The organism is Aquabacterium parvum, assembly GCF_001447195.1.
GTDB lineage: Bacteria > Pseudomonadota > Gammaproteobacteria > Burkholderiales > Burkholderiaceae_C > Aquabacterium > Aquabacterium parvum.
In genome coordinates this window covers 1-57,671 of sequence record NZ_LFRI01000174.1, presented here as the reverse complement: position 1 = coordinate 57,671, position 57,671 = coordinate 1, and the positions used below count along the sequence as shown (strand labels likewise).

General features: G+C 67.1%; 45 protein-coding genes and 1 riboswitch (1 of these 46 running past the window's edge). Of the genes, 18 read left to right on the top strand and 27 right to left on the bottom strand.

Features of this window, described 5'->3' with window-relative positions:
- The 8 genes in view from ftsW to mraZ are tightly spaced (at most 32 nt apart) and all read right to left on the bottom strand, a layout consistent with a single transcriptional unit that may run on beyond the window.
- Positions 1–466 carry the 5' end (the start) of a putative lipid II flippase FtsW gene (gene ftsW / locus ABG80_RS07075; protein ID WP_407638736.1) on the bottom strand. The gene continues 779 nt to the left of window position 1, outside the view, so 466 of the gene's 1,245 nt are visible here — the first part of the coding sequence; its start codon is at positions 464–466; the stop codon falls past the left edge of the window.
- Between the two features lie 32 nt (positions 467–498).
- Positions 499–2,382 (bottom strand): UDP-N-acetylmuramoyl-L-alanine--D-glutamate ligase, encoded by a 1,884-nt coding sequence (murD, locus tag ABG80_RS07070; RefSeq protein ID WP_058087049.1) that lies wholly within the window; start codon positions 2,380–2,382, stop codon positions 499–501.
- A gap of 19 nt (positions 2,383–2,401) precedes the next feature.
- Positions 2,402–3,580 carry a phospho-N-acetylmuramoyl-pentapeptide-transferase gene (gene mraY / locus ABG80_RS07065; protein WP_058087048.1) on the bottom strand — a complete coding sequence of 393 codons (1,179 nt, stop codon included), beginning with the start codon at positions 3,578–3,580 and terminating at the stop codon, positions 2,402–2,404.
- Complete coding sequence (gene murF, locus ABG80_RS07060; RefSeq protein WP_058087047.1) at positions 3,570–6,569, bottom strand: bifunctional UDP-N-acetylmuramoyl-L-alanyl-D-glutamate--2,6-diaminopimelate ligase MurE/UDP-N-acetylmuramoyl-tripeptide--D-alanyl-D-alanine ligase MurF; 3,000 nt, start codon at positions 6,567–6,569, stop codon at positions 3,570–3,572. The genes mraY and murF overlap by 11 nt, the downstream gene beginning before the upstream one ends.
- Positions 6,569–8,506 carry a peptidoglycan D,D-transpeptidase FtsI family protein gene (locus ABG80_RS07055; protein WP_407638735.1) on the bottom strand — a complete coding sequence of 646 codons (1,938 nt, stop codon included), beginning with the start codon at positions 8,504–8,506 and terminating at the stop codon, positions 6,569–6,571. The genes murF and ABG80_RS07055 overlap by 1 nt, the downstream gene beginning before the upstream one ends.
- The gene (gene ftsL, locus ABG80_RS07050; protein WP_058087074.1) at positions 8,503–8,826 is read right to left on the bottom strand and encodes a cell division protein FtsL; all 324 of its coding nucleotides are present in this window, start codon (positions 8,824–8,826) and stop codon (positions 8,503–8,505) included. Before ftsL ends, ABG80_RS07055 begins: the two co-directional genes overlap by 4 nt.
- A complete protein-coding gene (gene rsmH / locus ABG80_RS07045) occupies positions 8,826–9,893 on the bottom strand; it encodes a 16S rRNA (cytosine(1402)-N(4))-methyltransferase RsmH (RefSeq protein WP_083505896.1) in 1,068 nt (355 codons plus the stop codon). The genes ftsL and rsmH overlap by 1 nt, the downstream gene beginning before the upstream one ends.
- A gap of 3 nt (positions 9,894–9,896) precedes the next feature.
- Positions 9,897–10,325, bottom strand: a complete 429-nt coding sequence (gene mraZ, locus ABG80_RS07040; RefSeq protein WP_058087073.1) for a division/cell wall cluster transcriptional repressor MraZ — start codon at positions 10,323–10,325, stop codon at positions 9,897–9,899.
- 321 nt (positions 10,326–10,646) lie between these two features.
- Here mraZ and ABG80_RS07035 point away from each other — a divergent pair, with 321 nt between their 5' ends.
- The 10 genes from ABG80_RS07035 to ABG80_RS06990 all read left to right on the top strand — a co-directional run bounded on the left by ABG80_RS07035 (position 10,647) and on the right by ABG80_RS06990 (position 22,011).
- A complete protein-coding gene (locus ABG80_RS07035; RefSeq protein WP_058087046.1) occupies positions 10,647–10,946 on the top strand; it encodes a FeoA family protein in 300 nt (99 codons plus the stop codon).
- Positions 10,947–10,986: 40 nt separating this feature from the next.
- Positions 10,987–12,879, top strand: a complete 1,893-nt coding sequence (feoB, locus tag ABG80_RS07030) for a ferrous iron transporter B (RefSeq protein WP_058087045.1) — start codon at positions 10,987–10,989, stop codon at positions 12,877–12,879.
- Positions 12,880–12,884: 5 nt separating this feature from the next.
- Complete coding sequence (locus tag ABG80_RS07025; protein ID WP_058087044.1) at positions 12,885–13,163, top strand: hypothetical protein; 279 nt, start codon at positions 12,885–12,887, stop codon at positions 13,161–13,163.
- 104 nt (positions 13,164–13,267) lie between these two features.
- Positions 13,268–13,489, top strand: a complete 222-nt coding sequence (locus ABG80_RS07020; RefSeq protein ID WP_058087043.1) for a hypothetical protein — start codon at positions 13,268–13,270, stop codon at positions 13,487–13,489.
- Between the two features lie 121 nt (positions 13,490–13,610).
- A riboswitch (TPP riboswitch) is annotated at positions 13,611–13,728 on the top strand.
- A gap of 213 nt (positions 13,729–13,941) precedes the next feature.
- Entirely contained in the window at positions 13,942–15,885 is a 1,944-nt protein-coding gene (thiC, locus tag ABG80_RS07015) for a phosphomethylpyrimidine synthase ThiC (RefSeq protein WP_200964279.1), read from the top strand.
- A gap of 3 nt (positions 15,886–15,888) precedes the next feature.
- Positions 15,889–17,124: an FAD-dependent oxidoreductase gene (locus ABG80_RS07010; protein ID WP_200964276.1), complete on the top strand. Its 1,236-nt coding sequence runs from the start codon at positions 15,889–15,891 to the stop codon at positions 17,122–17,124.
- A gap of 9 nt (positions 17,125–17,133) precedes the next feature.
- Positions 17,134–17,361, top strand: coding sequence for a sulfur carrier protein ThiS (thiS, locus tag ABG80_RS07005; protein ID WP_058087041.1), 228 nt, complete (start codon positions 17,134–17,136; stop codon positions 17,359–17,361).
- A 4-nt stretch (positions 17,362–17,365) separates the two neighbouring features.
- Positions 17,366–18,214 carry a thiazole synthase gene (locus ABG80_RS07000; protein ID WP_058087040.1) on the top strand — a complete coding sequence of 283 codons (849 nt, stop codon included), beginning with the start codon at positions 17,366–17,368 and terminating at the stop codon, positions 18,212–18,214.
- 10 nt (positions 18,215–18,224) lie between these two features.
- Positions 18,225–20,054 (top strand): bifunctional hydroxymethylpyrimidine kinase/phosphomethylpyrimidine kinase, encoded by a 1,830-nt coding sequence (locus tag ABG80_RS06995; RefSeq protein WP_058087039.1) that lies wholly within the window; start codon positions 18,225–18,227, stop codon positions 20,052–20,054.
- A gap of 82 nt (positions 20,055–20,136) precedes the next feature.
- Positions 20,137–22,011 (top strand): sensor histidine kinase, encoded by a 1,875-nt coding sequence (locus ABG80_RS06990; RefSeq protein ID WP_058087038.1) that lies wholly within the window; start codon positions 20,137–20,139, stop codon positions 22,009–22,011.
- Here ABG80_RS06990 and ABG80_RS06985 read toward each other — a convergent pair.
- Both ABG80_RS06985 and ABG80_RS06980 read right to left on the bottom strand, forming a co-directional pair.
- Entirely contained in the window at positions 21,997–22,536 is a 540-nt protein-coding gene (locus tag ABG80_RS06985) for a cytochrome b/b6 domain-containing protein (protein ID WP_083505895.1), read from the bottom strand. The genes ABG80_RS06990 and ABG80_RS06985 overlap by 15 nt on opposite strands.
- Positions 22,537–22,661: 125 nt before the next feature.
- Complete coding sequence (locus tag ABG80_RS06980; RefSeq protein ID WP_058087036.1) at positions 22,662–23,132, bottom strand: AtaL-like protein; 471 nt, start codon at positions 23,130–23,132, stop codon at positions 22,662–22,664.
- A gap of 111 nt (positions 23,133–23,243) precedes the next feature.
- On the opposite strand from ABG80_RS06980, the gene bioB reads away from it, so the two are divergent.
- Together bioB and ABG80_RS06970 are read left to right on the top strand one after the other, a co-directional pair.
- Entirely contained in the window at positions 23,244–24,341 is a 1,098-nt protein-coding gene (gene bioB, locus ABG80_RS06975; RefSeq protein ID WP_058087035.1) for a biotin synthase BioB, read from the top strand.
- A 100-nt stretch (positions 24,342–24,441) separates the two neighbouring features.
- Entirely contained in the window at positions 24,442–26,988 is a 2,547-nt protein-coding gene (locus ABG80_RS06970; protein WP_058087034.1) for an ATP-binding protein, read from the top strand.
- Between the two features lie 69 nt (positions 26,989–27,057).
- Here the strand turns inward: ABG80_RS06970 and ABG80_RS06965 are convergent, their stop codons facing one another.
- The 4 genes from ABG80_RS06965 to metE all read right to left on the bottom strand — a co-directional run bounded on the left by ABG80_RS06965 (position 27,058) and on the right by metE (position 33,211).
- Entirely contained in the window at positions 27,058–27,552 is a 495-nt protein-coding gene (locus ABG80_RS06965) for a DUF4442 domain-containing protein (RefSeq protein WP_058087033.1), read from the bottom strand.
- Between the two features lie 57 nt (positions 27,553–27,609).
- Positions 27,610–29,001, bottom strand: coding sequence for a DUF1501 domain-containing protein (locus ABG80_RS06960; protein ID WP_058087032.1), 1,392 nt, complete (start codon positions 28,999–29,001; stop codon positions 27,610–27,612).
- A gap of 24 nt (positions 29,002–29,025) precedes the next feature.
- A complete protein-coding gene (locus ABG80_RS06955; protein ID WP_160322476.1) occupies positions 29,026–30,735 on the bottom strand; it encodes a DUF1800 domain-containing protein in 1,710 nt (569 codons plus the stop codon).
- Between the two features lie 154 nt (positions 30,736–30,889).
- Positions 30,890–33,211, bottom strand: a complete 2,322-nt coding sequence (metE, locus tag ABG80_RS06950) for a 5-methyltetrahydropteroyltriglutamate--homocysteine S-methyltransferase (protein WP_058087072.1) — start codon at positions 33,209–33,211, stop codon at positions 30,890–30,892.
- A 454-nt stretch (positions 33,212–33,665) separates the two neighbouring features.
- On the opposite strand from metE, the gene ABG80_RS06945 reads away from it, so the two are divergent.
- The 4 genes from ABG80_RS06945 to ABG80_RS21890 are packed head-to-tail and all read left to right on the top strand — an operon-like array spanning position 33,666 to position 39,591.
- Entirely contained in the window at positions 33,666–34,700 is a 1,035-nt protein-coding gene (locus ABG80_RS06945) for a DUF4123 domain-containing protein (RefSeq protein ID WP_058087030.1), read from the top strand.
- Between the two features lie 45 nt (positions 34,701–34,745).
- Entirely contained in the window at positions 34,746–37,568 is a 2,823-nt protein-coding gene (locus ABG80_RS06940; protein ID WP_058087029.1) for a T6SS effector BTH_I2691 family protein, read from the top strand.
- Positions 37,565–38,578 (top strand): DUF6708 domain-containing protein, encoded by a 1,014-nt coding sequence (locus ABG80_RS06935; RefSeq protein WP_058087028.1) that lies wholly within the window; start codon positions 37,565–37,567, stop codon positions 38,576–38,578. Before ABG80_RS06940 ends, ABG80_RS06935 begins: the two co-directional genes overlap by 4 nt.
- On the top strand, positions 38,575–39,591 hold the full coding sequence (locus ABG80_RS21890; protein ID WP_152987510.1) for a hypothetical protein: 1,017 nt from the start codon (positions 38,575–38,577) through the stop codon (positions 39,589–39,591). Before ABG80_RS06935 ends, ABG80_RS21890 begins: the two co-directional genes overlap by 4 nt.
- A gap of 245 nt (positions 39,592–39,836) precedes the next feature.
- Here ABG80_RS21890 and ABG80_RS06915 read toward each other — a convergent pair whose 3' ends face one another.
- Both ABG80_RS06915 and ABG80_RS06910 read right to left on the bottom strand, forming a co-directional pair.
- Positions 39,837–40,361 (bottom strand): methylated-DNA--[protein]-cysteine S-methyltransferase, encoded by a 525-nt coding sequence (locus ABG80_RS06915; protein WP_058087024.1) that lies wholly within the window; start codon positions 40,359–40,361, stop codon positions 39,837–39,839.
- A 62-nt stretch (positions 40,362–40,423) separates the two neighbouring features.
- Positions 40,424–41,098, bottom strand: coding sequence for a dienelactone hydrolase family protein (locus tag ABG80_RS06910; protein ID WP_058087023.1), 675 nt, complete (start codon positions 41,096–41,098; stop codon positions 40,424–40,426).
- A 145-nt stretch (positions 41,099–41,243) separates the two neighbouring features.
- On the opposite strand from ABG80_RS06910, the gene ABG80_RS06905 reads away from it, so the two are divergent.
- Positions 41,244–42,155 (top strand): LysR substrate-binding domain-containing protein, encoded by a 912-nt coding sequence (locus tag ABG80_RS06905; protein WP_058087022.1) that lies wholly within the window; start codon positions 41,244–41,246, stop codon positions 42,153–42,155.
- A gap of 22 nt (positions 42,156–42,177) precedes the next feature.
- Positions 42,178–42,843, top strand: a complete 666-nt coding sequence (locus ABG80_RS06900) for an alpha/beta hydrolase (RefSeq protein ID WP_058087021.1) — start codon at positions 42,178–42,180, stop codon at positions 42,841–42,843.
- A gap of 35 nt (positions 42,844–42,878) precedes the next feature.
- Here the strand turns inward: ABG80_RS06900 and ABG80_RS06895 are convergent, their stop codons facing one another.
- The 11 genes from ABG80_RS06895 to ABG80_RS06845 form a co-directional block, all read right to left on the bottom strand.
- Positions 42,879–45,212, bottom strand: a complete 2,334-nt coding sequence (locus ABG80_RS06895) for a hypothetical protein (protein ID WP_058087020.1) — start codon at positions 45,210–45,212, stop codon at positions 42,879–42,881.
- 123 nt (positions 45,213–45,335) lie between these two features.
- A complete protein-coding gene (locus ABG80_RS06890; RefSeq protein WP_152987509.1) occupies positions 45,336–46,547 on the bottom strand; it encodes a tetratricopeptide repeat protein in 1,212 nt (403 codons plus the stop codon).
- A 10-nt stretch (positions 46,548–46,557) separates the two neighbouring features.
- The gene (locus tag ABG80_RS06885; RefSeq protein WP_058087018.1) at positions 46,558–48,639 is read right to left on the bottom strand and encodes a WG repeat-containing protein; all 2,082 of its coding nucleotides are present in this window, start codon (positions 48,637–48,639) and stop codon (positions 46,558–46,560) included.
- 203 nt (positions 48,640–48,842) lie between these two features.
- Positions 48,843–50,801, bottom strand: coding sequence for a hypothetical protein (locus ABG80_RS06880; RefSeq protein WP_058087017.1), 1,959 nt, complete (start codon positions 50,799–50,801; stop codon positions 48,843–48,845).
- A gap of 13 nt (positions 50,802–50,814) precedes the next feature.
- Positions 50,815–51,429, bottom strand: a complete 615-nt coding sequence (locus ABG80_RS06875; protein ID WP_152987508.1) for a phosphatase PAP2 family protein — start codon at positions 51,427–51,429, stop codon at positions 50,815–50,817.
- Positions 51,426–52,283: a nitroreductase family protein gene (locus ABG80_RS06870; RefSeq protein ID WP_058087015.1), complete on the bottom strand. Its 858-nt coding sequence runs from the start codon at positions 52,281–52,283 to the stop codon at positions 51,426–51,428. Before ABG80_RS06870 ends, ABG80_RS06875 begins: the two co-directional genes overlap by 4 nt.
- Positions 52,284–52,296: 13 nt before the next feature.
- Complete coding sequence (locus ABG80_RS06865; protein ID WP_058087014.1) at positions 52,297–53,601, bottom strand: YcaO-like family protein; 1,305 nt, start codon at positions 53,599–53,601, stop codon at positions 52,297–52,299.
- 3 nt (positions 53,602–53,604) lie between these two features.
- On the bottom strand, positions 53,605–54,201 hold the full coding sequence (locus tag ABG80_RS06860; protein WP_058087013.1) for a hypothetical protein: 597 nt from the start codon (positions 54,199–54,201) through the stop codon (positions 53,605–53,607).
- Between the two features lie 32 nt (positions 54,202–54,233).
- Positions 54,234–55,034: a TOMM precursor leader peptide-binding protein gene (locus tag ABG80_RS06855; protein ID WP_152987506.1), complete on the bottom strand. Its 801-nt coding sequence runs from the start codon at positions 55,032–55,034 to the stop codon at positions 54,234–54,236.
- 255 nt (positions 55,035–55,289) lie between these two features.
- Positions 55,290–56,399: a DUF6396 domain-containing protein gene (locus ABG80_RS06850; RefSeq protein WP_058087011.1), complete on the bottom strand. Its 1,110-nt coding sequence runs from the start codon at positions 56,397–56,399 to the stop codon at positions 55,290–55,292.
- Positions 56,400–56,532: 133 nt separating this feature from the next.
- Positions 56,533–57,513, bottom strand: coding sequence for an SEL1-like repeat protein (locus tag ABG80_RS06845; RefSeq protein WP_058087010.1), 981 nt, complete (start codon positions 57,511–57,513; stop codon positions 56,533–56,535).
- Positions 57,514–57,671 lie beyond the last annotated feature (158 nt).

Genomic DNA, 57,671 nt, shown 5'->3' with positions numbered 1-57,671 from the left:
GCTTGGCCAGCTCGGAGGGCTGGAAGTTCATGAAGCCCAGCGGCAGCCAGCGGCGTGCGCCATAGACCACCTTGCCCACGTGCGGGATCAGCACCAGGATGAGCAGGATCAGCGAGAGCACGAACAACCAGGGCGCGAGCTTCTCCCAGGTGCTCATGGGGATCTGCGTGACCACGGCCGACACCGAGATCGCCATCAGGATGGAGATGATGTGGCGCTGGAAAAAGTGCGTGGGCGCGTAGTTGGCAAAGCGTGGACTGTCGGGCAAGGCGATCGTGGCCGAATAGACCATGATCAAACCGGTCAGCAGCAGCGACACGACCACCCACAACAGCGGCTGGTCGAAGCCCATCACGCGCGAGGGCTGGGCGGAGCTGATGTTGACGAAGTCGCGCACCGGCAGCGGGCCACCTTCGTGGCCTTCGCCACGCTGCAGTTTGAGCAGGGCCTTGAGTCGGTCCATCATCGATGGCGACTGGGTGCGATCGGCGGCAACGCTCATGCGACCTCCCCCAGGTCGTTGGCCAGGGCCTGCAGGGTCTGAACAAAGACCTCGGCGCGGTGGGCGTAGTTGCGGAACATGTCCAGGCTGGCGCAGGCCGGGCTCAGCAACACGGCATCGCCTTCGCGGCCCTGCTCCCAGGCCCAGCGGGTGGCGTCTTGCAGCGTGTCAAAGCGCTGGATGAGGATGTCGTCGCCTGAAGGCGTCTGGATGCCCAGCAGCACGGCACCGATGGCCTCGGCGTCGCGGCCGATCAGGGCCACGGCGCGCGTGAAGCGGCCCACCGGCTCGCGCAGCGGCGCGAAGTCCTGGCCCTTGCCGTCACCCCCCAGGATCAGGCAGAGCTTGCCGGGCGACAGGTCGGCGCCCAGGCCCAGCAAGGCGGCGACGGTGGCGCCCACGTTGGTGCCCTTGCTGTCGTCGATGGCGTCCACGCCGCGCAGCGTGAGCACGTGTTCGACACGATGGGGCTCACCACGGTACTCGCGCAAACCGTGCAGCATGGGCGCCAGCGGGCATCCCACCGACGTGGCCAAAGCCAAAGCAGCCAGGGCATTCGAGGCGTTGTGGCGACCGCGGATGCGCAGCGCATCGGCCGGCATCAGGCGCTGCAGCACGATCTCGTGTTGTTCGCCCTTGGCCAGCTTGAGCGTGGGGTCGGCCTCGCGGGCGCGCACCAGCCAGGCCATGCCGGACTCGACCACCAGGCCGAAGTCACCGGGTGCGCGCGGAGCGTCCAGGCCAAAGCGAACGACGTTGCGGTGCACGACCTTGGCGGGCCGACCTCGCACGCCCGACTTGATCACCTCGGGCGGCGGCACCATGGCTTCGGCCAGGGGCTCGTCGCGGTTGACGACCATCACGCCGGTCTTGCCGTGGATGCGGGCTTTGGCCTCGGCGTAGGCAGCCATGCTGCCGTGCCAGTCCAGGTGGTCCTGGCTGATGTTGAGCACCACCGCCGCGTCAGGGTGGAAGTTGCTGACACCGTCGAGCTGGAAGCTGGAGAGCTCGAGCACCCAGGCGTCGGGCAGCACCTCGAACACCGGCGCGGCAGGCGGAGGCGGGGTCAGCTCGATCGGGGCAGCGTCGGCGTCATCGGCCAGTGCGGTGGGAGCTTGGGGCTCGGCGGCGTCCACACCGGCTGGCGCATCGACCTCGGCTGTTTCGGCGCTCACGATGGCCAGGCTCGCAGCGGCAGCCGTTTCAGGCAAACCCTCGTCCGCATCGACCACTTCGCTCGACTCTGGCAGCACGTCACCCGGCTCGGTCACCGAGTCAGGCGCCACATTGAGCTCTTCAGGCAGCACCGCATCGGCCTCGCCCGGCGCGGCGTGCGCTTCGGCGCCTTCAGGATCTGCCAAGCGCGTCGGTTCCTGGTCCAGTGCTGTGCGCAGGGTGTCGAGCAAGGTCGGGCCGATGTTGCCGGCCAGGCCCACACGCAGGCCGGCGCGCTCGATGAGCTTGGCGGTCAGCGAGGTGGTGGTTGTCTTGCCGTTGGTGCCGGTGATGGCCACCACCTTGGGCGCATAGCCCAGATCCACCTTGAGGTCGGCCAGGGCCGAGGCGAACAGCGAAAGCTCGCCGCGCACCGGGATGCCCTGTTCATCGGCAGCCGCCAGGATGGGCGCGACTTCGGGCGAGGCCGGCATCAGGCCCGGACTCTTGAACAGCAGGTTGACGCCGTCGAGCAGCGAGGGATCCAGGCCCTGGTGCAAGGTGGCATCGGGCACGTCGGCGGCCAGCGTGGCGGCCTGAGGCGGGTTGGCGCGGGTGTCGGCCACGCGCACGCTCGCGCCGCACCGGGCGCACCAGCGCGCCATGGCCAGGCCCGAGTCACCCAGACCCAGGATCAGCACGGTGAGGTTGCGAAGGTGGTGCATGGTCTTGTTCGACGCCGCGTCAGCGCAGCTTGAGGGTGGACAGGCCGATCAGGCACAGCAGCATGGTGATGATCCAGAACCGGACCACGACCTGCGTTTCTTTCCAGCCCGACTTTTCAAAGTGGTGGTGCAGCGGCGCCATCAGCAGGATGCGGCGGCCTTCGCCGTACTTGCGCTTGGTGTACTTGAACCAGCTCACCTGCAGCATCACCGACAGCGCTTCGAGCACGAAGACGCCGCCCATGAAGGCCAGCACGATCTCCTGGCGCACGATGACGGCGATGGTGCCGAGGGCTCCGCCGAGCGCCAGCGCGCCCACGTCGCCCATGAACACCTGCGCCGGGTAGGCGTTGAACCACAAGAATGCCAGCCCTGCCCCCGACATCGCCGCGCAGAACACCAGCAACTCGCCCGCACCCGGGATGTGCGGCAGCAGCAGGTACTTGGCGAACACGGCGTTGCCCGTCACGTAGGCAAAGATGCCCAAGGCCGCCGAGACCATCACCACCGGCATGATCGCCAGGCCGTCAAGGCCGTCGGTCAGGTTCACGGCGTTGCTGGTGCCCACGATGACGATGTAGGTCAGCACCATGAAGCCCCACACGCCCAGCGGGTAGCTCACCGTCTTGAAGAAGGGCACGATCAGGTCGGCTTTGGGCGGCAGGTCGTTGCTGAAACCCGACGCGATCCAGCGGAAGAACAGCTCGACCACGCGCAGGTTGTTGGTCTCCGACACGCTGAAGGCCAGGTAGATGGCGGCGATCAGGCCGATGATCGACTGCCAGAAGTACTTCTCGCGCGAGGGCATGCCCTCCGGGTCCTTGTTGACGACCTTGCGCCAGTCATCGACCCAGCCGATCAGACCAAAGCCGGTGGTCACGATCATCACGATCCACACGAAGCGGTTGGCCCAGTCGAACCACAGCAGCGTCGACAGGCCGATGGCCAGCAGGATCAACGCGCCACCCATGGTGGGCGTGCCGCGCTTGGTGAGGTGGGTGTCCATCGCGTACTCGCGGATGGGCTGGCCGATCTTGAGCTCGGTGAGCTTGCGGATCAGGTAAGGGCCCAGCAGCAGGCCGATGACCAGCGCCGTCATGGCCGCCATGACAGAGCGGAAGGTCAGGTACTGGAAGACACGCAGGAAGCCCCAGTCGGGGTGGAGCTCCTGCAGCCACATCGCGAGACTAAGCAGCATGGACAGCTCCGGTGAGGGTGGCGACGACTTGTTCCATCTTCATGAAGCGAGAACCTTTGACCAGGATGGATGCGGCAAGCGGTGCGGCATCGGGCTGGGACAGGGCCGAGGCGATGTCGGCGGCGCTGTCGAAATGACGGGATTGGACAGGCTCACCGCTCGTGGCGGTGGCCTGGCTGGCGCGCACGGCCTGCGCCGCGTGGGCGCACAGGCTGCCAGCCGTCCAGATGTGTTCGATGCCGCGTGCGACGGCGTGGGCGCCCACCTCCTCGTGGAAGGCAGGGCCCTGGTTGCCCACCTCGCCCATGTCGCCAAGCACCAGCCAGTGGGGCCCGGGCAAGTCGGCCAGCATGTCGATGGCCGCGCGCACGGAGTCGGGGTTGGCATTGTAGGAATCGTCCACCAGCGTGACAGCCTGGCCGCGCACCGTGGCCTGCTTGAGCTGCGAGCGACCCTTGACGGGCTCGAAGGCCTGCAAGCCGGCGACGATGCTGGCCAGCGGCACGCCGGCGCCCAAGGCTGCAGCGGTGGCGGCCAGCGCGTTGCGCACGTTGTGTTGGCCGGCCATGGCCAGCGACACATCGGCCTCACCTTGTGGCGTGACCAGGCGGATCTGCCAGTGAGGCGTGGGGGCGGCCTGCCAGGTGGCGCTGCCGCTGACGGCGGCCGAGCCCGGCGCACCGAAGTCGATGACACGGCAGCCCTGGGCCAGCTCGCGCCAGATGGGGGTGTGCGCGTCGTCGGCCGGGAACACGGCCACGCCATTGCGCGACAGCGACTGCAGCACCGAGCCGTTCTCGCGCGCCACGGCCTCGACCGTGTGCATGAACTCCTGGTGCTCGCGCTGGGCGTTGTTGACCAGGCCCACGGTGGGCGCGGCAATCGCAGCCAGCTGCGCGATCTCGCCCGGGTGGTTCATGCCCAGCTCGACCACGGCGCAACGGTGCTGGCCCTCGCGCAGGCGCAGCAGCGTCAGCGGCACGCCGATGTCGTTGTTGAAGTTGCCTTGCGTGGCCAGGGCGGCGTTCGCGTCGCCTTGCGCCGCCATCCAGGCGCGCAAGATGGACGCGATCATCTGCGTGACCGTGGTCTTGCCGTTGCTGCCCGTCACGCCCACCAACGGGATGTCGAAGCGGGCGCGCCAGCCAGCGGCCAGCATGCTCAGGGCCGCGCGGGTGTCGCTCACGGTCAAACCGGGCAGGCCGCTCTCTGCCACGCCGCGCTGACCGATCACGGCCACGGCGCCCGAGCCAGACGCTTGAGGCAGGAAGTCGTGCGCATCGAAGCGCTCGCCGCGCAAGGCCACGAAGCAGTCGCCTGCCTGCAGGGTGCGCGTGTCGGTGTGCACGCGCGCGATCGGCGTGGCAGGGTCGCCGTGCAGGGTCGAGCCCGGCAGCAGCGCATGGGACAGGCCCAGGGTCATCATCATCGTGTTCGGCGCAGCAGAGACAGCGGACGCAGCGCGGCGGACCAAGGCGGCAGCGGCTTCGTCGATGTCGGAAAAAGGTGTCTTGGCACCCGCGACCTCTTGCGTGGCCTCGTGGCCCTTGCCGGCCAGCAGCACCACGTCGCGGGCATCGGCCTGGCTCAGCGCATGGGCGATGGCGGCGCGGCGGTCTTCGATCACGGCCACCTCGTCGCGTCCGGGCACACCGACCAGGATCTGAGAGAGGATGAAGGCCGGCGACTCGCTGCGCGGGTTGTCGCTGGTGAGCACGACGCGGTCGGCATGGCGGTCGGCGGTGGCACCCATGAGCGGGCGCTTGATCGGGTCGCGATCGCCGCCGCAGCCGAACACGCACCACAGCTGGCCACCACGGGCCTCGGCCACGGGGCGCAGGGCCTGCAGGGACTTTTGCAGCGCATCGGGTGTGTGGGCGTAGTCGACCACAACCAGGGGCAAGTCGGTTCGATAGCCTGTCGGCGCTGACACCAGCTGCATGCGGCCCGGCACGGCCTGCAAGGTGGCGCAGGCCTTCGCGATGGCGCCAAGCTCACCACCCAGCGCACGCGCCGCGGCGATGACCCCCAACAGGTTCGCCACGTTGAAGGTGCCAATCACCGGCGCCTGCACGCTGACACGGACAAGCTCTTGCGTGCCTTGCGCGCTGTGTTCGACCACGGTAAAGCGCACGCCCCCTTCGGTGTGCTGCACGTCCAGGGCTTGCAGTCGGGCCGAGCCAGCGGCCCCACCCATGCGGAACGTCCAGGCATCCAGGCCACGCCCCTGCGCGTGGCGCAGCAGGTCAGCCCCCTTGTCGTCGTCGAGGTTGATGACGGCCGCGCGCAGGCCGGGCCAGTCGAACAGGCGACGCTTGGCCAGCCAGTAGGCAGCCATGTCGCCGTGGTAGTCGAGGTGGTCTTGCGTGAAGTTGGTGAACTGGGCCACCGCGATGTGCGTGGCGTGCAGGCGCAGCTCTTCGATGCCGATGGACGAGGCCTCGATGGCTGCGGCCTTCAGTCCTTGCTGCACGAAGTCGCGGAAGGTGCGGTGCAGGGTGATCGGGTCGGGCGTCGTCAGGCCGGTGTGCACCACACCGTCGCCGCGCACCTGGCCAACGCCCAGTGTGCCGACCACGCCGCAAGGCAGGCCGATGGCTTCGAGCACCTGCGCTGTCCACCACGAGGTGGAGGTTTTGCCATTGGTGCCGGTCACGGCCACCACCTGCAGCGCCGCGCTGGGCTCGCCGTAAAAGCCATGTGCGATCTCGGCGCTGCGGGCCTTGAGCCCCGGCACGGAAGCGATGCGCGCGTCGTCAAAGGCGAAGGCCTCGGCGCCATCGGCCTCGACCAGGCAGGCGCGGGCACCGGCCTGCAGCGCTTGCTGCACGAAGGCGCGGCCGTCTCGCGCAGCACCGGGCCAGGCGATGAAGGCCACATCCTTGAGCGAGGCCACAGCACGACTGTCCACCGTCAGGTCGGCAGCGCCTTGCGCGCGCAGCCAGGCCAGGGCGGCGGCGGTGTCGGGGAGGTGGTGCAGCGTGGCCATCAGAAGCTCTCCACCTCGGACGGGATGCTGGTCTGGATCTGCGACTGCACTTCGATGTCAGGCAGCACGCCCAGGCGATGCAGGGTCTGCTGCACGACCTGGCTGAACACGGGCGCGGCCACCTCGCCACCGTAGTACACACCGGTGCCGGGCTCGTCCACCATCACCGCCACGACGATGCGTGGCTGGCTGATGGGGGCGATGCCCACGAACCAGGCGCGGTACTTGTTGCCCGCGTAGCCACGGCCTTCCTGCTTGCGCGCGGTGCCGGTCTTGCCGCCCACGCTGTAGCCCACGGTGCGGGCCTTGAGCGCGGTGCCGCCAGGTTGCGTGGCCATCATCAGCATCTGGCGCACTTCGCGGGCGGTCTCGGGCGAGATCACACGGGTGCCACGCAGCGGCACGATGTCGTCGCTCGCCACGTGCCCGGACTGGCGACGACTTTCGGCCTTGTCGTCCGGCCTGAAGCCGGTCTTGAAGGCCAGCACAGGACGCTCGTCGTCGCCACGCGGCGCACCATTGCGCGGTTCGACACCGCCATCGCGCTTGAGCAGCGACATCGGGATCAGCTCGCCGTCGGTGGCGAAGATGGTGTAGGCCTGCGCCAGCTGGAACAGGCTCGCTGACAGCCCGTAGCCATAGCTCATCGTGACCTGCTCGATGCGGCGCCAGCTCTTGTAAGGGCGCAGGCGACCCGTGACCACGCCGGGGAAGCCGATCTGCGGCTTTTGACCGAGGCCCACGGCGGAGTAGATCTCCCACATCTCGCGCGGCTGCATCTGCAGGGCCATCTTGGCCGTGCCCACGTTGGACGACTTCTGAATGACCTCGGCGACCGTCAGGTCGCCATGCGGGTGAGAGTCGGAAATCGTCGAGCCGTCGATGGTGAGCCGACCCGGCGCCGTCGCGATGAGCGTGTCAGGCTTGACCCGGCGTGTCTCGATGGCCAGCGCCGCGATGATCGGCTTCATCGTCGAGCCGGGCTCGAAGGTGTCGGTGAGCGCGCGGTTGCGCAACTGTGCGCCGGTCAGGTTGCGCCGGTCCTCGGGCGTGTAACTGGGCACGTTGGCCAGCGCCAGCACCTCACCGGTCATGGCGTCGAGCACCACCACGCTGCCGGCCTTGGCCTTGTGCTGGGCCACGGCGTCGCGGATGCGCTGGTAGGCGTAGAACTGCACCTTGGCATCGATGGACAGGCGAATGGACTGACCGTCAACCGCCGGGATGGTGTCACCCACCGACTCGACCACACGGCCCAGGCGGTCCTTGATGACATGGCGCGCGCCGTCGTGGCCAGACAGCTGCTTCTGGTAAGCCAGCTCGATGCCTTCCTGGCCTTCGTCTTCGATGTTGGTGAAGCCGACGATGTGCGCAGCCGATTCACCCTCGGGGTACTGGCGACGCCATTCGCGCAACTCGTAGACGCCCTTGATCTTGAGGTCGGCCACCTTCTGCGAAACATCGTCCGTCACCTTGCGGCGCAGCCACACGAAGTTGGGGCTGGTGCCCAGGCGCTTTTTGAGCTCGGCCGGCTTCATCTCCAGCAACTTGGCGAGCTGGCGCAGCTGATCAGGCGAGGCGTTGAGGTCCTTGGGGATGGCCCACAACGAAGGCGCCGGCACGCTCGATGCCAGCAGCTCGCCATGGCGGTCAAGGATGCGGCCACGGTTGGCTTCGAGCTCGATGCGGCGCTCGTAGCGGCTCGCGCCTTGCTGCTGGTAGAAGTCGTTGTGGATGATCTGGATCCAGGCGGCGCGGCCGATCAACACGGCAAAACCCAGGCCGATGGCGCCGATCATGAACTTGACGCGCCACGGCGGCGTGCGCGAAGCCAGCAGCGGGCTGGTGGCGTAACGCACCGCGGGCATGGCAGCAGCCTTGCCCTGCCGACGCGGCTGGCCGCGCAGGCGGCGCCAGAGGTCGCCGAAGCGGCTCATGGCCGACCTCCCGAGGCACCTTCGGCGGATGCCGCGCCGGCGGCCGAAGCCACACCGGCCGATGCCGCCACGTAGTGCGTCACGCCCGGGTTGTTGCCGAACATGCGCAGCTTCTCGCGCGCCAGTTTTTCAACGCGCAGTGGTGTGGCCTGGGCGCGCTTGTCCAGCTCCAGGCGCTCGAATTCGATCTGCAGCTCGCGCGCAGCCGACTGCGACTTCTCCAGCTCATAGACCAGCCGGCGCGACTCGTGGCTGCTGCGGATCAGCCAGACGCAGCTGCCCAGCAGCACCGCAACCAGCAGGATGTTCAGGCGCAACATCATTTGCGACCTCCCTTGCCCGCAGCGCGCGCGGGCTTGGTCGCAGCCTTGCGAGGCGCCTTGCCCGCATCCTTCGGCGAAGCAGCGGCCACCAGCTCGGGCGACCATGGCGTGTCGGTGCGCTCGGCCACGCGCAGCACGGCAGAGCGCGAACGCGGGTTGCCCGAGACCTCTTCGTCGGATGGCTTGATGCGGCCAATGGACTTGAGCAGCAGGGGCCGTGGCTGCGCGAAGGGCACGCGGCGATCGACCTCTTCCTTGCTGTGGCGCGCGATGAAGGTCTTGACGATGCGGTCTTCGAGCGAATGAAAGCTGATGACGGCCAGGCGGCCACCGGGCGCCAGCATGCGCAGGGCCGCGTCCAGCGCGTCCTCCAGCTCACCGAGTTCGCGGTTGACGTGGATGCGCAAGGCCTGGAAGGTGCGAGTGGCCGGGTCCTGACCAGGCTCGCGGGTGCGCACGGCGCTGGCCACCACGGCAGACAGCTCACCCGTGGTGCGAACCGGCCGCCCTTCGTCACGGCGAGCGATCAGGGCGCGCGCGATCGGGCCGGCAAAACGCTCTTCGCCGTAGGTGCGGATGACGTCGGCCAACTCGTCGATCGTGGCGCGCGCCAGGAAGTCGGCCGCGCTCTCGCCGGACGTCGTGTCCATGCGCATGTCCAGCGGCGCATCGAAGCGAAAGCTGAAGCCGCGCTGGGGGTTGTCGATCTGCGGCGAGGACACGCCGATGTCCATCAGCAGGCCATCGACGGCCTCCCACCCCCGCTCTTGCGCGGCATCGGCCCACTCAGAGAACGGCGCATGGGCGATGCTAAACCGCTCGTCGCGGATCGCGGCCTCTCCTTCGGTGGCGTGGGCAATGGCTTCGGGGTCGCGGTCGATGGCCAGCAAGGCCGCTTCGGGGCCCAGCCTGGAGAGGATCAGGCGCGAATGACCACCGCGGCCAAAGGTGGCGTCAACGTAGCGGCCTTGCGGCAGGGGGCCGGCGGCTTCGTCCCACAAGGCATCGACCGCCTCGTGCAGCAGAACGGTCCGATGCTGCCAAGGTGTGGTGGGTTGCTGCATGACTCAGAAGGTGAAGTCCTGCAGCACATCGGGCATGGGCTGGGCCATGACCTCGGCTTCGTGGGCGGCGTAGCGCTGGGCGTCCCAGAGCTCGAAATGGCTGCCCATGCCGAGCAGCATCACGTCCTTGGTGAGGCCGGCGGCGGCGCGCAGCTCGGGCGAGACCAGCACGCGCGCGGCCGAGTCGACCTCCACGTCCATGGCGTTGCCCAGGAAGATGCGCTTCCAGCCGGCGGCGGACATCGGCAAGGCGGCGACCTTGTCGCGGAAGGTCTCCCACGCCGGACGCGGGAAGACCATCAGGCAGCCTTCGGGGTGCTTGGTGAGGGTGAGCTGACCACCGCAAAGCGCCTGCAACGCGTCGCGATGGCGCGCCGGGACCGCCAAGCGGCCCTTGGCGTCCAGCGACAGCGCTGATGCACCTTGAAAGATCAGACTCACACAAAACCCCACGAATTTGCACTAAATCCCACTTTAACTGATCGACGCCTCCCCAACAAGGCAAAACCAAAAAAAAGTTCAATGAAATCAATGACTTAGAGGCATCAAGACGAGAAAATTCAGCAGAAAAAGTCCTTATGAATCAAGGACCTGCAAAAGGGTGTGCAAGTTCAGAATGAGGAATTTCGCCCCAAAAGGGGGAGGCCGACGCAAGCCGGGATCACCCGAGGTTGCCCCAAGACAGGGGAGGCCCATCTCCCACCTTGCTCCTCCACAAATTGCGACTGATTCTCATTTGTAGGACAATGCGGCATGCGCGTCGACCTGCACCAACCACCCACCCGGGTTCACCGGCTCACCCTGGACCAGCTGCCCGCACGGCAGACCGCGACCATCCGCCACGTCCACGTGCCGCCCGGTGACGACGGTCGCTTGCGCCGGCGCCTGCTGGAGCTCGGTTTCGTGCCGGGCGAGCGCGTGCAGGTCTTGCGCAGGGTCTTCTTCGGCCGCGGCCCCCTGGCCGTTCGCGTGGGCACCAGCACCTTTGCCATGCGCAAACTGGAGTCGTCCTTGATCGAGGTCGAGGCGCACACCGCCCCCGGCCCTCGCTGAACACCGAGCCTCACGCCCCCACCCCGGACATCGCTGCCCCATGAAGTCGCCTGAGGCCGCCGTCGCGGCCAGCCCCCTGCTGATCGCCCTGGTGGGCAACCCCAACTGCGGCAAGACCGCCTTGTTCAACCGCCTGACCGGCGCGCGCCAGAAGGTCGGCAACTACGCGGGCGTGACGGTCGAGCGCAAGGAAGGCCAGTTCACCTCGCCGGCCGGACGCCATTGGCGCGTGCTCGACCTGCCCGGCGCCTACAGCCTGCTGGCCGCCACGCCAGACGAAGCCGTGACCCGGGACGTCATCACCGGCCACCGCGCTGGCGAAAGCCTGCCGGCCGGTCTGGTCTGCGTGGTCGACGCCACCAACCTGCGCCTGAACCTGCGCATGGTGCTGGAGATGCAGAAACTGGGCCTGCCCATGGTGCTGGCCCTGAACATGATGGACCAGGCCCGCCAGCGCGGCATCGTGATCGACACGGCCAAGCTGCAGGCCGAACTCGGCATCCCGGTGGTGGAGTCGGTGGCCGTCAAGCCCGGTGGCGAGGCCGCCTTGCTGGCCCACCTCGATCAGGTGAACTGGGTACCTGGCAACGGCCCCCGAGGCGAGCAGGCGCTGGCCCGCCTGGAACAGACCTCGGTGGAAGAGACCCACCGCCGCGTCGGCGAGATCCTGGCGCGCAGCGTGTCCATGCCTGATGAAGGCTCGCGCATGACCGCGCTGGTGGACCGCTGGGCCCTGCACCCGGTGGCGGGCCCGCTCATCCTGGCCGGCATCATGTTCCTGATGTTCCAGGCCGTCTTCAGCTGGGCCGCCGCCCCGATGGATGCGATCGACGCGGGCATCGGCTGGCTCGGCGAAACCGTTTCCGCCACGATGCCCGAAGGCATGTTGCGCAGCCTGCTGGTCGAGGGCGTGATCGGTGGTGCGGGCGGCGTGATCATCTTCCTGCCACAGATCCTCATCCTCTTTGCCTTCATCCTGGCGCTCGAAGACTCGGGCTACCTGCCTCGCGCCGCGCTGCTGCTCGACCGGCTGATGGCCGGCGTGGGCCTGTCGGGCCGCGCCTTCATCCCGCTGCTGTCGAGTTTTGCCTGTGCCATCCCCGGCATCATGGCCACGCGCACCATCGCCAACCCGCGCGACCGCCTGGCCACCATCCTCATCGCGCCGCTCATGACCTGCTCGGCCCGCCTGCCGGTGTACGCGCTGCTGATCTCGGCCTTCGTGCCCGAGCGCGAGGTGCTGGGCTGGTTCAACCTGCAGGGCCTGGTGCTGTTCGCGCTGTACCTGGCGGGCATCGTCTCGGCCATGGTCGTGGCGCTGGTGCTCAAGGTGGTGATGCGCCAGGGACAGGCCCAGACGCTGCTCATGGAGTTGCCCGACTACCACCTGCCGCACCTGCGCAACCTGCTCGTGGGGCTGTGGGAGCGCGGGCGCATCTTCGTGGTTCGCGTGGGCACGGTCATCCTGTCGATGACCATCGTGCTGTGGTTCCTCTCGAACTTCCCGGCCCCGCCTGCAGGCGCCACGGGGGCCGCGATCGAACACAGCTTCGCCGGGATGATCGGGCGCGCCCTGGAAGTGATCTTCGCGCCCATCGGCTTCAACTGGCAGATCTGCATCGCACTGGTGCCGGGCATGGCCGCGCGCGAGGTGGCGGTGGCGGCGCTGGGCACCGTCTACGCCATGTCGGAAACCGGTGATGCACTGGACATGGCCCTGGGCCACCTCATCGCCCAGTCCTGGAGTTTGCCGACGGCGCTGTCGCTGATGACCTGGTTCGTGTTTGCGCCGCAGTGCCTGTCGACGCTGTTCGTGGTGCGCCGCGAAACCAACGGCTGGCGCTGGCCGCTGATCATGGCGGGCTACCTGTTCGCCCTGGCCTACGCCGCGTCCTTCGTGGTGTATCGCCTGGCCCTGTCGTTCGCAGGCTGAAGAACATGAGCGCCACGACCCACATCGCCTTGGACTGGCAAAGCTGGGTGGCTTGCGGGCTGGGGCTGCTGGCCGTGTTGCACCTGGGCAAGCGTTGGTGGCCCAAGCGCCGCAGCACGCAGGCGTCGGTGCCAGGCGGTGACGACACCATGGCTTGTGCCGTCAAGGCGCCAGGGGCCTGTGGCGGCGGCGGGGGTTGCGGCGGTTGCGGCAGCTCTGCGACCCCGGTCAGGGTTCACCGCTACACATCGCGCGACACCCTCGGGCGAACCCCAGGCCATTGAACACCCGCGCATGCGGGGCCACCCCCGCGTGCCAGGGGGTGCCAGCGGACATCACCGTCCTACACTGGGTTGCACGCGTCGACTTCGGCGCGCCTGCCACCATCATGCGTCCCACCCTCGCCATCATCCCGCTCGCTTTGCTGCTGTCCTGGTTCGGCCCTTCGCCCTCCGGTGAGACCGACCCGTCGGCCACGCGCGGCATGAGCGAGGCACCAGCAAGCCTGCAGGCCGAGCCGAGCGCCACAGAGCAGCTCGCCCAAGCTTGGGAATCGATCCAGCGCGGAGACTTCCTGCAGGCCACCTCCGAGGTGCCGCAACGGCGCTGAGCGATCGACGCCCGATCGCCGCCTGCGACCCCGGGCGCCCCACCAGATGGCCGGTTGCCCGGCATTTCGCAACACGCCCATCGCCTGCTTTTGCAAACACCCAGCGCTTGCGACTACACTTCGCATCGCTCCGGGGTGTGCCGCGTGATCCGATCACGCAGGCGCTGAGATGGTGAAACACCGAACCCGTTGAACTTGATCCGGTTCATACCGGCGAAAGAAGAGCTGTCCCGTCTGGCCGCCTCGTGGAGAGGTCCGTGATGGAGGCGGCCCGCTCGGTGCCTGCGCCTCCTGGCCGCATCCCCGACGGGCCCCATTCCCTCGCTACCACTCCCCTTGCGTCCCGAAGGCGCCCCTCGGAGCACGTGCCCCATGGCCATTGGCCGTGGCACCTGCATCCACACCGAGGAGAGCCGATCGTGAACGCCCCAGACATCGCAGCCACCCCTGCCCTGGCCGCCGCCGAGTCCCTGAACGAACGCACCCGCCTGACGCGCGAACCCTTGCCCGCTTCACGCAAGGTCTACGTCGAAGGCAGCCACCCGGGCGTGCGCGTGCCCATGCGCGAGGTCTCGCTGACCAATGGCGAGGCGGTCACGCTCTACGACTGCTCTGGGCCCTACACCGATCCGAACGTCGACATCGATGTCACCCGTGGGCTGCCCGCGGTGCGAGAAGCCGCCATCCTGGCGCGCGGCGACACCGAGGCCTACGAAGGCCGCGCCGTGCTGGCGATGGACGATGGTCTCAAGCCCCATGGCTCAGAGGATCAGCGCCATGACGAGCGGATGGCTGCGCTTCGCTCGGCGGCCGCAGCCTTGCAGCGCCAGCCGCGCCGTGCCATGGGCGGCATCGGTGGCGGCCGCACCGTCACGCAGATGCATTACGCCCGCCAGGGCATCGTCACGCCCGAGATGGAATTCATCGCCCTGCGCGAGAACCAGCGCCGCATCGAGCTGCTCGATGACTGGCGCGCCAAGTACGGCGACAACGCCGAGCGCGAAGCTCGTCTGCGCGGCAACAACATGGGCGCGGCCATCCCGCGCGAGATCACGCCCGAGTTCGTGCGCGACGAGGTGGCGCGCGGCCGCGCCGTGATCCCGGCCAACATCAACCACACCGAGCTCGAGCCGATGATCATCGGCCGCAACTTCCTGGTCAAGGTCAACGCCAACATCGGCAACAGCGCCGTGACCTCGTCGATCGAAGAGGAAGTCGAGAAGCTCGTGTGGTCCATCCGCTGGGGCGCCGACACGGTGATGGACCTGTCCACCGGCAAGCACATCCACACCACGCGCGACTGGATCGTGCGCAACAGCCCCGTGCCAATTGGCACTGTGCCCATCTACCAGGCGCTGGAGAAGGTCGGCGGCGTGGCCGAAGACCTCACCTGGGCCATCTTCCGCGACACGCTGATCGAGCAGGCCGAACAAGGGGTGGACTACTTCACCATCCACGCCGGCCTGCGCCTGCCCTTCATCCACCTGACGGCCAACCGGCGCACGGGCATCGTCTCGCGCGGTGGCTCGATCCTGGCCAAGTGGTGCATCGCACACCACAAGGAAAACTTCCTGTACACGCATTTCGAAGAGATCTGCGAAATCATGAAGGCCTACGACGTGACCTTCTCGCTGGGCGATGGCCTGCGACCGGGTTGCCTGAGCGACGCCAACGACGAAGCCCAGTTCGCCGAGCTGCGCACGCTGGGCGAGCTCACGCAGGTCGCCTGGAAGCACGATGTGCAGACCATCATCGAAGGCCCTGGCCACGTGCCCATGCACCTGATCCAGGCCAACATGGACGAGCAGCTCAAGCACTGCCACGAAGCGCCCTTCTACACGCTGGGCCCGCTGACCATCGACATCGCACCGGGCTACGACCACATCGCCTCGGCGATTGGCGCCGCGATGATCGGCTGGATGGGCACGGCCATGCTTTGCTACGTGACCCCGAAGGAGCACCTGGGGCTGCCCAACCGCGACGACGTCAAGCAGGGCCTGATCGCCTACAAGATCGCGGCCCACGCGGCCGACGTGGCCAAAGGACACCCCGCCGCCCGAGCCCGCGACGACGCACTCTCTCAAGCGCGTTTCGACTTCCGCTGGCAGGACCAGTTCAACCTGGGCCTGGACCCCGAAACCGCGCGCGACTTCCACGACGAGACGCTGCCCAAGGACGCAGCCAAGGTGGCGCACTTCTGCTCGATGTGCGGACCCAAGTTCTGCTCGATGAAGATCACGCAGGAGGTGCGGGAGTTCGCGGCCAAGCAAGGCGTGGGCGACGGCGAGGCCATCGCGCAAGGCATGGCGCAGAAGTCCGAGGAGTTCAAGCAGGTCGGCGGTGAGCTCTACATCCCGATCAAGGCCGAAGCCGTGGTGACATCGAACCAGGGCTGAGCCATGCCGCTGCCACCTTCTGCGCCCCCCGGATCACCCACGGCCCCACGCCAGCGCGCATCAAGCTCGACGAGGCAGGCCGCTGCGCCGCTGCGCGTGGGCATCGCCGGTGCGGGCCTGCTCGGCCGGCTGGTGGCCTGGGCGCTGGCGCGTCAGGGGCACCAGGTCAGCGTGTTCGACCCGGCACCGCAGGCCATGCCCGCCCACGACGGCCATGGCGCGGCCGGCTTCACCGCAGCCGGCATGCTCAGCCCCCTGGCCGAGCTCGACACCGCCGAGCCCGACGTGGCCCACCGGGGCTGGCAAAGCATCGCGCACTGGCAGGCCATCGTGGCCGAACTGGGCACACGGCTGACTCGCCCGCCCCACTTCTCGCAAGGCGGCAGCCTGATGGTGGCGCACGGCCCCGACCTGGGCGCTGCGCGGCGCGTGCTGCAGCGGCTGGAGCAGGTCGATGCAACCTTCGCCTCGGCGCACCGGCCGCAGCCACTCACGCCACCAGGCCTGCAGCAGCTTGAACCCGATCTGCATGGCAGTGGTGGGCCGTTGCACGCCTGGTGGCTGCCCGGCGAGGCCCACATCGACACCGTGGCCACCCTGCAGGCCCTGCACGACGACGCCCAGGGCGTGCGCTGGCACTGGGCCCAGCCCGTGCAGGACGTGGCGCCTGGCCAGCTCTGGCTGGGCAACCCGGAGCAAACGCAGCCACTGAGCTTCGACCTGGTCTGCGACCTGCGCGGCACCGGTGCGCGCCCAGCCGTGCCCGTGCGCGGCGTGCGGGGTGAAGTGGTGTGGCTGCACGCCCCCGGCCTGCGCCTGCAACGCCCGGTGCGCCTGCTGCACCCGCGTCACCGCGTCTACATCGTGCCCCGGCCCGGCGAGCGCGTGCTGGTGGGTGCCAGCGAAATCGAGAGCGAAGACCGCTCGCCGATGTCGCTGCGCAGCGCGGTCGAGCTCATGGCGGCAGCGCACAGCATCCTGCCTGCGCTGGCCGAAGCCCGCATCCTCAGACTCGACACCAACCTGCGCCCGGCCCTGCCCGACCACCGCCCGCAGGTGCACCACGAAAAGGGCCTGCTGCGCATCAACGGCCTGTACCGCCACGGCTGGCTGCTGGCTCCTGCGCTGGTCGATGACGCGCTGCGTGCGCTGGGCCTGCGGGCGCTGCCCACATCCGACAGCCCGCCGCTTCACACCACCGGCGTCGTTCCGGACATCGACATCAGCCAGGCCGCCTGAGACCCACCGATGAGCCCCGCCACACTCACCATCCACACCGATCGCGGCCCGCTGAGCCTGCCTGTGGGCAGCACGCTCGCCGACGCAGTTGATCTGCTGATGCAGGGCAGCTCGCGCGAAGCCAGCGCCATCGCCACCGCCGTCAACGGCGAGTTCGTGGCCCGGACTGCCCGCGCCGATCACGCCTTGCACGACGGCGACACCGTGCTGTGCTTCTCGCCCATCACCGGAGGCTGAACCCATGACCTCGCCGAGTTCGACCCAAGCACCCACCACAGCCGCGGCCACCACGCCCACCGACACCTGGCAAATCGGCCACACCGAGCTGGGCAGCCGCTTCCTGCTGGGCACCGCCGGCTACCCCTCGCCCGAGGTCCTGCGCGCCGCCATCGAAGCCTCGGGCAGCCAGGTGCTCACGCTGGGACTCAAGCGCACGCTGGGCACCACAGGCCAGGACAACGGCTTCGTGCAGATCATCCGGAACACCGCCCGGGCGCAGGGCGCGCACTTGCTGCCGAACACCGCAGGCTGCCGCAGCGCGCGCGAAGCCATCACCCTGGCCCACATGGCCCGCGAGCTGCTCGGCACACACTGGCTCAAACTCGAAGTGGTGGGCGACGAGCAAACCCTGCAGCCCGATCCCTTCGAGTTGCTCGAAGCCGCTCGCCAGCTGGTCAAAGACGGCTTCGAGGTGCTGCCGTACTGCACCGATGACCTCGTCAGCGCCCAAAGGCTGGTGGACGCAGGTTGCCGCATCCTCATGCCCTGGGCAGCACCCATCGGCTCCGGGCTGGGCCTGCTCAACCCCTGGGCCTTGCGCACCCTGCGCGCCCGCCTGCCTGACATCACGCTCATCGTCGATGCCGGCCTGGGCGCACCATCGCATGCCGCTGCCGCGATGGAGCTGGGCTTCGACGCCGTGCTGCTGAACTCGGCGGTCTCCCAATCGCGCGACCCGGTGCGCATGGCGCGCGCCTTCCGCGACGCCGTGCAAGGCGGACGTCAGGGCTGGCGTGCCGGCCTGATGCCCACCAACGACGTCGCCATCGCCACCACCCCCGTGGGCGGCCAACCCTTCGTGCTGCTTTGATCCCACCGTGATGACCACCCTCGCCCAAGCTGCCACGAACCCGCCCCCCATCGTCTGGTCCATTGCCGGACTGGACACCGCCGGTGGCGCCGGCCTGAGCGCCGACCAGCGTGCGGCCGACGCCTTGGGCGTGCACCTGTGCCCCGTCGCCGCCTGCCTGACCGCGCAGCACTCGCAAGGCGTCGAAGCCATCTTCCCGGTGTACGCGGCCCAACTCGAAGCGCAACTGCAAGCCCTGGCGCAAGACCTCCGACCGCGCGCCATCAAGACCGGCCTGCTCGGCAGCGTGGCCGCCATCGAAACCGTGGCCCGATGGGTGGACCGCCTGCGCGCCGACGCCCCCGCCAACACCGACCCACACCAGCACCTCGCCTTGGTGGTCGACCCGGTGCTGCGCGCCAGCGCGGGTGGCGCCGCCTTCACCGATGCCGCCATCGTCCAGGCCTACCGCCAGTGGCTGCTGCCCCGGGCCACCGTGCTCACGCCCAACCGCCCTGAGGCCCTGGCGCTGCTTGGACCACACGTCCACGAGGCCCGCACCACGCCACCTGGCGAAGCGATGGACGCGATCCCCGACATCGCCGTGGCCCTGCAGGCCCTCGGGCCACGCTGCGTCCTGGTCACAGGCGGTGACGCCGCCGAGGCAGGCCACCCAGCGGATCACGCGGCCGGGTCCAACCTCGAAACCCGATTCAGCCTCGACTGGCTGCAAAGCCCGCAGGCCCAAGGCTGGTTGTGCGCACCACGCGTGGACACCCCGCACCACCACGGCACCGGCTGCACCCTGGCCAGCGCCATCGGCGCCTGCCTGGCTTGGGGCCACGGCAGCGCCGACGCCTGCGTGCTCGGCCGCATGGTCGTTCACCACGCCCTGATGCACGCCCACCCCGCTGGCAGCGGGCGAGGCCCGGTGGTCGCCGCCGCAGGAGCGCTGGCCGGGACTTCCCAGGGTGGCGCCCCCCTGCCCTGGCTCGGGCTGGGTCGCGAGCTGCCTTGGCGCCTGATGCCGAGCCAGCGCCCGACGACCAAAGCCACGGCACCCACGGCACCCACGGCTCACAACGGCATCGTCAGCCTCATCGGCAACGCCCGCTTCGAAGCCTTTCACCCACCGGCCGATCGCCTCTACGGCATCTTGCCCGATGGCCCATCGCTGTCGGCGTCGGTAGAAGCTGGCTTGCGTTGCGTCCAGCTGCGCCACAAGCCGCAGCAAGGCGCCGACGCCGCGCTGGCGACCAGCCTGCAAGCTGCCGCCCGCCACGGTGCCACGCTCTTCGTCAACGACCACTGGCGACTGGCCCTGGCCGTCCCCCGCCCCGCACCGGGCAACGAGCTCGGCAACGACGAGCTCACCCAGGACTCGGCTCGCTGCCACCCTCGCTTTCAACTGGGCATCCACCTGGGCCAGGAAGACCTGCTGGCCCTCTCGGCAGACGACCGCGCAGCGCTGCGCGAACGCCGCCACGACACCCTGCTGGGCTTGAGCTCGCACTGCCCCTGGGAGCTGGCCCGTGCGCTCGGCTGTGGCCCCAGCTACGTGGCCTGTGGCCCGGTGCAGGCGACCACCACCAAGGACATGCCATGGCTGCCCCAAGGCGAGCAAAACCTGCGCTGGTGGGTGGCCCAATCGGACGTGCCGGTCGTGGCCATTGGCGGCCTGCTGGGCGCCGACGACCTGAGGCGCTTCGCGGCCTGCGGGCCCGCGGCCTTATGCGTGGTGCGGGCCCTGCACACGCCATCGGGTGAGCTGCCAGCCAGGCTGTCCAGCCTGCGCCAGGCCGCGCGCCAGCCGACGGTGCGTTCGGCCACGCCCTTGCCACACCCCTGCCTTCCTGCCTGATCACGCCCCGCACGTGCGGCACATCACGCGACATCCGGTTTTCCCGGATGACGGACAGGCGCGGAAAGCGCACGCTCCCGCGATGACCCCGAACACGAGTCACCCCACCCAGAGGACGCCGCTGCTGTGGCAGGTCGTGCCGGTTGGGGCGTTCATGCTGATCGGGATGTTGGCCATCTCCAGCATGTACTTGCTGGGCGCCATCCGCGCCTACGTCCAGGGCGAGAGCCTCTGGTCCAAAGCCCACACCACCGCTGTCGCGCAGTTGCAGGCGCACGTCGCCACCGGCGACCCGGCTTACCTGCAGGGCTTTGAATCTGCGCTGGCCGTCCAGGCCGGTGACCAGCGAGCCCGAGAAGCGCTCAACACCCGGCCGGTGCGGTGGCAGGTGGCCCGCCAAGGCTTCACCGCTGGCGGCCTGGACGAGGGCGACATCACCGCGATGATGGTGCTCTATCACCTGTTCAGCGACACCTGGCTGTTCCAGCCCTCGCTGCGCGCCTGGACGCAGGGCGACAACCTGATTGCCGAGTTGCGGCGACTGGCCGAGCGCAGCAAGCGCCTGACGATCGAGCAGCGAGATGGCCCTGCCGGTCAGGCCTTGTCAGGTGAAATCGCGCGCGTGGACCGACAGTTGCTCACCGAAGAACGCACCTTCCTGGCCCACCTGACCAAGGCGGCACACGCCACCGAGTGGCTGCTTCAGTTCCTGGTGTTCGGCGCCGTGCTGCTGATCTCGGTGACCTACGTGCTGACTTACCGCCGCGTGCACGCCCGCCAGCTCAGCCAGGGCCTGCAGCTGCGACGCGAGCAGCAGCGCTGGGACATGGCCGTGGCATTCGCAGGCCTGGGCCGCTTCGACCTGGACATCGGATCGCAGCGGTATCACCTCGACGCCAAGGCCGCTCAGTTGCTGGGCTGGGGCAACGAAGCGATCATCCTCACCCGGGAAGAAATCCGCACGCACATTCACCCGGACGACCAGGATGATGCACGGGCACAAATGGACCAGGCCATCGCCCAAGGTGTCTTTCGCCTCGTGCGCTACCGGATCACCTCACCTGATGGCGATGTGCGCAGCATCGAAGTGGCCGGCCGCATGGACCGCGACGAGCGACAAGGCGCACACATCCTGGGCATCGTGCGCGACGTCACCGTCGAGCAGATGCAGGCGCAAATCACCATCCAGCGTGACACGGCCCAGCGCACTGCCGCGGCACAGCGCAGCTTCCTGTCGCGCCTGAGCCATGAGCTGCGCACCCCGCTCAACGCCATCCTGGGCTTCGCCCAGCTGCTGGACATGGACCATGGCGACAAGCCCTTGTCGCCCACCCAGCATCAGCAGGTGGGCTGGATCCTGCAGTCGGGCCAGCAACTGCTCGGGCTGGTCGACGAGGTGCTCGACCTCAGCAAGATCGAATCCGGCCAGGTGCCACTGCACCCGCAAGAGGTCGATGTCTCGCCGCTGCTGAAGGCTTGCCTGCCCACCGTCGAGTCGATGCGCGAGCGCCAGCACCTGAGCCTGCGAGACGAACTACCGGCCCAGGCGCTGCAGGCCTGGGCCGACCCCCAACGCCTGCAACAGGTCTTCATCAACCTGCTGAGCAACGCCTGCAAATACAACCGCCCGGGTGGGGCCATCCAGGTTCGCGCCACCGAGGACGCCGACCACCTGTTCATCGAGGTGGCCGACACCGGCCATGGCCTGAGCAGCGAAGACATCCCCCACCTGTTTCAGCCCTTCAACCGCGTGGGCCGCTTCACGAAAGACATCGAAGGCAGCGGGCTGGGCCTGTACATCGCCAGGCAGTTGATGACGCGCATGGGCGGAGACATCACCGCGCAGGGTCTGCCAGGGGTGGGTTCGTGCTTCACCATCCAGCTGCGCAAGCACGCGCCTCGTCAAGCGGCCGAGCACCCGTCGGACCCGGTCGTGGCGGCGTCAACCCTGGCCTGACCTCGGCCCACCGGGCAACACGTCGCGGGCCATGCGGGGCCCGCGCAGCACACCCAGCACGGCGACCAGGGCCACGTGCGTCGCCACCACCACCATGAGGGTCGTGCCCAGCCAGCGGTGCAGCGCCACAGGCTCCTGCGCCACGTCGACCAGCCGCCCCAGCGCCCAGCCCGTCACGAAGCACCCCGGCACCAGCAGCACGATGCCGCAAACCACCAGGGCCGAGCCCGCAATGGACCAGGTGGGCGCACGCAAAACACCGTCGTGACCGGAACGCAGACGCCGTGCTGCGCGCCGGAACGCGTGCCACCAACGCAAGAGCGATGCCCGAGGCCGCGCCAGCGACCACGCGATGCGCGCAAGCAAGGCCCCCGCCAAAGCATGTCCGCAGGCGATGTGCCAAGTCCTCAGCCCTTCCCACTCAGCGCTCAGCCAGGCGCCCAGGAAGGCGATCGCCAGCGTTGCGTGCAGCAAGCGTGTGACCGCGCCACCTTCGCCCACCCTCGTTCCGTGTCGTGTTGCCATGCAGCCTCCCCTGGCCTGCCATGGGACGCCGCAACGGCACGCCGGCAAGCTCGATGGGGCATCGTGCCCCGCCAGGCTGAAGCCGGGCTGAAGGGCTGCGAGTCACGCCGGCAGGCGAGGTCGGCTCAAAGCCCTTCTTCCGACAGCCACTGGCGCAAAGTTCGCACCATGTCGCGGTCGTTGTGCAGCCATGCATTGTGGCGGTAGTCGTTGTAGTAGGCCTCCTCGTCCGTTTGGGGGGACAAGGCCTCGTAAACGAAGCGCAGCACCATCTGGCCGGCGCGCGGCTCTTCGATGGCCATGGTCAGCCGGATGGGCGCCGTGTCACCGTGGGCCTCGGGGGTGAAAACCATCTTTTGCCCGGTCTCCGTGCGCACTTCGTCGTGCATCACGTGGGCGCCGAAATGCACGGTGCGCCGGAACACGCCCGGCTCGGTTTCCTGCCACTCGCAGCGGTCAGGCCCCATCGGGAAGCGCTGGGGAGACTGCACGCGCTGCATCAACCCGCGCCAGAGCTGCTCGCGTGTGAACGTGGGCGCCATCATGGGCAAACCGACCTGGGGCGCGTTGATCTCGATGAGGTGTTCGAATCGCATGGGCAGAGCTTAACCCCGGGATCTCCCCGTAGACTGACGTGCGCGTCATCCGGACTACACTGCGGCTCTGTGACGTCTGCCGCCGCCTTTCACCCGGTGAGATCGAATTCCATGACCTCCTGCTCCACCTCCGCCCAGCCGACCAGCGCCCCGGCCACCGCCGAACGCCCCATCCAGCTCGTGCCCAAGAAGCCCGTGCTGAACGCCCACGGCTGCGGCGGTGACTGCACCGACCCGAACTTCGACAACGGCCGCTGGCCCCGCTCGAAGGTGCTCGACCTCTTCAACCTGCCCTTCAACGACCTGCTGTGGCAGGCCCAGCAGGTGCACCGCCAGCACTGGGACGCCAACGAGATCGAACACGCCACGCTGCTGTCGGTCAAGACGGGCGGCTGTCCCGAAGACTGCGGCTACTGCCCGCAGTCCCAGTCCTACGACACGGGCGTCGAAGCCAGCAAGCTGATGTCGCCAGCTGAAGTGCGCGAGGCCGTGATCGCCGCGCGCGACGCCGGCGCCAGCCGCTTCTGCATGGGCGCCGCCTGGCGCGCGCCGAAGGACCGCGACATCGAGAAGGTGGCCGAGCTCATCGGTGTGATCAAGGACGAAGGCCTGGAGGCCTGCTGCACCCTGGGCATGCTGACCGACACCCAGGCCCAGTCGCTCAAGGACGCCGGCCTCGACTATTACAACCACAACCTCGACACCGCGCCCGAGCTGTACGGCGACATCATCACCACCCGTGACCTGGAAGACCGCCTGCACACGCTCGAACACGTGCGCAAGGCCAACCTGAAGGTCTGCAGCGGCGGCATCGTCGGCATGGGCGAGACGCGCGAAGGCCGCGCCGGCCTGATCGCCCAGCTCGCCAACCTGCCCACCTACCCCGAGTCCGTGCCCATCAACGACCTGGTGCGCGTGCCCGGCACGCCGCTGGCCGACACACCGCCGCTGGACCCGCTGGAGTTCGTGCGCACCATCGCCGTGGCGCGCATCACCATGCCGACGGCCCGCGTGCGCCTGTCGGCCGGCCGCCAGGCCATGAGCGAAGCCGTGCAGGCCATGTGCTTCCTGGCTGGCGCCAACTCCATCTTTTATGGTGACAAACTGCTGACCACCGGCAACCCCGAGTTCGACGCGGACCAGGCGCTGATGAAGAAATTGGGGCTCAAGAGCGGCAAGGCCCTGACCGCGCGCGTTCAAGCTGGCTGAAACCCCGACGAACCCCGGGCGAACACCCGGCTGATCCCGGGGTTGCTCGTCCCCAGCTGACCGGATAATTGCGCCACAAGCCATTGGGCAAGGAGCACGGATGCCGGTTTCTCGTCGCAAGCTGTACGGTCTCAAGGCCGCCGTCGCCTACCTGGTGTTCGCGGCCGCCTGGATCTTCCTGTCAGACAGCCTGCTGGCACAGCTGAGCGACCCACACACCCTGGCTCGCTACGGCATGCTCAAGGGCCTGGTGTTCGTGCTCGCCACGACCGCCATCCTCTGGTTCACCTTGATGAACGCGCCGGCAGACGCCGATGTCGACATCCAGTTCGGTGACCAGCCCGGCGACCACAACCCCTGGTTGGCCATCGCATGGGGCCTGACCATCCCGTCTCTGGCCGCCTTGGTGCAATGGACCTATTGGGAGCACCTGCGTCCCTTTGCCTGGGTGCTGGGCTACCCCGCGGTGCTGGCATCGGCATGGCTGGGCGGCTGGGTGGCCAGCGCAACAGCCACGGGGGTGTCGGCCACCCTGGCCTGGGTGGTGTTCGCTCCCACGCACCCCAATTGGTCCACGCACAAACCCTCCGGCATGATCGCCATGGGCATCTTCGTGGCCATGGGCCTGCTGGTGAGCGTGAGCATCGAGTGGATGCAGCGGGCCGAGCGACGTTCGGGCAACAGCAAGTTCCTGGCCCTGGTCGAGCAGACGCTGGCCGGCATCTACATCATCCAGCAGAACCGCTTCGTCTACGTGAACCCGGCCTTCGCCCGGATGCTGGGATACGACCACCCCAGCCAGATCATCGGCAACCTGAGCGTCGATGACCTGGTCGACCCCGTGGACCGCGAAAAGGTGCGCCAGCACCTGCAGCTTCGTTTCGACCAGCCCGGCAAAGAGGTCAGCTACGGCTTTTCGGGCTTGAGGCGCGATGGCAGCAGGATCGAGCTGGACGTGCACGGTCGCGGGCTGGAGACCCTGAGCGGCACGGTGGTCATCGGCCTGGCGCTGGACGTCACCGACCGCCGGCGCAACGAGCTGGCCCTGCGCGACAAACAGGCCTTGCTCGACCGCATGAGCACACTGGCCAAGGTGGGTGGCTGGAGCATCGACGTCGCCACGGGCGTGGGCACGCGCACCGACGGCGCCGCGCGCATCCTGGACCTGGACCCTTCGCGCCCCGAAGCGCTGTCCTTCCAGGGTGGCCTGAGTTATTTCCAGGGACAACACCACGATCAGATCTCGCAGGCCATCCAACGCGCGATCCAGCACGGACAGCCCTACTCGCTGGAGCTGCAGCTGACCAGCGCACAAGGCAAGACCAAGTGGATCCGCACGCAGGGTGAGCCCATCTGGCAGGACGGTCGCGTGGTGCGCATCGAAGGCGCCATCCAGGACATCAGCGAGGTGCAGCAGGCGCGCGCCGAGCTGCAGGCGCACCAGGAGCACCTGGAGCAAACGGTGCGCGAGCGCACCGCCGAGCTCGAAACCGCCAGGCAGGAGGCAGAACGCCTGAGCCGCATCAAGAGCGAGTTCCTGGCCAACATGAGCCACGAGATCCGCACACCGCTCAACGGGGTGCTGGGGCTGGCTCAAATCGGGCTGCGCGACCACGATGGCCACGCACGCCAGGTCTTCGAGCAGATCAACGCCTCGGGCCGCTTGCTGCTGGGGATCATCAACGACATCCTCGATTTCTCCAAGATCGAAGCCGGCAAGCTGCGCATCGAGCTGCAACCATTGCGCCTGCGGGAGCTGCTCGATCGATCGCTGGCCACGGTGCGCGAGCGAGCCGATGAAAAAGGCTTGAGCTTGCGCCTGGACCTCGACGCCAGCCTGCCGAACACCTTCGTCAGCGATGCGCTGCGGCTCGAGCAGGTGCTGCTGAACCTGTTGTCCAACGCCGTGAAGTTCACGCACCAGGGCGAGGTCTGCCTGAGCGCCTGCGCTCAGGACGGGCAACTCATGCTGGCCGTCACCGACACCGGCATCGGCATGGGGCCAGGCCAGGTCGAGCGGCTGTTCCGGCCTTTCGAGCAGGCCGACGGCTCGACCACGCGCCGCTTCGGTGGAACCGGGCTGGGCCTGACGATTTCGCGCCGCCTGGTGGAGATGCTCGGGGGCGACATCCGCACGCAAAGCGAGGTGGGCGTGGGCACCCGCTTCGAGGTTTGGTTGCCGCTGGTGACCGACGAGCCTGCGGTCAGCGGCGCCGTTCCACTCGGCGAGCCCGAGCTCGCCCCTGTGGCGCACACCCGGCGCCTGAGTGGCCTGCGCGTGCTGGCCGCAGAAGACAACGCCGTCAACCAGCTGGTGCTGACCGAGCTGCTGGCCATCGAAGGCGCGCAAGTCACCATGTGCGATGGAGGCGCCGACGCGCTGGTCCGCCTTCAAACGCAGGGGCGCAAGGCCTTCGACGTCGTGCTCATGGACATCCAGATGCCAGGCATGGACGGCTACGAAGCCACGCGGCAGATCCGGGCCTTCGCCCCCGACCTGCCGGTGATCGGGCAGACCGCGCACGCCATGGCCGAGGAGCACCACAAGTGCCGCGACGCCGGCATGGTTGACCTGGTGGTCAAACCGATCGAGCTGGAAGCGTTGGTGGCAGCCGTCAAGCGCCACGCGCCGTCGGTCGCGGGCTGAACGCGAAGCCACGCGGCCGCGCCCGGCCACCGCACTCCCAGCGCCCCACCTTGGGTCAGCGCCGTGGCATCAACCCCGTTTTTTGGGCACCCAAGCCCAGGTCATCTCGGCCTGGATGGGCTGCTCGCCGGACTCGTCCTTGATCACCACCGGCACGACCACCTCGCCCTTGTCCTGGCTGAGGATCTGCTGGATCTGCTCGGGTCGCAGGCTGGCCTCGGCCACCATGTCGCCTTGCGAGCGGCGCACGTAGTCGATCTTCATCGTCTTGATCAGGGGCAGCTTGTCGTCGGGCAGGTTCATGCCCACGCAAAAGCCCGTCGCGGTCTCGGCCAGCAGGGCCATGGCGGCGGCGTGCACGCCCTTGATGTGGTTCTGCACCTTGCGCTGGTTGCGGATGCGCACGACCACGCGCTGGCTGCTGATGACCTCGTACTTCAGCCCCGAGGTGCCCACGTAAGGCACCACGCGGCCCAGCGCAAAGCTGGTGGCCCACTGGCCGATCAGGGGCAGGCCCTGCAGCTTGGCCACGGTGCGGGAGAGTTGGTTGGGGCGGGCGGACATCTGGGGGCTCCTGTTCAGACAGGGCGACATCCTAGTGCAAGCGCCCCTCGGGCCGCATCAGGTCTTCATCAGGCCGGACAGCACTGTCGCGTCGAAGACAGAGTGGCCCGGCGCCACCAGGCCCAGGTCCGAGGGGCTCACGCCCATCCAGCGACCCAGGGCAGCGGCCAGTTGCTGGACCGCCATCGTGGGCAGCAGGCGCCCTTGCCCCACGTCCTGGCTGCCACCCAGGCCGGCATCGGGCAAGGTGCCGAACAGTCGCTGGCCTTGCACCGCGCCGCCCATCACGAAGTGGTGCGAGCCCCAGCCGTGGTCGGAGCCATCGCCGTTGCTGCTGAGCGTGCGCCCGAAGTCGCTGGCGGTGAAGGTGGTGACTTGCTGCGCCAGGCCCATCTCGTCGATCGCCTGCTGAAAGCGGCTCAGGCCCTGCGCCACCTGCCCCAGCAACACCGGGTGGCGCGCCGCGAAGTTGTCGTGCAGGTCGAAACCGCCGAGCTGCACGAAGAACACCTGGCGCTTCATGCCCAGCGTGGCGCGCACCGACATCAACCTGGCGACCATGGCCAACTGGCGCGACAGGCTGTCGGCGTCGAAGACCGTGTTCAAGGCCGGTGCGCCCGACAGGGCCGATCGCAACTGGCCGTTGGTGTCCAGGGCCCGCTTCATCACCTTGGCGTGCTCGGCGGCCAGCACGTGGGCCTGGCTGGTTTGCGTCACCAGCTTGAGGAAAGCCTGCTCGCAAGCCGCCGAGCCGAACATGCCTCCACCCAGCGCGGCCACACCGGGCACGCCAGCGGGGTTCACCATGAAAGGCACCGCCTGCTCACCCGCCACGAACACGGCGTTGCCCGAGGTGTTGATGCAGGTCAGCGAGGCCTGGCCGTTGTTCGACAGCGCCGCGTCGACCACACGGCCGCCCCAGCCAGCCGACGTGCCCTCGGCACCGTGTGACTGCCAGGCGGCTTGCTGGTCGTTGTGCGAAAACAGCTTGGGCGGCAGGGGCACCGACTGGGCCCGGTACTGCGCCAGGGTGGTGGGCTCGACCAGCGTGCCGACGTTGAGCAAGCCGGCCAGGCGCCCTCCGTCGTACAGGGCCTTGAGCGGCTGCAACGCAGGCGCCAGGGCCACTTGACGGCCACCCAGGTTGCTGGACGCGTCGGAGGCCAAGGTGGTGCCCACCAGGCTGGACAGCGGCAGGGCGAGATCGCTGCGGGCCTTTGCGTAGGCCGCATGGCTGCTGGCATCGACCGGCAGCAGGGTGTTGCCATGGTCGTTGCCACCCTGCATGAACACGCACACCAGCGCCTTGTAGTCGCCCGCACCAGAGGTTTGCGCGGCGACCTCGGCCATCGTGGCCAGGTTCATCGCAAAAGGAGCGGCCGCCCCGGCAGCTGACAGCCAAGCGGTGCGTTGCAAAAAGGCGCGGCGGCTGGGCGAGTGGTCGTTCATGGCGAAGGTCTTGGCGAGTGGATGTCAGCGCTGCACCAGGTACTCGGGGCAGGTCATGACCAGGAAGAAGGCGGCCAGCACGCGGTTGCGGCGCTCGTTGCTCGACTGCCCGGTGATCGAGCTCACGCCCTGCACGATGGTGTCGAGCGTGGGGCGCGAGAGCATGCGGCCGGTGAGGTGCAAATCGAGCTTGTCGACCAGGGTGGGCACGTCGTCGGCGTACAGCAGCCAGTCTTCGTAGTTGGGCAAGATGCCGGCGCCGCCGAAGGGCAGCACGTTGCGCAGGAAGTTGGCGTAGCCGATCACCGTCGACTCGTTGGTGACCTGGAACTCGGGCGCCACCATGCCCAAGCGCGCCACCTCGCTGTTGGGCGGCACGTAACCCGGCCGGAAGAAGTTGAACACCGAGGGCGCGCGCAGCGGGGCCTGCCCGATCATGTCGGTGCCAGACAGGTCAGGCACGTTCCAGCGATCGTCGGTGGAGGTGGCGCGACTCAGGCGCAGCCACTGCAACAGGCGCAGCAGCGGCTCGCGCAGCTTGCCGTCGGTCTGCACGTTGATGGCGCCAGCGGCCGGCTCGGTTTTCTCAGGCCGGGCCTCGGGGTCGGACAGCACGGCGCGCAACACGGCGGCCAGGTCGCCACGCACCGGCGTCGTCGCGCCGTTGTTCTCGAACGTGAGGGCCACGCGCCGAACGTAGGCGGGGCTCGGGTTGCTGGTCACCAGCCGCTGGATCAGCTGGCGCGAGATGAAGGGCCCGACGTTGGGGTGGGCGAACACGGCGTCCAGGGCCAGGCGCAGGGCCTCTGGGCCTGGTGTGCCGTCGGGGATGTTGACCCCAAGCGCGCGCTTGTCACCCACCGCATGACGATCGGCATGAAAGACCATGGGCTTGCGCCAGTACTCGCACGGGCCTTCCGGGTCGAAGGGGTTGAAGCCGTCGACGTCCCAACCGGTGAGCGCACGCGCGAGCTGCCCAACGGTGTCGGCGTCGTAGGTTTCGGTCAGGGGCTGAATGGGCGAGCCGTCGGTGTTGAGCTCGTGCAGCCCGATGGTGAACAGCTGCAGCAGCTCACGCGCGTAGTTCTCGTCGGGGCGGCGGCCTGAGGGCGTTTCCTTGGCGCTGCCGCGCATGCTCAGGTACACGCCCATGGCGGGCGACAGCGTGACGTGCGTGAGCAGGTCGCGGAAGTTGCCAAAGCAATGTTGCTCCAGCAGCTCCCACCACGCGATGCAGCCGAACTGGCGCCAGTAGGCCACCATGTTCAGTGGCGAGACCACGAAGATCTCGCTGAGCGCCAGCACCATGCGCTGGCGCATCACGTCCTGCGAGTTGCACAAGCGCCACCACAGGGCCTGGTCCAGGCCGAAGTCGCTGCGGGCCAAGGCGCGGTTGGCGTGGCCATGGTCGGTGGCCCACTGCCAGATCGAGGGCCCGATGGGCATGCGCTTTTGCGCCTCGAACCAGGTCTCTGCGCCCTGGTCCAGGATCTCGTTGACCTCCGCAGGCGTGGAGCCCAGGCCACCCTGGTTGAGCAGGCGGGCGGCGCGCTCGGCGGTCATGGCTTCGAAGCCTTGAGAGCCCGCGCCGCAAGCGCTCAAGGCCACGGCGGCCACCGCGCCCATGGCCATGGCGCCCCTCAGGCCCACCTCGGCCTGTGCCTGACCTGGTTCCGCTTGTGTCTCGATCGCCTGCAAAGCCGCCTCCGCCATGAACTGGGATCGCCAGCTCACCTGGCTGTCCATGGGGTGCGACTGTATCGACTGGCGTTCGACGCATGGGCGTCAGAAGCGTGACCTCGTGTTACTTACCGAACGGTTTGCGTCAAACGTGATCACTTTCACTGAGGTGGTTCACAACATCACCAAGCTGGTGCGTCCAAACGGCTCAGGCCGCACGCTGAAGGCCCGCCTCGCGCCGCAGCACGCCGGCGGCTGCGACCATGTTGCGCAGCGCGGCTTCGGTCTCCACCCAGCCTCGGGTTTTGAGGCCGCAGTCGGGGTTGACCCACAGCCGCTCGGCCGGCACGACCTCGGCGGCACGGCGCAACAGCCGCACCATGGCTTCGACCGATGGCACGCGTGGCGAGTGGATGTCGTACACCCCGGGCCCGATCTCGTTGGGGTAGTGGAAGGCACCGAAGCCGTCGAGCAGCTCCATCGCCGAGCGTGAGGTCTCGATGGTGATGACGTCGGCATCCATCGCCGCGATGCTGGGCAGGATGTCGTTGAACTCCGAGTAGCACATGTGGGTGTGCACCTGGGTCTCGTCGCGCACGCAGCACGAAGAGACCTTGAAAGCGCGCACGGCCCAATCGAGGTACACCGCCCAGTCACCTCGGCGCAGCGGCAGGCCTTCACGGAAGGCGGGCTCGTCGATCTGGATGACGCGGATGCCGGCTTTCTCCAGGTCGGCCACCTCTTCGCGGATGGCCAGGGCCAGTTGCAGCGCGGTGGTTTCGCGCGGCTGGTCGTCGCGCACGAAGGACCACTGCAGCATCGTGACCGGGCCGGTGAGCATGCCCTTCATGGGCCGCTCGGTGAGCGACTGCGCATAACGCGTGGTCTCGACCGTCATGGGCTCGGGACGGAAGACATCTCCGTACAGCACCGGCGGCTTGACGCAGCGCGAGCCGTAGCTCTGCACCCAGCCGTTGTCGCTGAAGGCATAACCCCACAGCTGCTCGCCGAAGTACTCGACCATGTCGTTGCGCTCGGCCTCGCCATGCACCAGCACGTCCAGGCCCCAGGCTTCCTGCTGCCTGACCGCGTGTTCGATCTCGGCACGCATGCGCTGCAGGTAGTCGGTGGCCGAGAGCTCGCCCCTGCGCCAGGCCGATCGCGCCTGGCGGATCGACGTGGTCTGCGGGAAGGAGCCGATGGTGGTGGTGGGCCAGTCGGGCAGTTGCAAAGCCTCGCGTTGAACAGCCTGGCGCTGCACGAAGGGGCTGTGTCGCTGGGCCATGTCGGCCGTGAGTTGGGCCAGGCGCTTTTGCACAACTGGGTTGGTGACACGGCCGGAGGTGCGGCGTGCGGCCAGCGCCTGTCGCTGTTGTTCGAGCTGCGTGGACACAGCTTGGCTGCCTTCGTTGAGCGCGCGGGCGATGACGCGCAACTCCTGCAGCTTCTCGGTGGCGAACGCCAACCAGCCTTTGACCTCGGCGTCGAGCTTGACCTCGTGGTCCAGCGACACGGGCACGTGCAGCAGCGAGCAAGATGGCGCCACCCACAGGCGCTCGCCCAACTGGGCCTTGAGAGGTTGCAGCAAGCCCAGTGCGCGGTCCAGGTCGCTGCGCCAGATGTTGCGCCCGTCGATCACGCCCACCGACAGGACAGCGGTGGCTGGCAAGGCGGCCAACCAGGCATCGAGCTGCTGCGGCGCCCGCACCAGGTCGATGTGGAAGCCCTGAACCGGCAGCTGGCTCGCCAGCACCGCGTGGTCTGCAGCGGTGTCGAAGTAAGTGGCCAGCAACAGCTTCGTGCCCGATCCGCGCAGGTCCGCCGCCAGCTCGTCGTAGGCCGGCTGGAAGGCGGCCAGCCAGTCGGCGGGCAGGTCCTGACACAAAGCGGGCTCATCGACCTGCACCCATTCGACCCCTCGCTCGCGCAAACCTTGCAACACGCGGCGGTAGGCCTGCACCGCGCGCGGCAGCAGGCTCAGGCGATCGAAGCCGGCGTGCTCGCCATGGCCCTTGGACAACCACAGGAAACTGACGGGGCCCAGCAGCACGGCCTTGACGCGGTGGCCCAGCGCCTGCGCTTCGTCCACCTCGTCGAGCAGCCAGTTCACACCGCCCGCGAACGCGGTGTCGGGTGTGAGCTCGGGCACCAGGTGGTGGTAGTTGGTGTCGTACCACTTGGTCATTTCCATGGCCGGCTGAGCGGCGTTGCCACGCGCCAGCTCGAAGTGCTGTGCCAGGCTCAGCGTGTGCGCGTCAAAGCCGAAGCGCGCGGGCAAGGCGCCCAGCGTGGCGGCCAGGGTCAGGGTGGTGTCGTACCAGGCGAAGTCGCCGACGGTGACGGCGTCGAGCCCGGCTTCGCGTTGCAGGGCCCAGTGGCGCTGGCGCAGCTCGGCACCCGTGCGGCGCAGCTCGGCTTCGCTGCGCTCACCGCGCCAAAACCCTTCGAGGGCGAACTTGAGTTCGCGCTGCGCACCGATGCGCGGAAAGCCCAGGATGTGGGCGGAGGTGTGGGGGTTGTGCTGATTCATGCTGGCCTTCTGACTGCCTGGTTCCTGAGATGGGGGCAGTGTGGGCAAGCAGACCGCTTGAATCAAGCGACATGTTTTCAATCAGGCTTGAATGAAATTCATCCCTGCTGAAGGCCGGCTTCGGGCGAGCCGTCTCGGTCGATGCGGCCGTCGACCAGCTCGATGACGCGGTCGCATCGGGCAGCCAGGCGAGGGTCGTGGGTCGTGGGTCACGATCAGGAAGGTGGTGCCCACGCGCCGGCTCCAGCACCCTACAAAAACTGCCCCCCCATCCCCTCACCAGCGCAGCGTTCATGACCAGTAACACAGAGTCATCGTCAAAGCCGGCTATCACCTTACAGCTGCCAGATATGGTCGAGGTCAGCCGGTAGAATTTCTTGGCAGCCTGCGGGCGCAGAGCGCTCCATCCAAGACATGGGCCGCTGCCTACAAATACTCAATCAGGAAGCCCCGTGTGGAAACCAATTTCGATGGCCTGCGGGCCACGGTACTAGAGGCGCTGGCCTCTGGTCTGAAACACTCGCCAGATGCCCAGTTGCATCTCGTCTACATCCCAGAGCTGTCAGACCCATTGAGCCTAGCCAACGATGAGCGCAGGGCAGCTGCGCTCATCCAGCCACCTGCCGGCAGCCTGGCCATCCGGCCTGACCGAGCAGCCCGCCTCATCACGCTCGATTGCTCGAAGGTGGCCGCCTATCTGCTGGAGACGCACCCGGCGCTGGACGACCCCTTGCTGGAATCGAGCATCACCCAAGCGTCGCAAGAAACCGCTGGGCGAGCAGCCTACGACCGCGCGCTGCACAACGACGAGCTGGATCTGTCCAACCTGACGATTGGCGGATGGATCGTCAGCAACGAATCCGCCAGCGAGATCGCACAGAGATTCCGCCACGCAGCCCCCAACCACCGTGCTGGCGGGCACACCTACTGGGTGCGCTGGTTCTGTCCGGATCACCTTCACACCCTGTGGCCCACGCTGACCGCGCCCCAGCGAACGGCACTGCTGGGCGACGCCACCTGGGTGGGCATCGACCCCTTCGGGCAGGTCAAGGTGTACCGGGCCGATCACCCAGAGGAGCATGCAGCGGCGCCAGGCAACGCTCACCAGGCCAGGCAACTGTCCCGCGACCAGATTCTGGCCGTGGAAGAGGTGCCCGCCGTGCGGGACATCTTGGAGCGCTGGCGAGATCAAGCCCAACTTGAGGGCAGCCCTGTTCCGCCCGATGCGTTGGCCCGGGTCCAGTCACTGATCCTGGAAGCCAAGAACCTGGGCCTTCGCGGGCCAGGGCTGACCGCTTACGCATTGCAGGCCTTACCGCTGCCAGAACAGGCACGTAACGATGCGGACTGGCTGGCGGCGATCCGTGCCTTGGTGACGGAGGGCTTGCCCCTGACCGAACTGCACGAACGACTGCCGCCGCAGTTCTGGCAACGCTGGCAATCCGCCACACGTGCTGACGGCCGACAGGCCTCAGCCGCGCTGCACTGAACCATCAGCGCAGCAGCACACACATATGAAACAGGGTTCCGAATCATGCTGACCGCCGAGCAACAAGCGCGCAAAGAGCAATACGTCACCAGCGTACAGGACGCCTCCAGCGGGCGCCCGCACTACATCCCGGGCGAGCCTTGCCAGCAGTGCTACCGCACGCACCTGCAACTGCTGGTGGTGCTGCCCTCCGTGGTGGCCAAGGACCATGAGGCAGCCGTCAAGCAGGCGGGTGTGAGTTGGCCTGCGGCCTTTGACCCTGCCCTGGATCGCACCAAGCTGGCCAACGCCGCGCCGGTGGCACGCGTCATGCGCGAAGGCTATGTTTACCTCTTCTATCCGGACAAGCAGCGTTGGGACATCTGGCAGGTCATGCGCAACGGCCTGACTCGCCAACTCTTGCAACAGGTGCGCGTTCCGCACTACGCGAAGGGCATCCAGCCCCACCTGGATGCAGGCGAGATCAAGCAGTGCCGCCAAGGCGCAGCCAACCATCAGGCGCACCTGATCAGCATCGCGCATGCCAATGCCGTAGGCAATGTCTGGATGGCCTTCAGCCCACGTCTGTGGTCAGAAGCCACCTTGCAGCGCTACACCGATAACGCCGAGGCGACGGTGGCAGGGCCGGATGGCAAGCCCATCGGTACGAAGAAGGCCAGAGAATGGCGCGGCGTGAGCTTCAGCCCCAAGGCCGTGGCCAAGGGCCAGCGGCCCGGCAGGCACATGCTGCCGCTGGATGCTGAGCACCTGCGCAGCCATGTCATTGACTTTGCCGATGGCCAGAGCGGCTTTTGGCCTTCCACTGCGTTGCGCAAAGCGTTCGGATCCGCCATAGAGCCGATCAATGCGATTCGGTTTGGCGCCGCCGATGAGTTCGCCCAGAAAGTGCGGCGCATCGAGGAAAGCACTGCGCCACCTGGGCACCCTGACATGTTCAAGGGCAAGTCCGTCATCCTGATGTTGGACGACCCGGAGGGCGTGGTCGAGCAACTCAACGAACTGCGCAACACTCAGATGGAAGCGGCCACCCGCCACGCGGCTGAGCACCAGCGAGCGTTCCTGTCCGCCGAGGTGATCGAGTCATTCAGGATGCAAGTGGAGGCAGAGGCTGAACAGGCGTTTGACGAAGCGGAAGCGCAGCGACATGACGTGGCCCAACACCACCCGGTCGGCACCATCACCAAGATGGGCCCGGACGGCAAGCCAGTGGCATGGAAGCCAACGGAGCTGCCGCAAGCCACGATGCAAGAGCGCCGACGGGCCAGCGTCGACAAGCAGAGCAAGCAAGCCTGGGCTGAGTACGCCGACAACCTGCGCGATGTCGCTGAACCGGAGCGCTTCCTGAAGGCGTACAGAGCACAGGTTGAGAAGTTGCAAAAGGCCGTCGAGCGGGCCGCCGTTGATCACCTGGCCTGGCTCGATCACCCCAGCACCCTGGCCATGCGCCAGATGGACTTCGACCCCTGCACCCGGCTCGATGCGGTCGCTTATGAAGAAATGGCCTGCAATCTCATCCACGGCATGGGGGTGACGGATCGCTGCAAGCAATGGATGGAGACCCAGGTTGTCCACAAGAAGCCTGGCGCGCCCGAGGCCCTGGTTTGGAACGCCCTGCTGGGCAACCAGAAGGACGTGACAGAGCATGTGCTGGGCTCGCTGCAGGTATTGAAGTGGGACAAGGTTTACTCCGTCCTCAAGAAGGCGCTGACCTTCCCCGACCGTGGCAAGAACACTCCGGCTGGGCGCTTGGCTGGGGGCTGGGAGAGGGTTCTGGCCACGGCAGCCGGTCCGCTGTCCAAGGCGCTGTCGGACGACAACACCAACCGCGTCGTCAAGACGCTGTTTGAAGGCGTGATCTGGACCCGCGCTGGTGCCATGTGGGCTCAACACACGTTCACGACAAGCGATGGCCTGAGGGGCCTGGCACGGTTCTTCGAGTTCTCCACCTGGCGCATGGTGGACATGACCTTGAGCCTGGACGGCAGCAACCCGTTTGCCTTCAAACGCGACTTTGGCACACGCATGGCGGTGCCGGGCCAAGCCCCGGTGCTGGCGGCCACCTTGCCGCAGCCCAAGCCCGATGCGGTCAGCGGCTTGCGCTATGTGGTGGTTGCACCTGAGACCGTAGAGGCTGCGCAGAACACGATGCGCCAGTTCGGGCAGATGCGCGAGGTCAGCACCGCCTTGGCGGCAGATACCTTTGTCAACGTCAAGAAGGGCTTCAACCTGGACGGCAGGCTCAGCGCCATCAGCCTCGTCTTTGAGCTGATCAACTATCACAAGGCCGAGGGCGCATTGGCCAAGGCCGATCGCTTCAAGCAGCCTCAGGCCGAAGCCGCGCTGCGCGCGGCAGTGTTGGGCGGTGTCAATGCCGTTGCTGACATCCGCGCGGCATGGGTCAAGGGCGTGTATGGCGAGAACCTGCAGTGGGGCGTGACCAAGGGGCTTGGGGGGCTGTGCGGCGGAGTGGCTTCGTTTATTGGGGCGTATTGGGCTGGGGTCAACGCGTACGAAGCTGGACAAGAGAAGCGCTATGCCATGGCCGCACTGTATTTAGGAGCCACTGGCGCAGGGATCGTCTCTGGCTCCGCCACCATCGCCAGCGGTGGCGCATCTTTCTTTCAGGCCAAAGGCTGGATAAAGCCCACCACCGCAGTCCGTTCTCGCGCCCTTGCAGCTCGCCTGGGTATCCGTGCTGGCCTCATCGGTCTGGCTGTGGCTGCCTTGATCTGGGCGTTCGAGAAAAAGCCCATCGCTGAGTGGATGGCGCGCACTTGCTGGGGAAAGAAGCCGAAAGACCAGCAATGGCGTGACTGGGATGAGGAGTCGAGAGAGTTGGACAAGTTGATCAAGGTGAAGCCGACATGATCGAAGAAGCCATGACGGTGATCACGCACTGGCTGCACCGATATGCACTCTCTGGCAAAGCCGGTAAGGACATGCAGGAAAGCGCGCAAGCAGATGCTGACATGAACCTCTACACCGGAGAGGGTGACGGAACGCTGGAAGAGGAGTTGTCGGAACGCCCCGGGGCGGAGTTGCTCTGTGTCGGTCGAGATGCCATCTGCGCTGAGCCCGACGACAACGAGTCCATATTCAAGCTCGACGAACGTCACCTAGATGCCATGTCCGCATCGCACCTCATGCGAGGCTTCTTGTGCGTACCGGGCGCTGCATTTTTATGGCTAGCGGGCACCGGTCTGGTGATGTTCTCTCATCTATTCATAACCGAACTGGCCAACGGAAATCGAGATGTCGGCCTGTTCTTGATGAGCTTTCTTGCTATTGGCGGCTCGGCGTTCTTCTCTTGGCTCTTCTGGCGCTACTTCGTCAGCTTCGACTGGTTCCACTACCGCGCCAACCCCATCCGCTTTGACCGCGAGCGGTGCATGGTGCATGTCTGGCGCAGCTCGCGCGTGGGCGGGCCATTCAGCGTGCCGTGGGATGACAGCCTCTATCTGATGCGTGGCCAGCGAGACGGCGACAACGGCGAAGGCGCGCGCATCTTCCCCACCACCTTCCTGAGCGTGGACCCGGCCACCCGGCGCATCAAGCGCCGCTTTGTGGTCGGCAAGACCATCACCAACCAGGCCAAGTCAGATGCCTTCATCGCCTACATTCAGCGCTACATGGCCGAAGGGCCACAGGCTGTGCCCACACCCAAGCGCTGGGCCAAGATGACGCCCTCGCTGACTTATTCCTTCAACGCCTACTTCAACATCACCGGGGCGCTGGAACTGCAACGCAAGGGCACGCTGGGTTTGGGGCACCTGGTCTTCATGACGGTGCTGTCACCGCTGCTGGTGCTGCTGTCACTGGCGCATTTCATCGCCATCGTCACCGGGCGGGAGCCAAAGTGGCCAGGGGCAATGCAATGAATTTCATTCAAAGATCAGAGGACTGGTTTTCTATGTTGACTTCTTCGCTAACTGTACTGCGTACCTGCGCCGCCTCACTGGCGATCGCTGCTGCCGGGATGCATCCCTTATCAGCCAAGGCCAATGCCGAAACGCTCAAGCCGGAAGCCGTGGAGTTCCTCAACAACCTGGGGCTCGGTGACATAGGCACCCGTGGGGCTCGTTTGGATGCCTATCGCCGAGCGACATGGCAGACCGGCCCCGCAACGGTAAAACTTGGTGAAAGCGTTGTTGTGCAAATTCCTGCTGGCGTTCAATGGCTTGAGCCCGCAGTGGTAGCGAAGATCGAGGGGGCCCATGGAGCCACCATTGAAGATCCAACCCTGCGCATTCAATCTGGTGATGCATGGACCTTGATGCTGTCCCTTATCCCCTCAGGACACGTAGAGGATGTGACATTGCCGAACAACGTGATGGAGCTCACGGCAATGCGCTTGCAACCATGGCCAGTTCAGGAGGACTTCACCATCGGACGAGACCTTCGCTACACACCAGAGAAGCTCAAGTGGTTGAAGTCGCCCACCTACGACGGAGCCAACCACCTGGCGACCTATGCTTACACCACGGGCGATGACGTACACCTGCGTGAAAGGCAACATCTTGCCGCCTGGCTGCGGCTTGGTGCTCGTGAAGTGTTGATGGGTGTTCTGGACAGTCCCTTCGATGACAGTGTGGAGGCGAGGATCAAGGCCGTTGACCAGTTCATGAGCGGTGCTGTCTTCACTGAGGGGCATCGGCACACTGATGCAGGCTGGTTTGAGAAAACTTCACAAGCCTCCTTGACTCGCCTCGTTGCTGGGCCACCGTCTGCACGAGAGGGTTTGGCTTCAGCAGTTGAGCAGAAGGACCAGACCAAAAAATGGTGGTTGATTGCCGCCGTTCTGATCATCGTTGCATCGTTGATTCGGGGGCGTCGAAAAGACACGGCTGTGGGGCAGTCAGGCTCAGGCACGAAGACATCGACAACGACCTGATCACTTGTTGCGGCTTGAGAGGATGCTCTGTATGGTTCACATGTCGATATGCGCTGCCAAGAAGGCGACGCGAAGGCACGCGACATTTGGGCACCTGCTCCTCATGACGGCGCTGTCTCCGCTGCTGGTCTTGCTGTCGTTTTCGCACTTCATCGCCACCCTCACAGGGCGTGAGCCGAAGTGGCCGCCTGAGATGTCGTGACGTGCCTGACCTGGCTGACCGCCCTTGTGTCATGCGCAGGCGCTCACCTGCGGCCCTCGCGTTCGAGCAAACTTTGCTTGCGCTCAACCCCCCAGCGGTAACCGGAGAGCCCGCCATCGCTGCGGATGACGCGGTGGCAGGGCACCACCACCGCCAGCGGGTTGGCCGCACAGGCCGACGCCACGGCGCGCACGGCATCGGGTTTGCCGATGCGCGTGGCCAGCTCGGTGTAGCTCACGGTCTGCCCCGGCGGGATCTGACGCAGCGCGTCCCAGACCTGCAACTGGAACTCGGTGCCCAGCGGGTCGAGCGGCCAGTCCAGGCCCTGGCTGGGGTCGGCCAGCATGGTCTGCACCGCGTCCAGCGCCGCCGACAGCTCGGCCTCGTCCTGCATCAGCTGAGCGCGGGGAAAGCGCTCGGCCAGTTCTTCGACCAGCGCGCCCTCGTCGTCGCCCATGAGGATGGCGCACAGGCCGCGCCCGCGGTCGGCCACCAACAGCAAGCCCTTGAGACCCGGACCACAGGCACCGACGTCATATCGGATGAATTCGGACGACACAGGACGCATGGCAAGCTCCTCTCGGCAAGGTTGAGAAAAAGGTGGCGCCTGCATCGGCCAAGCCCAAGGGCTCAGCCTCCGAGGTGCCGGGCGAAAAATGCGGTCGTGCGGGACCAGGCCAACTCGGCGCACGCGGCGTCGTACACCTCGGCGCGGCGGGAATCGTTGAAAAAAGCGTGTTGCGCCACGTAGTGGTGCACCTCGGGCGACTGCCCGACGGCACGCATGTCGGCTTCGAGGGAGGCCGCCGCCGCAGGCGTGCACCAGGTGTCGAGCGTGGCGAAGTGTCCCATGAAGGGGATGCGGATGAGCGCGGGGTCGGCCACCTGGCTGGGCGGGATGCCGTAGAAGCACACGGCCGCCGACAGCCCCGGCACCAGCGCCGCAGCCGCGACCGTGAGCGCCCCACCCATGCAAAACCCGGTGACGCCGACCTTGCGCCCGCCTTCAGCCAGGTGGATCACGCAGCCCGCGATGTCCTGCTGGATCGCATCGGCGAAATCCAGGCTGTCCATGAGGTGATGGGCCTCGTCTGCCTGGGTCGTTGCCCGGCCCCGGTACAGGTCGGGGGCGAGCACGGTGTACCCCTCGGCGGCCAGGCGGTCGGACACGCTGCGAATGTGGTCATTGAGCCCCCACCACTCCTGGACCAGGACGATGGCCGGCGAGCCCGTGCGAGGGCTTGGCGCGAGGTAGGCGGGGGTCTTGCCGCCATCAGGACGGCCGACCTCGATCATCTGGCCCATGGGGAAACGGTTCCGTGAAAAATGCACAAATGAAAGGGGTCAGGCCATTGTGCCGTCCGCCGCCCGACTTGTCTTCACCGGGTTCGCCCTGCCACCCAGGCATGAATAGAATGCATGCGATTTCATCAATCCGTCATTGGCACTCATGCTTGACATCCGACACCTGCGCTCACTCGTGGCCATCGCTGACACCGGCAAGCTGGCCACCGCCGCCGAGCGTGTGCACCTGACCCAATCGGCGCTGTCACACCAGATCCGCGCGCTCGAGGAACACCACGGCCTGCCCCTGTTCGAGCGCACGCGGCACGGCCTGACCTTCCTGCCCGCTGGCGATCGGCTGCTGCAACTGGCGCGCACCGTGCTGGCCGAGGTGCAGGCCGCCGAGCGCGACCTGCAGCGCATGAACGGCCAGGCCAGCGGGGAGCTGCGCATCGCGCTCGAATGCCACACCTGCTTCGACTGGCTCATGCCCGTGATGCACCAGTTCCGCCAACGCTGGCCGGGCGTCGAGGTGGACCTGGTGGCCGGTTTTCACGCCGACCCGCTGACGCTGCTCAAGGAAGGCCGCGCCGACCTGGTCATCGGCTCGCGGCCCAAGGCCGTGCGCCCCTGGCAGGTGCTGCCGCTGTTCCGATTCGAGATCCTGGCGGTGCTGGCCAACGACCACCCGCTGCGCCACAAGCGCCACCTCAGCCCAAAAGACTTCGAAGGTGAAACGCTCATCACCTACCCGGTGCCCGAGCAGCGCATCGACCTCATCCGCGAGGTGCTGCAGCCCGCCGGCATCGCGCTGCAACGCCGCACGGCCGAACTCACGGTGGCCATCGTGCAGCTGGCCGCCAGCCGACGGGGCATCGCCGCCCTGCCCTCATGGGGCCTGCAAAGCTACCTCTCGCATGACTACGTGCAAGGCTTGCGCATCGGGCCCAAGGGGCTGTGGAGCGAGCTGCATGCCATCTGGCCGCGCGCGCAATCGGGCCAGCCATGGATGCAGGACATCGCCGGCATCATCCGCAGCGAGTGCGCGCAGTTGCCCGGCATCGAGTGGCTGAGCTGAACCGCATTCAACAGGAACCCCCATGCTGATCACGCAAGACATCGAAACCGGCCCGAACCCCACGGCCAGCATCATCATCCTGCACGGCCTGGGCGCCGATGGCAGCGACTTCGTGCCCTTTTGCGGCGAGCTCACGCTCGAAGAGGTGGGCCCCGTTCGCTTCGTGCTGCCCAGCGCGCCCGTGCGGCGCGTGAGCCTGAACAACGGCTACCCCATGCAGGCCTGGTACGACATCCTGCCGGTCAGCGGGCCCAAGCGCGAAGACGAGGCCTCGTTGCGCGAAGCGCACGTGCAGGTGATGTGGCTGATCGAGCGCGAGATGGCTCGCGGCGTGCCAGCTGATCGCATCGTGCTGATGGGCTTTTCGCAGGGCTGTGCCATGACGCTGATGACGGGCTTGCGCTGCCCGCACAAGCTGGCGGGCCTGGTGGCGATGTCGGGCTACCTGCCGCTGGCGGACACCACCGCAGCCGAGCGCCACGCCGCCAACCAGCACACGCCGATCTTCATGGCGCATGGCAGCGAAGACGACGTGGTGAGCATCGCGCGCGGCGCGGCGGCGCGCGATGCGTTGGTTGGGCTGGGCTACGACGTGAGCTGGCACAGCTACCCGATGGACCACTCGCTGTGCATGGCCGAGGTGGATGACATCCACGAGTGGGTGGCGGAGAGGCTTCGCCTGGCCTGACCCGCCCCCCTCGCTCGCCGGTCGGCAAGCCCTGCTCACTCGGACGGCAGGGCCACCTTCGAGAGCACAAAAGCCCTCACCGCGCTGGCGTCGTAACCCAGCTCGCTGCCCCAACCATCGGTGGCGCTCGAGTCGACATACAAGGTCTCGCTGAAGCCTGCGACCACGCAGCCGTTCGGGTTGCAGCCAGCTGGCAGGTTGGTGGTCATCAGGTCGTGCACCGTCATCGTCGCGGGGGAGCCGCCGAAGGGGTCCTCGTTGACCAGGGGCGTGCCCGGGTTGTCCACGGTGGGCGCGCGGCTGGTGTCCGAAGGGTCTTGCGTGCGCGAGAGCACCGCGCGCGTGCCCCGCACCGCCTGGAAGCTGTAGCGCGCGAAACCATGCGGGTGCCAGGCCTGGTAAGGCAGCGACACCACGTCGCCATCGTCCACTTCCAGCACGCCGCAGCACTCGTCGGCCAAGGTGCTGCCCACGCTGGGCGCGGGCAGTTGCGCGTAGCAGGCGTTGTTGTCCACGTGCAAGGTGACGATGAGGCTGTTGCCCGAAACCAGGCCCAGCGGCTGCGCATCGGTGGTGTAGATGGTGCCGGTGAGGTCAGGCACATCGGGCACGACGAACTTGATGCCCAGCGCGTTGATGTCGATGGGGGCGCCCTGCGCATCGAACAGATCGACCTTGATCTGGATGCGGCCGCTCTCGTCGGTGGTGCCGGAGACGACGCTGCCGTTGGCGTTGTAGCGCAGGCCCGGCACGAAAAGGTGGCTGGGCAGCTTGGCGCTGGTGAGGTGCTCGACGACCTCACCGGCGCTCGGCGGCGTGTCCCACAGCCCTTCCGGCGCCACCGACGGATAAGGGATCTGGGTCAGGTCGGGCACGAAGGTGCCATCGCCTTTGGGCACGGGCTTGGGGCCCAGCGTGTAAGGCGTCCAGGCGGGCACTGGCCCGGTCGGGGTGGGCACGTCGTGTCGGTAGTAGTGCTGGATGCCGTCTTTGAGCGGCTGAAAGCTGCCACTGCCGCCACGCCGCCAAGAGACCTGGTAATGACGCACGCCCAGGGACTCGAGCTCGTTGGCGAACAGCAGGCGCGGGCGCAGCAGGCCACCGAAGGGCCGCCCGTCCGAGGTGAGCCCGAAGCGAGCGGCCACCTCGGAGGCTGGTCGCGTGTCACGCAGGTGCTTGCTGGTGCCGTAGACCTGGCTGAGCGGCAGGCCACCGATGGCCAGGAAAGCGACCCAGCGTGACGAGCCCGACGGCCCCACCACCGGCGGGCAAGGCGCACAGGTGTGCGCGAAGGGACTGGATGTGTAGAGCTTGACATCGGTGCCCGAGGCGTAGTCCCACCAGGTGTGACAGGCCACCGGCGTGGGCGCGTAAATGGTGGCCTTGATCGGGCCGAAGATGTTCTGCGTGGCCTTGAAATAGAGATCGGGCGTGTCGTGGTTGTGGCAGCCCTGGAAGAACAGCGTGCGGAAGTGGCCGCAGGCATCGGTGGTGGCGGTGCCCACGCGCTGCATGGTCACGAAACGCGGGTAGAGCCAGCACAGCAGGGGCCGGATCAGCACCGGGTTCTGGATCAGCGCCTGCTGGAACTGCAGCGTGCTGCCAGCCTGAGCGAGGTAGCGCAACTCGGTGGCTTCGGTCAGCTTGGCGAGGGTGGCGGAGCTGTCTGCGGTCAAGGCGTGGCTTTGAGCGGCCAGCGTGGTGCTGCCCTTGAGCTTGCGCAGGGCCGCGCCCGTGAATTCGAGGGGCAACGGGTCGGGCCCGGGTTGCGGGATGGGCACAGGTCCGCCACGCACCGGCACATCGATGAGGGGCTTGGGAATGCGGGCGTTGGCGATGATGTCGCGAAGGCGATCGATCACCAGCACCGGCAGCTTGGGGATGATGAGGTAGAGCGGATCGACCTCGTAGACCTCGACGGTGGCGTTGCAGACCGGGAAGTCGACTTGCTGGCCGCCAATGGTCACCTTCTTGAGCAACTGGCCCTGCACGAACACGGCCGAGCGCAGCCAGCACAACCAGTTGGGCTCGAAGACGGTGAGGCTGGCCACCAGCTCGCGCTGGCCGGGGCGATAAGCCAGGTGCTGTTCGATGGCGCCACGGCGAACAAGCTCGTCAAGGTCAGGTTGCTTGTCGTCGAGCTTGGGGCCCACGAGCACCCGCAGGTTGTCGGCCGCTGCGATGGCCTGGATGCTGAAGCGGGCTTCACCCTTTTCATTGATGGGCGCACTGCCCAGCGGAGCGGCTTCGGAGCTGAAGACGTAGGCGTGCGCGTCAACCTTGGGGGCGTTGTTCGACGTCGCTTGAAAACGAACTTGGACCGCGATGTTCAGGGCAGTGGGTTTGCCCTGTTGAAGCTTGGTGGCCATGAAGACTCTCCTGTCGTTGAGGGTCGACACGAAGAGATCGACCTGGTGAGGTCAATCTAGTCTTCAAGGCTTGCGCATGCCTCCCAAAGCTTGGGGGGAAGAGGAGGTCAGGGTAGGGGGGCGTCATCTGAACGCAGCGGGCATCGCAAGCTCGCCAGACAGGAAGCGCTGATCACGCGTTTCGGCACAAGCTTTTGGCGCGGGTGCGCCCTGGCCCTCTTGCTGCAAGGCCTCCTCTCTGCGCCCCAGAGCGGCCAGCACTTGGGCCCTGTGCGTCAGCGTCTCCTGGTACATGCCTTCGTCGTCGGGCTCGCACCGCTGGTGGAATCCTTCGATGGCGGCATCCAGCTCGGACAGCGCTTGGTCGTGACGCCCCAAGGCATGCAAGGCCCAGGCATGCGAATCCAGGATGGCCGGCGTGGTGTCCAGCGTAAGGGCTTGGGCCAGCAGGGACTCGGCCAGCTCGGGCAGCCTCGGTGGCTGCTGATCGACCAGACCATATCCCGCAGAGTTGAGGCGATCGGCCAGCGCCTTGCGGCTGATGCCGGGCTCGGACAGCCAACTGCTCACCAAGGCTCGGATCTCGCTGCCTGACCCATGCGCCAGCAACACATCCATGAGCTTGCTTCGGACGCGCTCGTGCGACATGGGCGACCAGCCTTGGCGGAGCAGACCTTGCAAGCCCTTGATCTGACGCTGCGGATCGGTCTGGGCCATGACGGGGTTGAGCGCTGCCGCGAGCTTGCGGCACTCCCCTTCGTCGGTGCTGGTGTAGAGGCGCATGGTGGTGGGTTTGCGATCCAGGACACGGGCCGTGTGTCCCCCTGGCAAGGACAGGCCACAGAAAATCGCGCCGCCCTCTGCGTCGATCAGGTAGGGGTGGTCGGCCACGCCGTTGTCGTCCTGGTCGACCAGCCTGAAAGTCATGCCCTGGGGGCCCTGTCCGAGCAGGGGCAACACCATCCAGTCCTGCGGTTCCACCGGTGTCTTCGAGCGGTACACGGCAGTGCGTCCTTGCGCATCGGTGACGCCCTGGTGTGCATCGGGCCCTCCCTCCCACTTCACGCCTTCCCGTGTGCTGACCTGGTAGCGGGCTCGGCGCCAGGGTCTGTCGGGCTGGCGGGCATCGCGCACCACGAATCGGTAGGTGTGCTCCCCTTCCCCCACCGAAACAACGGACTTGTCGCCGACCGATGGGTGCAGGCGTTCGAGGTAGGTCTGCCCTTGCCCCTGATCGGCCGAGTGTCGGCAACAAGCCTGGGCTTGCGCCGCGCAGGTGGCGGCCAGCACGAGGGCGATGGCGCCCATGAAGCACCTGGCTTTGTGACGTGTCATGTTGAGGTCCTCAGGGTTGGCGGCAGCGAACGGACTGCTTGGGCCATGTCTGCTGACCACTCGGTCCGCGCACGATGAGCTGCCCGCAGCGAGCGCTCAATCGAAGTTGCCAGCCTTGAACGGCGCGGGCATCGGCGGCCTCGTCATCAGCCTCGGTCATGGGCTCGCCGCCGTTCGGCGAGTGCACCGGCACAGGTGCCAGCGTGCCGTCGGGCAACAGGCGCGCGAGTTGCTGACCCGGGCTCGTCCAAGCCAGGCCATCTTCGGCATGCGGGTCGGTCCCCCACCATGGCGTGCGCAGCACCAGCCGGCCGGACGCGTCCAGCAGCTCCATGCCAGCCAGCTCGCCCGCGACCAGGTAGCGGTCGGCAGCGAGGCGCCAGCTTTGGCCGCGGCGAGGCGGCGTCAAGGCGCGCCCATCGGCAACGCGCCAGAGTTGATGCGTGAGCTGGCCCTGCGCATGAACGGACACGCGCACAACGTGGTCGTCCAGCCACTCGATGGCTTCGGGGGAATCGGTCAAGGGCGGCACGCGCCAGCCGCCATCCGGGCCCAACACGCCCCACTGCTCCCCTTGGCGCGCAAACAGCCAGTCGCCACGGGCCTCACGCAGCTCGTCCACCTCGGGTGCGTTCACGCGCTTGGCCGCGAGGGGGGCGATGAAGGTGGTGCCTGCGGCATCGCCCTCGCTGTTCTGGCAGCGCAACCAAGGCCCCGACCAACCACCGCAAGCCGTCAAGGCACCAGGAGGCAGGGCCAGGCGACGCCCATCCGAGCCGATCAGCACGGACCTCGATCCTCCGTCGTGATCCGGGTGCCGGCCCCATGTCAAGCCATGGTGAAAGGCTTCCATGCCCAACCACTCAGGCGAGATCAACCAACGCCCCATGCCATCGATGGCACCAAAGCGGCCATCGGTGCGCTGCACGACCACGGGGTCGGAGGGCAGTTGACCGGGCATGAGCAAGGCCCACTCAGCGCGGGTGAGCACGCGCAGGTCGGCGGTGACGACGCCTGGCTCGGCGGTGTCATCGTGCGGGTGCAGCAGGGCGCGGATGGCACCAGGGACAGCGGGCGATCGATCGCCCTCCCACAAGAACTCGATGCGGTGGTGCTTGAGTCGCTCGCGCTCATCGGCGCTGAGCACGGAGCGCCCATCCGGCCCGATGAGGTCCGGGGCGCCACCATCTCGCTTGGGCGAGAGCCAGATCCAGCCTTTCTGCAGGTGCTCGTCGTGCTCGGAGGTGTCCAGGACCTCGATTCGGTCATCCGGCAAAACGATCAACAGGGCCTCGTGCAGGTCGTACACCCAGGCGTCGCCCCAGCGTTCTTGGCGTGGCGACGTCACGTGGCCCTGCGTGCGGTGGAGCTCGCGCAGGTCAGGCCCCAACCACACCCACTCCGAGTGCTCGGGCGAGACCACCCACAGACCCGGCCGGTCCATTTCGATGGCCTGGTAGCGGGTGCTCGACAGCGGCTGCCCCGCCAGGTCCACGAAGAACCACCCGCCCGCGCGGTGCACCGCGACCTTGCCTGCATGCAGCAGCGGCTCGAGCTCGCTGCGCAAGGCCAGGGGCGAGGCCAGCCAACGCCCTTCCTGAAGCGACCAGAGCCCCCACCAGTTGCGCCCGCTGGGCAAGCGCACGCGGACAGGCCAGGTGCCGCCCACCGGTCGCCCCAGTTCCACGACTTCACGGGGCCACTGCACGACCTCGCCCGTGTCCAGCCGCCAGGTCTCGGACGGCGGGGTGACGCGCACACGGATGGCGCGGTCTTCCTGCATGCCGCGGTGATCGAGGTCGAATGACCCCGCCTCGCTCAACCACGGCAAAGCCTGCCCTGTGGCACTCAACCTCTGGAGTCGGCCACGCTCGACAGCCCAGGCCAGGCCCTGAGCGTCGAACGACGTGACGTCGTCGTAGCGCGGCTCGAAACGCCACCGCCCCTGCAGGTCGATGAAGCCCCACTTGCCGTCCTTCTGCGCAGCAGCCAGGCCTTTCGAGAAGGCCATCACGCTGCCGTAGACCGGCTCGATCACCATGCGCCCCTGGATGTCGACGAAGCCCCACAGGCCGTCCGCACTCCCGGGCATTGGCACGCGCAACGCCATGCGCCCTTCGCTGGGCAGGTGGTGACACCAACTCGCATGTTCGATGCGATCGGGACACTCCTGGGTCCAGTGAGGCACTGCCCAAGCAGAGCCGCACCAAACGCCCCAAACCGCCGTCAGCCAAGCCGCCCCGGAAAGGGCGCCGCAGAGAGCTCGCCAGCGCGAGCGCCACATGTTCGCCGACATCAGCGGCCTCCTTCCAGCAGCCAAACGGCCTGCAAAAACTCGCGAGAGACACCTGTGAGCTGCAAACCGCCGCCCTCCCCCCTCGAGAAGGTCAAGAAGGGGTAGGCCTGGCGCTCTAGCCGACCTGCCGGGGGCAGGCCCAGGCCCATGGCGAAAGGCTGACCGGCCTTCGCAGGTCGGGTTCGCATCAGCTTGTCCAACCCGGGCAAGCGCACATACCAGACCTGCGCACACTGCCCGGCGAACTCGACCTCTGGCTCGGGGTAGAGCCCCCCGTCACCCACCGGCTCGGCGCGCCGGATCCACTTGAGCAAGGCCTGTCCCAAATTCACATTGGGTGCCTGCTTCACATCAAAGCCGATGTCGTTCAACAAGGCCTCTGGACGACGGGTCACCGCCGACAAGGTCGACATGGCCCGTGACGGATCGGCCTGATGTCGACGCCACCCCTCGCTGTCGGCCGCGCTCGGCTGCCGGCCCAGCAGCAGCGGTTGCCAGGTTGGCAACCACGCGGCCAGCCAGGCAGCTTGGTCACGCCGGGCTTGCTCCTGGCTCCACGCGGTGGGGGCAAGCGCGCAGCTGGCATCCACGGGTGGCTCATCGCGGCGAACCCAGCGCGGTGGCAGGCCCAGGGCTTCGCAGCCTTCGCACAGCAAACTGCCGTCGCTCGACGCCGAAGGCTTCAGGCGCACGGCCACCGCCTTGGGCGAAGCACACGCCTTGGCCTGCTCTGCGAGCTCGCCGTGCCAGGCCACCAGCCGGACACCCGAGGGGTCAGGGCAACGCGTCCACACCGCGGGCAGACGTGCATCGTCCACGTCACCAGGTCGGGCGAACAGATCGAAGCCCACATAGGCCGTCCAGGCGCTGAGCTGGATGCTGGGCTGACGCAACTCGCGCAGCCTGCGGTCCACGAAAGCGCTGTGAACCTCACCCGCGTCTCCAAGCCCCACGGGCACGTAGCGCGCGTCGATCACGGCGCCCATCCTCAAGGCCAACGGGTGGTCATCGCGACGGGCTCGCAATGGCCGGGGACGATCGGCCTGCCGCACCTGCCAAAGGCCGTTCTCGTCGGGCGCGAGCACCAACTGGTGCCGGTCGAGACCGAACTGGGCCAGCACTTGCACCGAGCCATCGCCTCCCGTGTTCAGGGCATCGATGGACGAGTACACCGGCGCCAGCAGCTCGTGCAGGCGATCATCGAGCAACCCGACTCGGTCCACCCAGCGAACAGACAACAGGCCGGCACCCTCAGCCACGCCGTCGAACGCTTCGTAGCGCTTGGTCGACAAGGGCAGCGGGCACTCACCGGTGATCGCGTGGCAAACGCCTTGCAAGCTCCCCTGGCTGACGATCACCCAGGGGCTGCGGGAGCCCACCCACGACACGCTGCCGAACTGCACCGGCAACACCGCTCGCCCAGCCGCATCGAGCACGCCCTCGCGGTGCCCCTGCCTGACCTCGAACAACCAACGCGTTTTCGAGGGGTCTTGCGGCCACAACCGCACGGGGCGAAGCTGTGTCCAGATGGCATCTGTGACGACCCGTCCTTCGGCGTCGAGCACCCCCTGTCGCTGCTGCGCGCCAGAAACAACGAAGCCCTGAGGTGCGCCGCGCTCCCCGAATGGCTCGATGTGCTGGTAGCGCAAGGCCGTGATCGCTTGCCCGTCTGCGTCAATCAGCCCCCAGGCCCGATCTCGCGTGACGACGGCAACGCGCCCGGCCGGCACGATGTGCTCGTAGCGCCCTGCGGGCACCAGCGTTCGCGAACCATCGGCCGTCAGCAATGCCCCATCGGCACCGATGCGTCGGCCTGCTTGAGGCCAGTCTGTGAACCTGGCCTCGGCAGCCGACACCGACTCGCTCGCCCCCGCCCATCCGGCTGCAGCCAGCGCACAGGCCACCAGCAAGCCTTGCGCGCTCGATGCGACACAACGCCTCACCCAGTTTTTTGTCATGTTGATTGTTCTTTCAAGAAGGCGCTGTTTCGTCTCTGACGACCCAGCGCACCACCACCCAGGCCAAACCTGCACCGGCCAGCACGTCGATCACGTTGTGCTGCCAGGTGGTCAGGGCAGACAGCGCAACACCCACGGCCCACGCATCGCACCCGCCTCGGGCCCAGCGCGCGCTCAGCACCGATCGCCAGTGAGACCAGAGCACACCCAGGATGGCCACATGCAGCGAAGGCACGAGGTTGCTCGCCCCGTCAAAGGTGGCCAGGGCCTGGAACCACGGCGCCCACACCGAACCACCCACGTCAGGCCAGCGCTGCAAGCGCATGGGCCACCACGCGAAACACGCGAAGCAAGCCAGCTGCACCAGCAACAAGCGAGCAGCCAACCTGTGAAGGCTGACGCCATCGCGGGCCACGAAGAAGGCCAGCACATAAGCCACGTTGATGCTGCAATAGACCACGATGCTGGCCGGCCAGAAAGGCACCCAGGCATCCCACGGCCCTTGCGACCCCGGCAGGTCTTCGAGGCGCAGCGCGCGGCGCAGCGTCAGCTGGTAGCCCGCAGCGAACACCGCCGCGCAGGCCATCAGCAAGGTCACCGATTGAGAACGGCTGGCTCGCTCGCTCACGACGCAGGCCACCCCAGCGCATACACGGCCGCGATCACGTGCTCGCTGACCGCGTCCGCCGGTGCCTGCCCCTGCGCACCGACGTGAGGCCCCAGTTCACGCAACAAGGCGCGGTCCTGAAAGGCCCCGATGACCAGGCCTCCCAGGCCCATGCGCGCGGTCTGAGCCTGCCAGGCGCCAAGCCAGGAGCCGGCCTCCAGCAACATGAATCGCCCGCCTCGCTCACCGTATTTGTTCACGTGGGGGCCAGCTTGAGCGGTCACCACCAGGACCGCTGCAGGGCTGTCCATGTCGACACCCAGGATGGGCTTGAGCCGCGCCCAATCGGGTGCCTGACCGATCGGCGTCAAACCATGCGACAGGGGGTCGTATCCCTGAACGGAGGGCGCCAACACCGCCCCCTCTCGGGCCAGCCGCCACCCGATCACGTGCACTTGCAAGGGGTACTTGCCGCCACCCGACGCGAGCCCTCGGCCGCCATCGTGACGCCGCGCCATGGGCCACAACAAGGCTGACAAATCCGCCAGCTCGATCGCCCGATCGGAGAACGCTCGCACGCTGCGCCGAGGTGCCCAGGCATCGACCACCGAGGCATCGGGAGCTGGCAAGGGCTGAGCCGCCGAGCTGAAGCAGGCGCGCAACGGCTCGTGCTCGAGTGCGGCGTCCTCTTCGATGCGCTGATGCATGAGCAACGCGCGCGTCGGGTTGAGTTCGCTGGCCCGCCAGAATGCCTTGAAGCAAGGGGCGCCCACATCGGGCCCAGCCACAGCCGGATCCAGGTCCGCACGGGGCAGGCTCGACGTCCAATGCGGCACCACTGTCGCATCGATGAAGGGTGGATTGATTTCGTTCATGGCTGCCTCGTCATCAGCCCAGGGGGTGAGGCCAGGGGTTGGACAGCGGGTGATGGGCCACGGCATCCGGGTAGCGCCAGCGCCAGTCACCGGTTCGCCCGCCGAGGAAGGGAGCGCGTTCGTCTGCGTGCAGCAAAGACAACTGCGGCGACAACACACGGACCACCCTGAGCCCCGCCTGGGCCACATCAGGGGGCGTGAGCTCGCGATAGGCCAACTCGATGCCGTGCTCCAGCAGGCAAAGGACGAGGTCTTGCAGTTGCGACAGCTCGCTTTGGGGGCCGGTGTGTGCCGACTCCTTGGTCATCGCGTCATGCGCCCGACGCCTGCGGTGTTTCAACAAAGGCAGTTGCGCCCAACCCTGGGGATGACAGGTGTAGTAAGCCGCGTGCTCGTCAAAGCGACGCAGCGCAGCAGGCTCAGCCGGCACCGAAAACTGTTGCACGAGGTGATCCGCAAAGCGCAGGCTTTGCGCCCATTCCAGCCAGGCCTTGTCGATGGCCTCGTCCAGCGTGGCTCGGCAGGCGATGCCGAACGCGTGGCGGACCTGCCCGCGCGCATGGTGACGCCCCATCACGGCGACCACCGGGTGAGGGCTCCAGGCCTGGGTCAGGTCCAGCGCCACCACCTCGGCCCCGATGGCCGACGCCACGCTCTCGCATCGCTCGGGCAAGTCAATTTCCAGGCCCCCCAGTCCATTGAGCCAGGTCACCGCCAGCGCATCGCGCTCCAGCACTTCTTGGGTGGCTCGCAACAGGGCTCGCCAGGGCCCCGAGCCAGCCGTGTCCTTTTGGGCCGCCAGCCCGCTGGAGGTGGAAGGCATGCGCGCTCGCCCTGCCCTCACACCCAGGCCCACCAGCTCTTGCGGCACCCACACCCGCTGGTTGTCATGCAGGCGAAAAACCGGGCTGAAGCCATCGTCGTCACCCACGGGCATGGGCCAGGGAAACCCGGCTTGCGCACGCTGGGCGGACGAGTACAGGGCGAAGCGGTCTTCCGCCCACAGTTCAAGCTCAGGCACGTCCGCGCGGCGACGAACAGGCACCGACGCCCTCGCCGCGGCATAGCGCTCCAGGGCCTCGGCCAAAGCGGCCTCACAGGCCTGCACCGGGTCTTGCCAGGCCACGGCGCCAGACACCCCTTGCCAGTCGTTGACAGGCTCGGCTGGCACCGCCACGTGGACCATGCCTGGCACCTCCCAGGCCTCGGCGCGAGCCCGGTGCCATGGCAGGCAGATGCCAGTGCGCGCGTCTGCAGCCGCCATCAGGGTGGCATGCGATGCGGGCGTGGGCAACGTCGATGCAAGGGCCAGCGCCATGACTCAGAGCGCGCCCATCCAGGCCATGGCCTCGAGCACGATCGCCCCCAGGATGAGGACCAGCGACACCACGCCCACCACGATGGCCTGCACAGGCCCGATCCCGGCGCGTTGGTGAAGCCTGACCCAGCCGACCAAGGACAGCAGGGCCAAGCCCGACGAGATCACGATGGCGCCGATGTCACCCAGCATGGAGCCAAACAAGGCGAACACAATCACCATCACCACCCAGAACCAGGTTGACGACAACAGGCTGGGCTCGTCAGCGGGCGAGGTGCTCGGTGTCGCGGCCAGGCTCGATGCACCGCTGGCCTCGCTGTTGACCGCGTTGGCGCTGGAGATCGCCGCGTCTGCGGGCGCCACGCCTTCGGGATGAGCCCACGGGTTCGTGGGCTCGATCGGCCCGGCAGCGGGCACGCCGTCTTCGCCAGCGCCTCGCGCCCGCTTGCGCAGGTGCGCCAGGTACATGCTCGATGCAACCACGGCGCTGCCCAAGGTGACCACGCAACTGCTGCAGCACGTGCTGGTTGAGCCGCCAGCGGCAGCCGTTTCAAGGTGCTGACGCGCGCGGGCGTCGAACTGAGTCGGCAGTTTGATCATTCGGAGAATTCGCTGGGAAGCACACCGTCAGGTCAACGGACCCACGGCAGGTTGAAAGGCGGTGCCAGTTCGGCATCCTCGTCTTGGCGCGAGGCCTGGCAGACGGGGCAGCCGGGCTGCACGTGCACGTGATGTCGGCTCAGGCGCAGCTGACGCAGGTCGAGCGCCGCCACCCGCTCCACCAGCTCGGGCCCCAGTCGCACGACATCGGACAACAAGGCAGCGACACCGGCGGCCCGACGCAACATTTCGGGCTCAGGCGGCGGCTGCAGGTCGCCCCATCGCTGGAGCACACGCTGTCCCAGGCAAGACACGCAGGCGGTCTGACCTGGCACCACCAGGGGCCCCACGCTCAAGGTGTGGTGGTGGGCAAGGTCCACCAGCAGGTGAGGCCCTCGCCGATCCCACGCGGTGTATTGCTGCAACAGCTCTGCCCAGCTCGCTGAGGTGCGCACAAGCAAGGTCAGGGGCGCATCGTCCGAGGCAGATGCGAGCCGCCAGCCCTGGCGGCTCAAGCCTTCGGCCAGGGCCTCGCACTCGGCACCGAACCACACCAGTCGGGCATGGGCCTCGAACGGGCGCTGTGCGCCCTCGGGCACCAGCGCACCCAGCCGCCTGAGTTGCCTCAGTGCAGCGCCGAGCTGTGGGTCATTTGCCCAGGTGGCAGCGTCGCCGCCCTCGCACAGCTCGATCAGGCGAGCGTGCAGGGCCGGCGGCGCTTCGTCGATGAGGTAAACCTCGTCAGCGCCGGCCTGCACCAGCAGGTGCTCGCCCAGCGATTCGATGCGCCAGGCGGGGCTGATGCGCCAGCTTTGCGTTGCCACTTGCGACATCGGCTGTTCAGCGAAGAGGGGCGCCTGAAACACAAGCAATCGGCCGCGCCATGGCGCCGGTCAACACACCCATGAAAACGGTGCGGTACATGGATTGCTCTCCTTGATTTGTGCCTTGAGGCCGTGCGCGGGGCAAGGCTTTGTGATGGACGTGATTCTCGGGGCTGGCGCGCGCGGTCGAACGCAACACGCCCCCCTCTAACGGGGGACGGATCCCCTCGCAGCACCGCCCACATGAACGATGCCCATGGGAAGTCATTGCCTGAACAGTGGCAAGCCCGTTGAAAAGTGGAGCCCCTTCTCTCGGCACAAACGCTCCATCAGGCCCTCGTCAGGCCGATCCGGAACCGGACGTGGTGTGCTGTCCCATTGGAATCGGCCAGACCACTTCGGCAGTGGCGCCGGCGGCAACGGGACGATGCGATCCAGATCGGGCAACACCCCTCTGTCAGATTCATGGCCAATGAGGAACATCCGGATGCGCTCGTACCGATCGGCCCGCGCTGGATCGGGTTCGACCGCCCGCGCTCGGAAGGGCCAACGGCCTCGCCGCTCGCCCTCGAAGATGGCTTTCATGTTGTGGGCCGCCTCCGCGCTGCCGGCGGCCACGGCACGCTGCAGCATGGGCAAGCCCTCGGCGAAGTTCTTCGCCCTGAGCAAATCACCCGCCACGACGGTGATCGAAGGTGCGTGACCTTGCTGGGCGGCGCAGCGATGCAAAGCCATGCCCAAGTCCCTGGTTCCCGGCCTGGCCACATCGACCACCTTCGCCATGGTGGAGTCACCCAGCAGCCATTCAGCCAGCTTGTGCTGGGCCACCGGGCTGCCCAGGTCAGCGGCCATGCGATAGTCGTCCAGGGCCTGCTGAAGGTCCCACCCCTGTTCCGCAAAACCGCCACGGCGCAGGTAGCCGTCGGGCAGGCGCCTGTCGATCATCTGCGCGATGACACGTTCGACCTCTTCCTGCCGATTCATCCGCAAGGGCGTGGCAACCCCGTCGTATGACTGGTCCACCAACACGTACAACCAGTTCATCAGGTGCCAGCCCGCCTTCGGATGCCCGTGCGCATGGGCAACGCGGAGGTAGCGCGCCACCTCGTTGAACTCGGCCATCTGCGACTCGCGCAGCGATGTGTTCGATCGCTGGTTCAACAGGTGAAGACCCCGCTGAAAAACCCGCTCGACGTCGGCCGACACGGTGGGAAGGTGCTCGCTCTCAGCGGAGCAGAGAAAGGCCAATGGGGACAACTGCACGGCCTTGCTGGCGGCCCAGACTGGAGAAGCATGGGCGAACACCAACAGCGTCAAAGCGATCAGGCTCCGGGTGAGATCCACGACCAGCGCGTTGATGGCACCGATGTTCATGCCTCGAGTTCCAACAGCATGAAGGATTCTCAACGGCAACACGGCAGCCACATGCAAAGGGCTTTCTTCCACAGAGACCACTCGCGAGTCGATCAAGATCATCGAAGCACCACGCACTTGTGCTGGAACCGCGTCACATACCGCTAGATACCGGCCGCCCGGTCTTGGGGTCTAGCCCCTTGGCGCGCGCCATCTCCTCGATGCGCTTCTCAGAGGGCAAAGGCGGCGGCACGTTGGCCTTGTGCTCCTCCAGCCATTTGAACTTGCCATCCCATGGCGGCAGCTGAGCCGGTGGCAAGGGCACGATCTCGTCGATCTCGGGGACCTTGGGGTCGAGATAGTCGTAGTCGGAGAGAAACTTCCAGATGATTTCGTAGCGACGAGCGCGTTCAGGATCAGGCGTCACGCCCAGGTACCCAATTTCCTTGGGATCAACGAGCTTGAATCCCAGCTTCATCCGACTTGCGCATAGACTGTTTCCAGCTTTCGCCCCTAACTGGTATGCCTCCATGGCCTCTTTGGGCTTTTCTTCGTAGATGTAGACACCAAGGCCAACTGCTGCCTCGGTGTGACCTTGCTCCGCCGCGCAGCGCAGCATCTGCAGACCGATCAACACCACCTCGGGAGGGTGACGCCGGGTATCAATGAGCTTGTCTCCGATCAGGTACTGGGCATCCGGGCTGCCCAAGTCTGCAGCCTTTCGGAAATAGCGCTTGCCCAAATCAAAGTCGCCGACAACGCCATAGCCTTGCATGAGGTAATTGCCCATGTCGTGGTAGCCGCCAGGAACGCCTCGCTGTATCAGGTCTTCGACCAGATCCACACTTTCTTTGATCGGGTTGGGGCTTTGTGCCTGGCCATTCTTGAGCATGCCACGCAAGGCGAGGTTGGCTTTGTCGTGCCCATGTGCGGTCGCAATACGCACCAAGCGCTCGATGCCTGCGTAGACGGCGGGATCATCCTTGAGCAAGTTGTTGCGCCGCAGCCAGCGGGCATGTTGGTAAAGCTGATCGGCTTCAGGATCACGCGGAGGGATGCGGTCAGCTTCCTTGGCGCAGGTGAAAGCGGCATCGGTCCTCAGGCCGGCCATGTCGGGGGAGGCTGAGATGGTCACGAGGGTATCTTTGGCCTGACATCGTCGGCCTTGCAAAATTCAATTTGAGCCCTTGAGTGCATGATCGTGGCTGCGTTCAAGGCTTGCTCGGACCCACATGCCCCACATGGCCAGCCACAAGGCGGGCGCAAAAAGGCCCTTCAGGCCCTTGCGGGCGA

What these genes read in the sequence shown, in the direction of transcription:
- murD (WP_058087049.1), bottom strand. Translation starts at nt 2,382, where the DNA reads ATGCACCACCTTCGCAACCTCACCGTGCTGATCCTGGGTCTGGGTGAC.
- mraY (WP_058087048.1), bottom strand. Translation starts at nt 3,580, where the DNA reads ATGCTGCTTAGTCTCGCGATGTGGCTGCAGGAGCTCCACCCCGACTGG.
- murF (WP_058087047.1), bottom strand. Translation starts at nt 6,569, where the DNA reads ATGGCCACGCTGCACCACCTCCCCGACACCGCCGCCGCCCTGGCCTGG.
- ABG80_RS07055 (WP_407638735.1), bottom strand. Translation starts at nt 8,506, where the DNA reads ATGAGCCGCTTCGGCGACCTCTGGCGCCGCCTGCGCGGCCAGCCGCGT.
- ftsL (WP_058087074.1), bottom strand. Translation starts at nt 8,826, where the DNA reads ATGTTGCGCCTGAACATCCTGCTGGTTGCGGTGCTGCTGGGCAGCTGC.
- rsmH (WP_083505896.1), bottom strand. Translation starts at nt 9,893, where the DNA reads ATGCAGCAACCCACCACACCTTGGCAGCATCGGACCGTTCTGCTGCAC.
- ABG80_RS07035 (WP_058087046.1), top strand. Translation starts at nt 10,647, where the DNA reads ATGCGCGTCGACCTGCACCAACCACCCACCCGGGTTCACCGGCTCACC.
- feoB (WP_058087045.1), top strand. Translation starts at nt 10,987, where the DNA reads ATGAAGTCGCCTGAGGCCGCCGTCGCGGCCAGCCCCCTGCTGATCGCC.
- ABG80_RS07025 (WP_058087044.1), top strand. Translation starts at nt 12,885, where the DNA reads ATGAGCGCCACGACCCACATCGCCTTGGACTGGCAAAGCTGGGTGGCT.
- ABG80_RS07020 (WP_058087043.1), top strand. Translation starts at nt 13,268, where the DNA reads ATGCGTCCCACCCTCGCCATCATCCCGCTCGCTTTGCTGCTGTCCTGG.
- ABG80_RS07010 (WP_200964276.1), top strand. Translation starts at nt 15,889, where the DNA reads ATGCCGCTGCCACCTTCTGCGCCCCCCGGATCACCCACGGCCCCACGC.
- thiS (WP_058087041.1), top strand. Translation starts at nt 17,134, where the DNA reads ATGAGCCCCGCCACACTCACCATCCACACCGATCGCGGCCCGCTGAGC.
- ABG80_RS07000 (WP_058087040.1), top strand. Translation starts at nt 17,366, where the DNA reads ATGACCTCGCCGAGTTCGACCCAAGCACCCACCACAGCCGCGGCCACC.
- ABG80_RS06995 (WP_058087039.1), top strand. Translation starts at nt 18,225, where the DNA reads ATGACCACCCTCGCCCAAGCTGCCACGAACCCGCCCCCCATCGTCTGG.
- ABG80_RS06990 (WP_058087038.1), top strand. Translation starts at nt 20,137, where the DNA reads ATGACCCCGAACACGAGTCACCCCACCCAGAGGACGCCGCTGCTGTGG.
- ABG80_RS06985 (WP_083505895.1), bottom strand. Translation starts at nt 22,536, where the DNA reads ATGGCAACACGACACGGAACGAGGGTGGGCGAAGGTGGCGCGGTCACA.
- ABG80_RS06980 (WP_058087036.1), bottom strand. Translation starts at nt 23,132, where the DNA reads ATGCGATTCGAACACCTCATCGAGATCAACGCGCCCCAGGTCGGTTTG.
- bioB (WP_058087035.1), top strand. Translation starts at nt 23,244, where the DNA reads ATGACCTCCTGCTCCACCTCCGCCCAGCCGACCAGCGCCCCGGCCACC.
- ABG80_RS06970 (WP_058087034.1), top strand. Translation starts at nt 24,442, where the DNA reads ATGCCGGTTTCTCGTCGCAAGCTGTACGGTCTCAAGGCCGCCGTCGCC.
- ABG80_RS06965 (WP_058087033.1), bottom strand. Translation starts at nt 27,552, where the DNA reads ATGTCCGCCCGCCCCAACCAACTCTCCCGCACCGTGGCCAAGCTGCAG.
- ABG80_RS06960 (WP_058087032.1), bottom strand. Translation starts at nt 29,001, where the DNA reads ATGAACGACCACTCGCCCAGCCGCCGCGCCTTTTTGCAACGCACCGCT.
- metE (WP_058087072.1), bottom strand. Translation starts at nt 33,211, where the DNA reads ATGAATCAGCACAACCCCCACACCTCCGCCCACATCCTGGGCTTTCCG.
- ABG80_RS06940 (WP_058087029.1), top strand. Translation starts at nt 34,746, where the DNA reads ATGCTGACCGCCGAGCAACAAGCGCGCAAAGAGCAATACGTCACCAGC.
- ABG80_RS06935 (WP_058087028.1), top strand. Translation starts at nt 37,565, where the DNA reads ATGATCGAAGAAGCCATGACGGTGATCACGCACTGGCTGCACCGATAT.
- ABG80_RS21890 (WP_152987510.1), top strand. Translation starts at nt 38,575, where the DNA reads ATGAATTTCATTCAAAGATCAGAGGACTGGTTTTCTATGTTGACTTCT.
- ABG80_RS06915 (WP_058087024.1), bottom strand. Translation starts at nt 40,361, where the DNA reads ATGCGTCCTGTGTCGTCCGAATTCATCCGATATGACGTCGGTGCCTGT.
- ABG80_RS06910 (WP_058087023.1), bottom strand. Translation starts at nt 41,098, where the DNA reads ATGGGCCAGATGATCGAGGTCGGCCGTCCTGATGGCGGCAAGACCCCC.
- ABG80_RS06905 (WP_058087022.1), top strand. Translation starts at nt 41,244, where the DNA reads ATGCTTGACATCCGACACCTGCGCTCACTCGTGGCCATCGCTGACACC.
- ABG80_RS06900 (WP_058087021.1), top strand. Translation starts at nt 42,178, where the DNA reads ATGCTGATCACGCAAGACATCGAAACCGGCCCGAACCCCACGGCCAGC.
- ABG80_RS06895 (WP_058087020.1), bottom strand. Translation starts at nt 45,212, where the DNA reads ATGGCCACCAAGCTTCAACAGGGCAAACCCACTGCCCTGAACATCGCG.
- ABG80_RS06890 (WP_152987509.1), bottom strand. Translation starts at nt 46,547, where the DNA reads ATGACACGTCACAAAGCCAGGTGCTTCATGGGCGCCATCGCCCTCGTG.
- ABG80_RS06885 (WP_058087018.1), bottom strand. Translation starts at nt 48,639, where the DNA reads ATGCCCGGGAGTGCGGACGGCCTGTGGGGCTTCGTCGACATCCAGGGG.
- ABG80_RS06880 (WP_058087017.1), bottom strand. Translation starts at nt 50,801, where the DNA reads ATGACAAAAAACTGGGTGAGGCGTTGTGTCGCATCGAGCGCGCAAGGC.
- ABG80_RS06870 (WP_058087015.1), bottom strand. Translation starts at nt 52,283, where the DNA reads ATGAACGAAATCAATCCACCCTTCATCGATGCGACAGTGGTGCCGCAT.
- ABG80_RS06865 (WP_058087014.1), bottom strand. Translation starts at nt 53,601, where the DNA reads ATGGCGCTGGCCCTTGCATCGACGTTGCCCACGCCCGCATCGCATGCC.
- ABG80_RS06860 (WP_058087013.1), bottom strand. Translation starts at nt 54,201, where the DNA reads ATGATCAAACTGCCGACTCAGTTCGACGCCCGCGCGCGTCAGCACCTT.
- ABG80_RS06855 (WP_152987506.1), bottom strand. Translation starts at nt 55,034, where the DNA reads ATGTCGCAAGTGGCAACGCAAAGCTGGCGCATCAGCCCCGCCTGGCGC.
- ABG80_RS06850 (WP_058087011.1), bottom strand. Translation starts at nt 56,399, where the DNA reads ATGAACATCGGTGCCATCAACGCGCTGGTCGTGGATCTCACCCGGAGC.